Genomic DNA, 57,671 nt, shown 5'->3' on the forward strand with positions numbered 1-57,671 from the left:
CCCAGTTCGGCCCCGTCCTCCGCGCCGCGCCTGATCTCCTCGGCACACCGGTCGGCCAACAGCCCGTACCAGGGCGTCCCGTAGCGCTGCGAGGTGAACAACGGCCTTACACAGGCGGCCTGTTCGGGTCCCACCAGGTCAGGCCGGCAGCGGTGGCGGCGTGGCGTACGGGACCCGGTGGGCACGTACGAGAAGCGGATGCAGCCGATGCCACGGCGGGCCACGTGGAGGCGTCCGGTGAAGATCGAGTTCTCGGCGATCCGGACCGCGTGGGTGTGGATCTCCCCGATCACGGTGGTGCGGTGCAGGTGCAGGACGGCGTGGGCGTGCCGGCAGTCGGGGGCCGAGAGGGCCTCTCGGTCATCGGCGGTGGCGTCCAGGACGCTGTCGCGGATGTGGATGTCGAGGGGGTCCTCAGAGACCTCGTCGCCGATGACCTCGATCGTGCCGAGGATGCTCTGCTCGACCTGGAGGCATGCGGTGGTGCGCTCCAGGACGATGCTCGGCTCCTCGGGCGAGTGCGGATCGCACTCCGGCTCCAGCGACCAGCCGGGCACGAGCGTCGAGTGGCGGACGACGACCGCGCCCATCGGGCCCGTGACGTTGATGCCGCGGCCCGCGACGAGCAGCCCGTCGAGCACTATCCGTGGCCGCTCGCCGGGCGCGCAATCCTCGGACACGGCACGGATGTTGAGGGCGTCGGGGCGGTTGCTGTACCAGTCGAGGAGGCGGATCACCGGCCGGGTGCCCTCGGCCGCGCGCAGTTCGAGCCGGTCGCCCGGATCGAGGTCGAAGTCCAACTGCTCCTGGTAGGCGCCGCTGTGGGTGATCTCGATGATGCCCTCGGGACCGCAGCGACCGGCCCGGCGGTCGTTCTGCCAGGCGCGGTAGGCGTCCATGATCTGCCGGTACGTCTCGCCGGGCCCGACCCGGTAGAACTCGGCATCCGGCCTGGACTCACGCTCGCGTACGTACTCGCCGCCGCCCATATCTGCGCCGAAACCGTAGTGGTAGTCGACCCAGACGCCCTTGCGGGGCGCGGTGCGGGCGCCGAAGGCGATCCGGCCCAGCTCCGGGTCGACCGCGACCTGGCCGCGCTTGGGCCGGTAGCGCCAGTCGGACAGGTCGGCGACCACGATGTCGGAGGGCGGTACGGGCCGGTCCTCGCCGTCGCGGCGGATCACGAAGCTCTTCCCGGGGCCGTAGTAGTCGGCGAGCCGGTCGTGGAGCTGACGGCGGCGGACGAACGCCGGGACGTTGTCGATGGTCGCGATGTGCGTGGGCGACGGCTCCGGGACCGGCTTGGTGACCAGCGGGGTGTCGTTGCCGAGGATCGAGAAGGTGTAGAGGTTGCGGGCCCGGTCGATGCAGTACGCCGGTGAGGACGTCAGCGAGTACGCCTTCAGCCGCCATACGAAGAGTCCGACCCCGGCCGGGCTCCAACCCCCTTGCCGGTGACGGGAGTCGGCCCTGCGTACGTCGACCGAGCGGGCCACCGCGCCGAAGGGGCCGCCCGCCAGGTCGAGTGCGGAGCTGTCCCTGAGGTCGGCCGTGCGGCCACGCGTCCCGCGCTCGGCGCCGCCGGTCCCGTACAGCTTCACGGGCTGGTGGTGGGAGACGTGGCGGGAGAGTTCGACGGCGCGGGCGGGCCAGGCGGCCACCCGCTCGGAGAGTTCTTCGAGGAGGTGGAGGGTGCCCTTGCGGCGGCGGTTGGCGACGGTCGCGGCGACATCGCGGCGCGGAGCGACGGCCTCGGTGAGCGCGGCCGAACTCCCGCCGCGCAGACCGGTGGTGAGGACACGCTCGTAGCCGGGCAGTGTCCGGTAGCCGACGAGATCGCCGAGATACGGGAGCACCCAGGGGGCCGCCGTCTCGACGAACAGGTCCTCGTAGCCCTGCTCGACCCCGTCGCGTACGAGGTCGAGTTGCTCGGCCATGACGGCGAGCAGGGCGCGCAGCGGTTCGCCCTCCTGGGCGTCGCGCAGCCGGTGCCACTGGGGCAGCAGCTCGGCGAGTCCGTCCGGTTCCCTGGCCATCACACGGCCTCCCTCTCGCACTGGACATCCGGGAACAGCAGGGCCGTCGCGGCCATCACTTGACCTCCGTCAGAATCAGGGTGTCCGCGGCCTTCGGCGACAGCAGTGCGAGCCGGGCCGGGCGGATGCCGCGGAAGACGTACACCGAACGGCCCTTCGCCAGGCGGCGGGTGTCGGTGATGTCGGGGTTCAGGCGCAGGAGTTCGGCGAGCGGGACGCCGTGCCGGGCGCAGACCCGCGAGAGCGTCTCGCCGTCCTTCTCGCGGACCGTGTGGATCTTCTCGTCGTACGTCGCTCCGCGCGCCGGGACCGAGGCCTTCGGCAGGCCCGGGTTCGCGAGGAGCTTGGTGAGTTCCTCGGGGGTCGCGGAGGCGGGGACACCGGTGAAGACGTCGACGTCCACGTAGTCGACGCCGGGCACCTGGTGGGCCGTGGCCAGGATGTCGGAGAGGCGGGCGGGCTGCCCCAACTCCCTTCCCTCGTAGCCGAGTCGGCGCAACAGGGCTTGGCGCAGGCGGGGTTCGACTGTCTGCCAGGTGTGGTCCGGCGCCACCTTCACCTTTGCGGCGACCAGGAGCGCGACGAGTTCGCGGACGTCCACGCGGACCGGGAGGTTCGGGTCGCCGTACTCGGTGAGTGCGCCGCGCAGGGCACGCAGCAGGTCCGAGTCCTCGGCGATGGGCACGTCATCCGTGCCCGCGACCGTCACGTGCAGTACGCGCCGCCGTCCGTCGAAGAGTTCGCGTGCGGCGGCCCGGCCGATGCCGGCCCGGGAGCGGGCGAAGTCCTCGTAGTCGGTCTCGGAGACCAGGCGGTCGAGGGCCGAGACGGCCAACGGGACCGTGCGCCGGGTGAGTCCGGGACCGTCTGCGTCGGCGCCGCCCGTGGCGGAGCGCGGGTTGGTGACCGCGGTGACGCCGAGGGGGCGGGTGAGGGCCTGGGTGATGCGACCCGCGGCGACGTTGGCGGCCCTGCCGGTGCCGAAGCGGTAGCGGGCGCGGATGTTCTCGTGGCCGCTGGGCAGGCGGGCGCCGTGGACGCCGTCGCCGAAGGTCACGGTGGTGCGGCCGTCGGCGGTGGTCCCGGTGATGTAGACGCGCTCGCGCGGGCCGCGCCCGGCGAGGCTGTCGACCTCGTGCCAGAGCACTCCGTCGACCCTCACCTCCAGGACGGGGGTGGCGCCGAGGGGGTTGTCGTCGGCGAGCCAGGTCAGCGGGGACTGCCAGAGCGCGAACGTCTGGTTCGTGCGGTCCGAGTCGCCGCTGCCGATCGGCTCGTCCCGGCCCTCGCCGTGGGTCGCCTCGACCACGTTGCCGAGGATCCGCACGGTCTCACGGCGGTAGCGGTACGCGAGGTCCGCGGTGAGCGTCAGCCTCGTGTGGACGTGGTCGCCCGGGAGTTGGGGATCGACGGCCGGGTCGGCGGCGGCGATGGTGACGACCTCCGTGGCCTGGACGGCTGCCACGCCGGGGATGTCGCTGCGCTCGCCCGCGACGATCAGCGTGCGGCCCGGCCGCAACCCGTCGTACAGGTCGGCGAGTTCGATCTCGTTGCCGTGAACGTCCTCGCCCAACGGCTCGTCGGCCAGGCGCAGCGGCTCGCCGTCGGCGTGGACGGTGGTGTCGCGGATGTGCGAGAGCAGGACATCGAACTCGTCCAACCACGCGTCGGCCAGGACGAGTTCGGTCCCGCGGCCCGTGATTCCGTAGTTGGTGTAGGCGGCCGTCCGCGCGGCCACGACCTTCGTGGTGACGAACGCGAGCTTCTTGTCGCCCGGGATGCCGCCCTCGACTCCCTTGCCGGGCCGCTGGATCGCGACCCAGCTGCCGACCGTGATGCCGTCATGCACCCGGTCCAGCTGCAGGACCCGGCGGTTGGTGGGCTCCGGCTTCGAGGCGATGACCACCTCCACGTTCGGTGCGGCGCTGCCCACGGTGTACGTGAGGCTCACCTCGTACTCGCCGTGCGTGAACCGCTCCGGAACGCCCGGCCGGAGGGCGACCTGCTCGGACGTTCCGTTGTGCACGCCCACGTGGACCAGGCCGTCCGCGTCCGGGCGGGACACGAAGAGCGTGCGGTTGGGCAGGCCCTCGCGGAGGACCGCGGTGACGCCGGGCTCCTGTGAGTCGGTGGGGCGCCGGTTGAGCCAGCTCAGCTCGCGGTCCTGGCCGGCGCGCGTGGACAGGTCCACCTCGCCCGCGCCGAGGCGGAAGGTGACCGGCGCCGCGGCCGGCAGGTTCTCCGCGCGCTGGTCGGAGCTGGCACCCTCGACGTACTGGAACTCGGCGCGCACCGGGACCCTGCCCGCCGTGTCGAACACGACGCGCATGCTGACCAGGGCGGCACCGGTGAGGGGCCAGTCGGCGGTGCGGATGACCCGGCCCCGGTCGTCCTGGACGGGCTTGAGCGGGGCCATGGCCCCGAAGGGTGCCGTGGTCACGCGCATCGCGAGGAGTTCCCGCAGAAGTTGCGGAGTGCCGGGCGCGGCGGCCGTGCGCCAGGCCGGGTAGAGGCCGGTCAGGCCGGGGTTCAGGGCCGAGAGCAGCCGGGCCGTGTCCCCGCCTGGGCGGCGCGGCTGTTCGGCGCCGGTGGTCGGTGCCGGGGCCTTGCCGCGGAGGGCGGGGAGGACGGAGCCGAGGGCTTGGAACGCGGCTTCGCGGGGGCCGAGGGGGGTTGAGGTGGCGGTGGCGGAAGGGCTCGGGGCGGTGAGGGCTGTCGGGCTCAGGGCGGCTGATGCCGGGCCCTGGCCGATGGCTGCCGCCGGGCCCCGGTCGTCCGAAGCCGTCGTCGCGCCCTGCTCGTCGCCCGTCGGCGGCACCGGCTGAGAGGGCGCCAACTCCCGTGCGCGTTCCGCCAGTTCGGCGAGTACCGCCTCCAGCTGCTCGAACCAGGCCGCGACATCCTCGTACGGCGTTGCGAGGACCTGGGCCTCTCCCAGGCGCGCCACGGGCTCGGCGAGGCGGGACGCGAGGCTCTCCGGGGTCTTGATCCCGTCCAGGTCGGCGCGCAGTGGGGCGAGGACCTGGTCGTCGAAGTCCTCGATCAGGCGGCTGACCGGGCGTGGGTTGGGGACCTCCGGGGTGGGCGGTTCGTCACCGGGGTCGCCCGGCGCCTCGGGTTCGGAGGTCCACCGACGTACCTCGTCGACGAGTTCCCGGAGAGTGGGCGGGGCCGACTGGGCCAGGCCGATCGCGGTGATCTCGTCTTCCCGGTCGATCCGCACCTTCGCGACAGGCAGCAACTTCGGTTCGGTGCCTGCCTGTTCGCCGAAGACGAAAAGCAACTGGTCGCCGGTCTGGAGGGAGTTGGCGGTACCTTCGACGAAGAGTTCCGAACGGCGTTCCAGGTCCGCCGGGGTGACGAGGGACGGGCGGCGGCGCCGGACCTTCAGTTCGTTCCAGTCCCAGCGGGCCGTCAGGTCACGGCTCGTCTCGAAGGTCTGCGACTCCTCGTCGGCCGACGCGGGCACGCTGTGGCTCTGCGCGCCGCGCGGGATCACCACGGGCAGGGTCTCGGCGCGCGGATCGCGTTCGAGGCTGTACGCGAGATGGGTGGAGGCGGCGACGCCGGGCCGCGGGCGGTGGCCGACCAGGCGGCCGAGCAGCGCGAGCGAGCGGTGCTCGTTGGCCGTCCGCAGATAGGCCTCGTCGGCGATCCGCTCGGAGTGGAAGGTGAGCAGGTCGCCGAGGACGGCCGTGGCGTCGAGCAGGCCGATCGCCGGGTCGTCGGGAGTGCGGACCGTGAGCCCCTTCAGGGCCGGGTACGCCGGCGAGGCCAGCCGGTCGAGCTGGGCGGCCAGGAAGGAGCCGTACTCGCCGACGCGGTAGTCGAGTGCCGTGCGGCCGGGCGGGTTGTGGAGCGGGGCGGGGGTGAGGCGCTCGTCGTGACCGCCGCACGCCCCACCGCAATCGCACATACCGCCGCCGGACAGGCCGCCGCCGCATGCGCCGCCACCGGACGCGCCATGGCCGCACGCGCCGCCGCAGGTGCAGTCGTCGTCGTTCATCGGGCACCTCCGAGGGATATCTCAAGGCGGCCGTTCTCCGGCCGGTCGGGGTCGTTGTCGCAGGTGGCGACCTCCAGCGGGCCGAGCCGCAGCACGCCGTCCTCCCTCTCTCCTCGGTCCTCGTGGAACAGCCTTCGAAGCCGTGTGACATGGACGCTCTCGACGCCGGGCACCGCGGCCGCGACGGCGACCAGACGGCTGAGCCGGACCGGTTCGCCGAACGTCAGTGCGTCCGGGTGGAAGAAGCCGAGCCGCCCGCCCGGGAGGCGGCCGTTGCCGAGTACGCGGTACAGCTCGGCCAGGATCTGTCCGTGCTGGTGGCCCGGCTTGGCGCACACCTTCAGCTCGATGTCGAGCGGCACGAGCCGGGCGGGGCCGACCACGAGGTCGTGGCCAATGCGCCGGTACGCCTCCAGGGCCTGGGCCACCTCGGCGAGCAGCCCGTCCGAGGGGGCGCCGGTGCCGTACGGGTCGACGGCGACGTGGGCCTCCTGGACGCTGCCGGTCCAGCGGATCGCGGCGGCGGCCCGCTGCACCCCGGGCAGGGCGGAGGCGAGGGCCGCGTAGTCCTCGGCGGTGACCGCGCGAAGGCGGGTGCGGCGCAGGTCGAGCGGGGCCAACTGGCGTACCTGCTCGACCGGTTCGGGCTCCGTGCCGCCCACGGCGGGCAGCGGGTTGCGTACGCCGGCCACCGGCGGTTCCGCGCCGTCGCCGCCGTCGCTGTCATCGCACAGGACGAGGTGGTTGATGGCCTCCGCGCCGACGTTGCCGGCGGTTCCGCCGCCGAGCCGGTAGCGGAGTTCGAGCCGGGTGCCGGGGGTCGGACGGGCGCCGTGTCGGCCGTCGCCGAAGCGCAGGGCGAGGCGTCCGTCGTCCTCCAGTTCACCGACGAAGTGCCGGTCGCGGGGCGTGCTGTCGAGCAGGTCGCGGCGCGGCTCCCAGATCACCTCACCACCGTCGCCCTCTTGGAGCCGTACGGCGGGCAGTGCCTGGCGCGGGTCGTGGCGGAGTGCCGCCGAGGCGGGGCCGCGCAGTACGAGCTCGTCCGGGTGCAGTCCGGCCGCGTACGCCGGTCCCCAACTGTGCGCGATCTCCCAGGCGATGTGTCCGTCGAGGACCGTGCCCGCGCGGGCCCGTGCCGTGAGCACCTCGACGCGGCGCAGCTTGGCGTCGAGCAACTGGTCGCTGCGGAAGAGGAGTTCACGCAGGGCGCGGACCGGATGGAGGTGGAGTTCGAGGTGCTCCAGGGTCTTCAGGCCGTAGATCACGGTGAGTTCGGCGATCTCCTGTTCGCCGAGCCCGTCGCGGTCACGGGCGCTGCGCCACAGCTCGACGAGCCGCTGCCTGACCCGTCCGGGGATTGCGGCGATCCGCTCGGCCTGGCCGGCCGCGACGGTCCGCGGGTCCGGGAACGGCACGGTCTGCGCCACGGGCGAGCGGCCCAGGACCGGCCGGAAGCGGGGTGCGATACCGGGGTACACGGACTGGGCGAGCAAGGTCCGCAGGGCCGCGGCCTGGGCGTACGCCGTGCCCGGCACCACCCTTTCCTGCCGCTGCCCGGCGAGTTCCAGGCCCAGTCCGGCGCGTACGGTCACGTCCTCGCCGACGACGTCGAACAGCTCGCGGACGTCGTCCGGGGTGAGCGGATCCCCACATTCGGCTTTGTCCGTAAGGGAGTTGATGAGCCGGGCGGGCGCGTTGCCCTCGTCGCGGTTCCGGCAGCCGAAGGCGGGAGGGTCGCAGGAGCCGACGACGGCGGGTACGGGCGGCACGGTCACCGTCTCCGGCAGGCCGCCGCCGCACCAGTTCAGGGAGCGGCCGTGGTCGACGAGGACGACGTTCCCGCGCGCGAGCGTCACGTCCTCGACGGGCTCGCAGTCGCGTCCCCCGCGCGTGGCGAGGCAGAACGGGAAGCGGAGCGCGTCCCCTGCGGCCCAGGTGACCTCCAGGACCGGCTGGTCCTCGATGCGGTCGACGCCCGGGGTGACGGAGGTCAGGCGCACGACCTGCCGGTGGGCGGGGTCGGCGTCGCCCGGGGTGCCGGTGCGCGGCCCCTTCACCTCCTCCAGTACGAGCAAGTCGCCCGGTTTCAGATCGAGTTGGCGTTCCTCACACGTCTCGGCGTCACGCCACTCGTCGCGCAGGGTCGCGGCGGTCGCGCCCTTCGGCAGGAAGGACACCTCGCCGCCCCAGGTCCACAGCCGGATGGTGTTGTGTGCGGCCCGCAGCTCCAACGGGTCGGCGGACACGACCGGTTCGAAGACCTCCACCGAGCCGCGCTCGTCGAGTTCGGCGAGGTCCCCGTCGTCGATGACCGCGCCGGGCTCCGGACGGTCGTGCGGGTCGAGGGTACGTACGTCGACGGAGGCGAAGCGGTACGTTCCCGGCAGCAGCGTGTGCTCGCCCGCGGTCTCCACGGTCACGTACGCACGGGAGTTGGCGCCGTCGTGCATCGCGTAGTCGATGAGCCGGACATGGCGGCGTACGGAGACCCGGCGGCGCGCGGTGTCGAGGTACGCCTCCGTGGCGACCGCGTCCTGCTGGTAGCTGATCTGGTCGCCGGTGTAGGCGAGCAGTTCGACGAGCGTCGTGCCCAGGTCGACGGGGTTGCGCTCGATCCAGTCGGGCGTGGTGAGCGCGAGCCGGTCGAGGAGCAGCTTGCGGATGGTCTCGTAGTCGCGCGCGGTGTAGTCGACGACGGGCGCCTCGGGGAACTCCCGTGTCCCGTGGGGCTCTTCGGCGCAGTCGAAGGGCGTCGGACAGTCGGGCCGGAAGGCGAAGGCCGCGCTGTGGTATCGCTGGTCGAAGCCTCTGTACGGCTCGGTCCCGGGGCGTCCGTACGGGTCGGTCTCCACGAGGGAGAGCCGGTAGCGGGAGGTGTCGCCGGCCTTGTCGAGAGTGACGTACAGCCGGTCGTCGAGTTCGGGGTCGTCCTCGCGCTCGACGCTCACATCGACGGCCCGGATGCCGGTGATGCGTCGGCCGCCGTCGATGCGTACGTTCTCGGCGCACAGGCCGTGCGGGGCCTTGCCGAGGAACGTGACCGTGAGGGTGAGGCCGTCGTCGCCGACCTCGATCGCGTCAACTCCGTTGAGCTGGGCGGCCCTTGCCTTCGCCCGCCGGGAGGTGGTGGTCGTGCCCGTGCTCGTCATGCCGCGGCCCTCCCTTCGAAGACGTCGTCGCGGCGCGTCCCGGTGGTGCGCACGGCGTACGAGAGATGCACACGGACGGCGTTGTCCTCGCTGACCACGTCGAGGTCCTCCACATCGATGAGGTCGCCGAGCCAGCGCTGCAAGGAGGCCTGCACGGAGAGTTCGAGGGTGCTGGTGAGTTCGGGGCTGTTGGGCGCGAACACCAGGTCGAGGAGTCCGCAGCCGAAGTCGGGGCGCATCACGCGCTCGCCGGGGCTGGTGAACAGCACCTGCTCGATCAGGTCGCGGACGTGCTCGTCGTGCCGGGCGTGCGCGGTGCGGCCCCGGCGGTCGGCCCGGAACGGGAACGCGATGTCGCTGCGGGGTCGGGTGCGTGGGCTCATCGGACGGCCACCTTTCGGCGCTCGGCCTGGACGACCGGCGGGCCCTGCGGCACGAAGGCCGCCGTGAAGCACTCGGCCACGGAGGTGTCGAGCAGCACGGACGCGCCGCCGACCGTGACGCCGGAGCCGTCGGCCGTCCAGCGGACGGCGACGCACGGCACGGGCACCCCGTCGACGGTGTGCGGGCAGCCGGTGACGACGTACCCGTGCTCGGCCGTGGCGACGGGCATGCCGTCCATCAGCACGGCGGAGGTGGATGTGGTGGCGGCGGTGGCGCGGCCGCCGTGCGGGCAGCTGATCACGGCACCGGTTCCGAGCAGACCGCCGGATGCCCCTGTTGCGCTGGACACTTGATTCGTCCCCCGTCTTCCTATCGCTTGGAGAGCACGGTCAACTGGCCCTCGTTGATCGTCACTTGATTGCCGCGCAGCAGGACCTCGGCGCCCGCGCCGGTCGCGATGACCACGGCTTCCTTGGTGATGCGGATGTAGGCGCCGCCCTGGGCCTGGAGCAGGATTCCCTGGTCCGCGCCCGGCGGATCGCTCATCACGATCTTGTGTGCCCCGGGCGTCTGCACCACGACCGGTTTGGCCTGCGAGGCAGGCTGGACCAGGCGGCGCGCGTCCGGCGGCAGCTCGCTCTGGTCGCCGTACCAGCACCCCGTCCACACGGGGAAGCTGGGATCTCCCTGCTCGAACTCGACCCACACGCCCGCTCCCGGCGGCGGCACCACGAACTGCCCCGCCTCCGGCCCGGTGAACGGCAGACAGGGCAGCGCCCACGTCGACGGCTCGTCGCCGAGGACGTCCGGGACCTCGACGGTGATGCGCCCGATGTGCAGCGGGTCGTTGTTGTCGATCACCCGGCCGCGGAACTTGCCGAGGTAGCGATTGCCGGTTGCCGCCATGCTGAACTGCTCCTGCTCTGTGGGGTGTTGCGGGGCCGTGCGTGCGGTGGTGGGTCAGGGCCTGACGTAGGCGCTGCGAGCTTCGAGGCCCTCCCGGGAGAGGGTGAAGTTCTGCTGGTACGAGCCCGGGCGCAGGGTGTGCGTGACGGACTTGACGTAGTAGTCGCCGTCGTACGCGCGTCCGGCGCCCCGCACGCCGACCAGCTGGCGGGGCTGCAGGAGGTAGCCGTGCCGGTTGACGTCGAGCGAGCCTGAGCCCGAGACGACGTCGGCGGACACGGCGGCCCTGGCGAGGAGTTCGGCCTCGGCCTGCTCGCGCTGCTGCTTGGCGGTGCCGGCCAGCGTCCTGCGCTTGAGCGCCGGGGTGGGCCGCTTGCCGAGGGGCGGTCGCAGCGGGCTGATCGGCGGCTGCGGGAGCAGTGTGGACTGCCGGGTACCGGGGTCCTGCCAGCGGGCCTGCGGTTCCTCCCGCGCCGTGCCGTCGTACGCGAACGTCAGCTGGTCGACGGTGGAGTTGTTGTCCATGTTGACGTTGAGGGCGTGCTGGCGGATGCCGAGCCTGACCTCGGGGCCCCAACGGGCGGACGACTGGCCCGGGTTGGGACCGGGCTCCAGATAGAAGGTGTAGCCGTTGGCGCGGGCCAGCTCGTTGACGTACTGGAGGTCGGTACCGGTCTGGTAGTGGACGCGGAGGTCCTGGTGCGGTGGCTGGGACACCTTCTCCGTGTAGACGTCCGGCCGGATGCCGTAGTCGGAGTACCGGCGCAGGATGGCGAGGACGCGCTGGGAGGGAGGGAGGTTGGGGTAGCGGTCGGTGCGCTCCTCCAGGTCCATGAGGAGGCTCAGGTCCTCGCCGGTGACGGTGAGCGTGGAGTGCCCCGGCTGGTTGCTGGCGCCGACCTCCTGCCGCACGATCAGGCCGTCGAGGAGCACCTCGGGTGTGCCCTTCACACTCACGGAGACGATGACTCGGGTCTTCGGGTCGAAGAACCCCTCCGGGAGCAGGGTGCGGTTGATCAGCCCGTTCTTGGTGAGGTCGAAGGCGAGCTGGAAGCCGCTGCGTTCGCCCGCGGTGGCGGTGATCTGGGCGGAGAGCAGGGCTTCCGTCACCTCCGCGGGGACGGGCCGGGTGAGCTTCGGTCCCATCTGGAGGGTGATGTGTACGGGGCCCCGGCCCACGGGGAGTTCAGACACGCCGGTCTCCCCGGTCCGCGCGCGGGAAGCCGCCGGCGAGGGGCACCTCGATGGCGTTGCCCGCATCGTCGGTCAACTCCCGTGGATCGAGTACGGGGTTGGCGTCGGCGATCTGCCACCACTGGGCGGGGTCGCCGAAGTAGCGCTGCCCCAGGAGGTCGGGGCGTTCGCCGCTGCTGACGGTGTGGCTCTGGCCCTCGTCCTCGGTCTCGGCCAACGGGGGCAGCAACCGGCGCTTGGCGTACCGGACTTCGGTCCCGTCCGCCTGTCGGTGGATGCCGATCTCGGCGTCGTGGTAGCGGCTGGTGCGGGGGTAGGGGTGGGCGCCCGGGATCGCGTCCAGGGCGTTCTCGTACGGCTCGATGTCAGCCATGGCTTCCGACTCAGCCCCTTCCGCTCAGTGTTGCCGTGCCGCCGATGTCCCCGCCGGTGAGGCCGAGTCCGCCGAGGCTGCCCCGGCGGGCGGCGGCCGCGAGGCGTTCCTTCTGCGCGAGGTGGGCCATGTAGAGGTCGGCGCCTCGGTGTCCGGCGGGGAGGTCGCTGACGGTGAGCACCTTGAGCCCGATGCCGAGCGAGGCCCGGATCGGGTTGAGGTTCACGTCGAAGGCGGACTCGTTGATGGACAGCTCGGTGAGCCGCACGGGCATCACCCGCTTGCTCCCCCACGTGAACAGCGTCAACGGCATCTCGATCGGGCTGATCTCGATGGTCCCCTTCTGCGAGAGCCGCGAGGCGTCCCGTATCTGCTGGGTCGTGGGCTGCAGCAGCATTTCGAGCGTGGCGAGTTGGGGGTGAATGCCGTCGGGTGCGGCCACCTCCAACTGGTCGGTCGCGTCGATCTCCGCGGTGAACTTCCAGGTCTCCTGGGCGGGGCCCTTGAGTCGGAGCGCCTCGTTACGGTCTCCGGTCCCGCTGCCTCCTCCACCGGAGTCCCCACTGCCTCCCGCCGACTGGGGACTGAGACTGCGTTCGAGGGTGTCCGGATTGAACTGAAGCACGATGATCCGCTGGGGCGTACCTCGGTCGGGGTCGACCACGACTATTCCGGAGCGGATGGGCTTGGGGATGTCGGCGTAGCGGGTCATTGGCGGGCCTCCAGGCGGCTCAGCAACGGCGAGTAGTCCGGACCGGGGAAGATTTCAGGAAACGCGTCGAGACCGTTGCGCAGCCCGTTCGTGAGGTGTTCCAGGGCGGGGTCCGAAAAGGAGACGTCCGCGAAGAGGTACTGCCATCCGTACAGCCCCTTGGTGAGCAGCAGTGTCTCCACGTACTCGGTGAACGTGAGGTCGAGCCTGACGTAACCGGGTGGAAAGGGTTCGTTCCCGGTCCCCACGAGATCCGAGAACCAGACCTCCATGGGCGACGAGCCCGGTTCCATGCGCAGAAAGGTCATGAACCCCCTGCTCGACTCATAGGCGTTGTCGAAGTACCGCATGTGGGACACGAATTCCCTCTGGAACTCCGTGCTCAGCATGTCGAGCGAGGGGCTCGGCCCTTGGGTCACCATCTCCATGGGGGACGGGACGCGGAATTCTCCCGAGAACTCAGGGAGCGGCGGAGCGGATTCCCAGTGGGCGGCGATCTCGAACCTGAGCGATTCGGCGAGCATCTCGGGGTCGACCCTGAGGTCGCTCCAGCCGTCCTCGAACATGTCGAGGGGTTCGGCGTCGACGAAGCCGGGGCCGATCTCGCCACGCCGTTCGTCGAGCAGCGTGATGGAGTCGGCGCCGCGCAGGTCGGCGAGCGAGGCCACATGCCGCTCTTCCAGTTGATTGAGTGATCGCACCGATCGACGCCTTTCCGGAACTGGGGGAACTGGGGGAGCTGAGGGGGCTTGGGGGGGCTGGGGTGGGACTGGCACTAACTGAGAGTGAATATTCGATTGAAGTTGTTCTTCATCCGCTTCACATACTTGGGATCCAGCGGCTTCCCGGTCTGCTTGGCGATGTACTCCCCGATCCTCTTCTGCATGTCCGCCACGTCGGAGAACGGTCGCAGTTTGAACACCGCGAGGACGAGATCGTCATTGGTGCCGGCGAAGGCCGCCTTCAGATTGGTGCGGTTCCTGTCGGTGTTCACATCGACGAGGGGACGCTTCGTCGTGGGAGGCTCCGGGAACTGGTCGAGCACGGCGGACACCACTTCGGTCTCCGGCTTCCACTCGGAGGGGTTCTTTCCCGTCCCCTCGCCCGTGTGTTCGTACGTGGCCCACCTCGCCTGCAGAGTTTTCGGGAAACCGGCCGGGTAGACGCCGTCCTCGTACTGATCGGACGGCCCCTCGAATCGGGACAGATCAATCTGGTAGTAGCCCGGCTTGTCGCCCTTGGAGGTCTGCCCGAACGCCTTGGCCGCGCCTTCCTCGAAGGCCGAATAGAAGTTCCTGTTGATGTGGTTGTAGGCCGGCACGAAGTTGGAGCCGCCCGCCGGTCCGCCGAGTTCCCTCGGGAGCAGGTGCATCGCATCCCACTGGAAGAAGCCCCGCGGCTCCCGGAGGTCCTCGTCGTTCTCGTCCTTGGCGAGCAGATGCCTGAATCCGAGGATGCCGAGACGTGCGTCCTTTCCGGGTGGGTACTGCCCGCCACGCGACCACTTCTTGTTGATGAAGTCGTGCTTGAAGCTCTTCGGCAGCGCGCCATCGACGAAGTTCCCACGGCTGTCGGGCTCCGGGAACTCCAGAGGCTTGTCCCTGTCGATACCGTCTTCCGTCACCCCGTCGGCCGCTTCCATCTCCGGGTTGAGAACAGCCTGGACGTCGAAGTTCGCCCCACCCTGCTTGTAAAGCCGAGTCAATCGGTACCAAGTGCGGAACTGCTCGAGAAGAGCGGCATGATCCCGTGTCGCGATTCCCTCTCTCAGTTTCGCCTCGATGCGAGGGCGAATGCGTGCGACGATCTTGCGCAGCCGGTCGTCCTTGGACTCCTTCGAGTCCTCCTCCTGTTTCCGCTCTTCCTTCTTCTCCTGCTTGTCCTGCTTGCCCCTCTTGTCCTGCCGGACCTTTTCCGGGTCCCTGGACATCGACTTCCCGTCGTTCTCCTTGTCGTGCTTCGGCTTCTTGCCGTCGCCGTCCTTGGATTTGCCTGGCTTGTTGCCGTCCTTGTCGGACTTGGGCCTGCCGGTGCCGTCCTTGTCGGATTTCGGCTTGGTGCCGTCCTTGGACGTCTTGGCCTTGCCCGGTGCGTCCTTGTCCGCCCTGGGCTTCCCGGAGCCGTCCTTGTCGCCGGCGCCGTCCTTGCCCGCGGGCCCGTTCGGGTCCTGGTCCTTGGGCCTGTCCGGGGTCTTGCCGTCCGGCTTGGGCGGCGTAGGGCCCTGGTCCTCCTTGGGCTTGCCCGGAGCGTCGTCCTTCCGGCGGGGGCTCGTGTCCGGATCGGGCTTCGGCTTCGGCCGGGGGGCCGGTTGGGGCTTGGGCTTCGGGGACGGGGTCGGGCGGGTGTCCGGCCTGTCGTCTTCCTTGTCCTTCGGGCGGCCGTTCTTGTCCTTGGACGTGGGGCTCTTGGTGGCGGCCGGGGACTTGGGCGTCCCGGGGCCGGGCGTGGTGCCGTCCTTGGCGGGGCCGCCGGGTGACGTGGGCTTCGCCGGAGCGGCGACCGTGGGCTTCCTCGGGTCGGGCGTCCCGCCCGGGCGCTGCCCGGCGGTCGTGGGACGGCTCGTCGGCGGGCGGCCGGTCGTCGGGCGAGTGGCCGCCGAGCCGGAACCGGACTTGGGCCTGGTCGAGGTATCGGGCCGCGGCCCGGTCCTCCTCTCATCGCCCCTGTCGTCCGAGCCCTGGCCCGCCGGTCCCCTGCCCCCGCCCCGCTTCTCCTTGCCCAGGTTCAGGGCAACGCTCTTGAGGCGGCGGCCCACCTTCGCGACGTACTTGCCGATGCCGTTCAGCAGGAACTCGTAGGCGAGTTCGAGGAGGGCGACGATGCCGGCCGCGACCGCCTTGGCGAAGAGGATGCCCGCGCCGCCCTGGCGGACCGCCTTCAGCCAGGTGATGACCGCGCCGATCGCGCGCAGGATCTCGCTGAGGGCACCGATCGCCGTGCGGATCGCGTCGATGACCGCCATCACCCACCCCGCGCCGGGGATGAGCTTCGCGATGACCTTCGTGATGACGATCTCGCCGATGATGAAGGGGAGTTGGGGGACGATCGCGTCCCACGTCTCCTTGACGATCCGCTCCAGGGTGAAGCCCCCCTTGATGAGCTTGTCGATCATCGCCTTGGGAATGCCGAGGATCTCCTCGATCTTCGACTGGAACCACTGCTTGACGGCCGCCTGGACCTCGCGGAAGAGGTGGTTCTTCGCCCCGTCCACAGCGGAGTTCTTGGCGCCACTGAGCCAGCCGCCCGGGTCGGAGAGGAAATCGACCGCGATCATCATGAACTCGCCGAGCGCGCCCAGGATTTTGGAGGCGTATTCAAGGACCGTCTTGACCGCGGCTATCACGGCCTTGATGACGTCCAGCAGCATCTTCTTCAGGATGCTGAGGATGCTGCCCAGGAGCTTTCCGATGGCGTGCAGCAGATCCGTGATGATCTGCTTCAGCATTTTGGCCAGCCGGTTCACCATGGCGATCGCTGCCGAGATCAGCCCACTGATGAACTTCCGGATGCGGTTGGCCAGTTCGATGATTCCCCGGACCAGCGCCTTCGCGAACTCGATCAGGTCGTTGATGAGGTTCTTGATCGCGTCGACGATGAACTTGCGCGCCTCGTTGATCCAGCGCTCGACCGTTTCCCTGAAGTTCTTGATGAAACCGACGACCGCGTCACGCGCCGCTTTGATGACGCGGACGATCGCGTTCTTGATCTCGATGACCTTCTCTTTGATCCAGTCGAAGGCCTTGCTGATCCAGTTGCCCGAATCGTTGACGCTGTCGTCGCGCTTCTTCTCGGCGTCCTGTTCAGCCTTGGTGTTCTCGTCCTGGATCTTCTTGTCGCCGTCCTTCTTCTCCTTGTCGACGTCGTCGTCGGTCTTCTTCTCCTTGTCCTGGACGTCCTTACGGACCTTGTCGTGCCGTTCGCTCTTCTTCGTACCGAGGTTCTTGAGCTCCTCGTCCTGCTCCTTGCGCCAGTCGGCACGCTGCGCGGTGACATCGCTCAGGGCCTTCTCGCGCTCGCCCGCCTGGCTCTCGGTGTTCGCCGCGACCTCGGCGTCGACCTTCTGCTTGTGCTTCGCCTGCGAGTCGCGGAAGTCCCGGTCCTTGGTCTGCCGCCCCTCCGACATGCCCTTCTGGCCGTCGCTGAACGCGGCCTTGAACTGCGGTCCCCGGTCGTGTTCCGCGACCTCCGAGGCAGCCTCCGCGGGTACGGCTCCCGTGGACGCGCCGCCCTCCGGCACACCCCCCTTGCCGCCCTCGGGGCCGGGCACCTTCGCCTTCAGCTGCTCCTTGGGGACATCGGGGTAGACCTGGTTCTCCCCCATCGGGCGGGCCGCGTCGTCACGGCCCGTCGTGACGGTCTCCTGGCCCTTGGTGTCGACCGCGGCACCCTGTTCGCCCGCCGTCTGGTCAGCCTCGCCCTGCAACTCCACGCCCGGCGCGTTGCCCGCCTGGGCCTGCTTGAGCGCCTCGTCCTTCGTCGGCAGCCCGGCGAACTTGGCCGCCAGCTCCTGCGCGTCCACCTCGAAGCCGAGCTTGTCCGCGAGCCAGCCGATGCCGAAGCCCAGGGCCATCTTGAAGGTGTCCCAGCCGCCCGGCTCCTCCGCCTTCTCGGCCTCGATCTGGCCCTCGGGCTCCTTGGCCCCCGTGACCTCGGCCTTCTCCTCCGCCGGTGCCTCGGACTTCTGCGCCGCGTCCTGGGAGTACTGGGCGGGCGCGTCGGCCTTCGGCCTGCCCTGGAGCGTCTGGGGCGCGCCGGCGGGGCGCTGCGTCGAGGGCGGCGCGGCGGCCAGCGCCTTGTGCTCGTCGCCGACGGTACGGTCCACCGACCCGCCCACGCCGCCCATGGCCTCAAGTGCCTTGTGGGGCTTGAGATTCGAGGCGGTGGACAGGCCTGCCTCAGGGGACACCTGGGAGAGGTTCGGGGCCGGGCCCGAGTCCTTCTTGCCCTTCCCCTTGGCGGCGGGCACGGCCGCGCTGCCGCCACCACGACCGCCGCCTCCACCGGAACCTCCGCCGCGCGAACCCTTGGCGGGCGCCGACTTGGTCCCGGACTTCGGTGCCGATGCAGCCTTGGGAGCGGGTGCGGCGGCCGGGGCGGCCTCCTCCTGCGCCGACGGCTCGCGCGCCTGGACCGGTTCCGGAGCGGCGGGCGCGGGCTCCTGCACCGCCGGGGCCTGCGAAGTCGCCGTACTCCCCGTGCCACTCGCGCTCCCCCCGCCCGACGACTGGCTCTGGGTGCCGCCTCCGGACGAGCCGCCGGAGACATGGCTGTCCCGCGCGGACGAAGCACTCGAAGCGTCCGATGCCGGCTCATTCCTGCCCGCCGTACCCCCGGAAGCCGACGAGGTCGACGAAGCCGAGGACGAAGCGGACGAGGCCCCCTGAGCCTGCCCGCCCGCCGACCCAGCCGCAGCCGCAGCCGCCTGACCGGACTCCGACTTCCTCTGCTCCTGTCGGCCCGAGGCCTCGGACCCGCCCGACTGGGCGCCGCCCGCCTGCGGAGATGCCTTCTCCTGCGCGCCGGCCGACTTGTCGCCCGCGGCCGGAGTGCCCTTCTCCTCCTTGGCGGCCGTCTCCTGCGCCTCGCCCCCGTCCTCGGACCTGCCCGGCGCCTCCTGCACAGCCGTCTGCGCGGACACGGGCCCGGCCTTGGGGTCGGCGCCGCTCTTCGGGTCCTTCGACACCGAACCCGGTACGGGAGGCGGGGCGGCGGCCTGCTCCAGCGCGAGACCGCCGAGCTGCCCGTCTCCGACGGTGGCATCCTCGCCTTCGGGCGCGGCCTCCGTGTCGGCGGACCCGTCTGCGGCGCCCTCCTCCTCGGACTCCGCCTCCTCCGCGTCCTCGGCGTCCTCGGCGTCCCGCTCCGCCTGCACCTTGTCGGCCTTCGTGACCGGAGGCGCGGCGGACGACGGCACGGCCGCCCCGGCGGCGGAGGCCGGATCCGCCTCGTCCGCGGTCGGTACGCCGGACACGTCGGGATCCTGCTCCGGGATGAAGTCCTCGGGCTGGAGCTTGATGTCCCAGGCGCTCTTCTCCCCGCCGCCGACCTCGACCTCGGACTCGCTGCCGGAGCCGAACGGGTTCTCGTCGGCCGTCTCCTCCGGGCCTTCGAGATCCTGGTTGCGCACACCGTCGAGCCTGCTGAGCGGGCCGGACTGCCCACTGCCCTTGCCCGCCGCCGTGGGAGAACCCGCCGGCTTCGGCTGCCCGGCCTTGTCCTGCGGCTTCACCTTCTGGCTCGCCACGAGCGCGTCGACCGCGCCCGGCCGGTTCTTGGCCGCGGACTCCTCCTTGCCGACCGCGGGAGCCTCCTGCCGGTCCGAGGCCTCTTGCTCTTCCTTCTTCTCCCCCTTCTTCTCCCCCTCGGCTCCCTTGTCCTCCTTGCCGGCCTTGCCCTCTCCGGCTTCCTTCTTCTCGCCCTTGCCCTGCTCGGACTTCGCCACCTCGCCCTGAGCGGAGCCCGCGGTCGCCTTCCCGCCGGTCTCGGACTGCTGCGCGCTCTCGGCCGTACCGCCGCCCGAAGGCTGCCCAGCGCCCTCGCTCCCCTTGCCTGCCTCAGCCCCGCTACCGGCGCCGGTGCCGACACCCGGGCTCGGCTCCCGATCACCACCCGGCGCGGAACTCCCGTTCCCCGGCGCCGAGTTCTCCGGCGTCGAACCGGCGGCCCGTTCCTCACCGGCCGGTTCCTTCTCCGGCCCCGGAGCCGCCCCGGGCTTCCGCTCCTCTTCCCGGTCCTCCTCGACCGAACGCCGCTCGCTCTCCCGCTCGACCCGCAACTCCTCGACCGCGTCCGGCTCGACGGCCGGGGCGTCGTACGAGTCCGTCTCCTCCGGAAGATCCCCGTCGGCCTCGATCTCCTCGACCAGGTCGAGCACCCTGTCGTGCTCCGAGCCGAGCAGCCGGTCCTCCAGGCGGTCGAGGACACCGTCCAGCAACTCCTCGGGCAGCCGGGCGAGTTGCCGTCGCGTGCGCTTGGAGCGGTCCTCCGGGTCGCCGCGCAGCGAGCGCACGACCGAGTTCGTCAGCCGGTCGACGAGGGTGGCGGGGTCGATCTGCTCCAGCCGGTTCCGGTCGGCGTCCACGGTGGCGTACCGCAGCCAGCCGGGCGTGGCCTGGCCCTCCGCCACCTCCAGCGCTGGCTCCTGGGCGGCGGCCGGGCGTACGAGGTCCTGGGCGGCCGACTCCGCCTCACGCTCGATGGCCTGCTGGGGCAGGCTCACCGCGCCCGGGTCGCGGCCGGCGCGCAGCGCGCCGAGACCGTCCGGGTTCTGAACGGTGTGCAACAGCTCATGGGCGAGCAGGCGTTGACCGTCGACGGTGCCGGGCCGGTAGGCGCCCTCGCGGAAGAAGATGTCCTGGCCGACCGCGACCGCGTCGGCTCCCAGCAACTCGGTCAGCTGCCCGGCGTCCCGCCCGGTGTGCAGCCGTACGCGGCTGAGGTCGTGGCCCAGCTGCTCCTCCAACTCCCTTCGTACGCCTACGTCCAGAGGCTGTCCGGCGCCGCTTACGATGTCCTTCGGCTCGGGCGTACGGGCCTTGGCCGCACGCTCCTTGCGCTTGCGGCGGCGCTCCTCGGCGGCCTGCTCCGAACGGCCGTCCTGGGTCCGGGAGTTGCTGCTCACGGCGTCACCTCCCCACGACCGGAGAGCCCCGCGTGCACCGCGCGCGCCAGCTCCTGGCCGAGCCGACGCGCGGACAGCCCGGCGGGCAGCGGAGGCAGCCCGGACAGCGCGTCCACGCTCACCGCACCGTCCGCCGCCAGGGGTACGCCACGCTCGCGTACCAGCCGGGCGAGTTCGTGCTCGAACGCGGCCGACACCCGGTCGGGGTCCACGCGGAAGCCGTCGAGGACGAGCTCGCCGACGTTCACCCGGATCGCGCCCGGCTCCCTGCCTACGCCCCTGCCCGCGTCTCCGCCTACACCTCTGCCCGCGTCCCTGCTCACACCCATCCGCGGACCTCCCCCGGCGTCAGGGAGCGCTCCAGCTTGAGGTACTCGGTGCGGGCCGCCGCGAGCATGTGCCGCATCTGCAGCCGGTCGCCCTCCTCGGCGGCGAGAAACGCGCCGGACAGGGCGATGTTGCGGATCGAGCCGCCCGCGACGGTCAGTTGGGCCAGCAGTTCCGGCTCGATGCCCTTCGTCGGGGTCCGCGACGGCAGGACCCGGCGCCAGATCTCGGCCCTCTCGTGCTCGGCCGGGAACGGGAAGTCGACGACGAATCGGATCCGCCGCATGAACGCCGTGTCCAGGGCCTTCTTCATGTTGGTGGTGAGGATCGCCAGGCCCCGGTAGGCCTCCATCCGCATCAGCAGATAGCTGACTTCGAGGTTGGCGTACCGGTCGTGGCTGTCCTTGACCTCACTGCGCTTGCCGAAGAGCGCGTCGGCCTCGTCGAAGAGGAGGAGAGCGCCACCGGCTTCGGCGGCGTCGAACACCTTCCGCAGGTTCTTCTCGGTCTCGCCGATGTACTTGCTGACCACCTGGGACAGGTCGACGATGAAGAGGTCGAGCCCGAGTTCCTTGGCCATGACCTCGGCGGCGAGCGTCTTGCCCGTTCCCGAACCGCCCGCGAACAGGGCCGTCACGCCCAGCCCTCGGCGCAGGGTCTCGGCAAATCCCCACTCCTGATGGACAGTTGCCCGCTGACGCACATGGGCGACGATCTCGCGAAGCACACTCGTCTGCCGCTCGTGCAGCACGAGGTCGTCCCAGCCCGCCTCGGGCTCGATGCGGCGGCCCTGGTCGTCCATGCCGACACGGGCCTCGTTCATTCCGGCACGCCAGGCGAGTCGACCGGCGTCCAGCTCGTCCTCGCCGGGCAGATCACGGCGTACGGCGGCTGCGGCGGCACGTACGACATGGGGCGGAAGCTGGAACTGCGCGACCAGCGACCGCAGTTCGCCCTCCGGAATCTCGGCTACGCCCTCGAACGCGCCCGTCCACAGGACGAGTTGCTCCTCGTCGTCCAGGCGCGGCACGGCCACCCGTTCGCCGTGCGGCCGGTCCGTCCGGCGCGGGTCGGCGCTGGACACGACGACGGGGACGGCGGCTCCGGCGAGGAACGCGTCAGTGGCCGCCTGCTGGTCACGGTCGAGTTCACCGGCCTCCACGAGCAGGGCGGCCGGCAGCAGGATCGCCTCGCGCTGCCACAGCCGGGACAGCCGGTCGCGTTCCGCGGGGTCGGTGGGGATGTCCTCGGCGCTCATCGCGTACAGACCGAGCCCGGAGCGGGCGGCTGCCGCGGCGGCGATGTCGGCCCGGCTGCGCAGATCGCCGCCGACCACCTCGACGAGCAGCGGCGCGTCCGGCCGCGCGCCGGTCGTCCAGCCGGCGGCGACCCGGCTCGCGGCCAGGTCGTACGACGGCGGCAGCTCGTCCGGCACCGGCGTGCGGCGCAACTGGCCGTGCAGGCGGGCGTCCAGGTAGGGCGAGCCGAGCAGGAAGTGCAGGATGCGCTCGTCGAGCCGCAGGCGGGACAGCGTCAGCCGCGAGTCGTCGTCCAGCTCCACGATCCGCCAGCGGCGCAGGGGCGCGACCGGGGTCAGCGCACTCCAGTGCGGTCCGGCGAGAGCGGCCAGCGCGAGCGAGAAGGTGGGGTACGCGCGCTCCGGGTCCCCGCTCGCCGCGGCACACCGGGCGGCGGTCGTGGCGTCCAACTCGTAGGCGGCGGTGAGGAGTACGAGGTCCCGCTCGAACGCGCTGAGCCCGAAGCAGGCGACGAGGGCGTCGAGGGGCGCGGTGGCGGGGCCCGCCGGGTGCTGCACGGGGTGACCGGCGTCCTCCGGCCCAACGGGACGGGGGCCGGCGCCGGGACCGGGGCCAGCGCCGGGACCGGTGCCAGCGCCAGTGCCAGCGCCAGTGCCAGCGCCAGTGCCGGACTCGGGCGTCGAGCCCGCACTCAGGCCGGATCCGGCTTCCGAGTCCGTTCCAGAGCCTGATCCCGGCTCCGGCCCCGTGCCCGTCGCCGGGGCCGACTCGGCGGCACGGGCCGCACGAGATGCACGAGCTGCACCAGCCGCATGAGCCGCGTGGGCGTCGACACGGGCCAGGACACGGCGGATCTCAGCGGTCAGCGTCGTGCCGCCGCCCGCCGTGCCGGGTGTGCCCGTCCCGTTCGTCCCCATGCCCTCGTCTGCCCCCGTCGTTCCCACGCCGCCTCAGTCCTCCGTGCCCTCGGGGCCGTCGCCGGCCGTCGGGTCCGCCATTGAGGCGTCCGCGGAGGATGCGGAGGGTGTGGAGGGCCCAGCCCCCGTGCTTTTGGCCGCGCCGCGCGCCGACCTGCCGGACTGGGCCGACTTGCCTGTCTGGGCAGCCTTGTTGGGCTGCGCCTGCTTGTTGGGCTGCCCCTCCTTGCGGGCGCGGGCCGGCGCCTTGGCGGCGGCCTTAACCGGTGCCTTCGTGGAAGCGTTCGCCGGCGTCTTGGCCGCGGCCTTCGCGGCGGGCTTGGCCTCGGGCTCGGGCTCGGGCTCGGGCTCGGGCTCGGCCGCAGACTTGGCGGGCGTTTGGACGACAGCCTTCGTCCCCGCCCCACCGGACGCCTCCTCGGAAGCCCCGCCTTCCCGGGACGCGGACCCATTCGCAGACGCGCCCGGCGGAACCGGCACCCCCGGCGCTCCCGGGGCTCCCGGCGCCCCGAACGGCAACACCCGTACCCCAGCCCCCTCCACCGGCTTCGCCGGCACGGGCACCTCGCGCCCCTCGATGAAGACGAGAGCCGCCTGGTACACCACCGACAGCGTGTACGGGGTCTGGTGGAGCATCCCCCACAGCTTCGAGGTCTCGTCGATGTCCATCACCGTCGGCGAGAACCGCACCCGCTGCGCCGCCTCGGCCAGGTCGCTGCTCGCCAAGTAGGGCTTCTCCCCGGCGAGTTCGATGATGTCCTTCGGCAGGACGGGTATCTCGTGCAGCGTGCGCACCACGGACCCGATCAGCCGCTGCCCGACCAGTTCCGACTCCTCGCCGTAGGCGCTGATCAGGAAGTGCAGGTCCAGTGCGGCGGCGGCCCGCTTGAGCAGCGTGCCGTCGGACGCGCGCGTCGGCAGGTCGTTGTTCCGCTGCGAGGTGTTGGGCGTGACCTGGTACAGGAACACGGTGATGGTGGGGTCGGCCGGCGGATCGGCCGACGGCTTGCGCGGTTCGACCTTGACGGCCATGTCGATGTCGGGCTGGAGATTGGCCTCGATCAGCAGGGCGAGGGCCTGGGTGACGTGGGCGATGGCAAGTGCGTTGCTCATGACGTCAGTTCCTCAGTCCCAAGTTCCTCAGCATCACCATGTCCACCCGCGGTACTCCGGCGGTCGTCTCGTCGTACGTTCCTCACTCGCGCCCCCTCGCCAGGTAGTCCGCCAGGCTCAGCGCCGCCCCCGGCCGCGCCGCGGCAGCGGCACCCCTGCTCCCGCCACCCGCCGCCGCAGGACCGGCCGCCGTCACTTCGAGCCGCCCGATCTGCACGTGCACCACCTGCTCGCCCCCGCGGCCCGACCGTCGGCCCGCGGCCTGCCGTACGGCGTCCCGGGCAGCCGCCGTGTCCGCCGGGCTGGGTCGCAGCGCGGCGGACACGGCGGCAGGGGAAGCGGTGGCCGCACCCGAGGGGAGGGGCACGGACACCGCGCTCGGGGAGGACCGCTCCGGCTCGCCCCGCCCGGCGGAGCGCCGCGCGGTGTCGGGAACGGGCCGCGGTCCCGGTGCCACCGGCACGGCGGGTCTGAGCAGCGGCGCCTCGGGCAGGCCCTGGGCCACGGGCCGGGGTGCGGGTTCGTCCGACGGCGCCCGCTCGGGCCGTACGACGGTCCGCTCGCGCTCCGTGCGGAACTGGACCTCGCGGACCGCCGGGCGTGCCAAGTCGGCGTCGGACGTGGGGGATTGGGCGGAGGTCGGCCACAGCGGCTCGGCCGTCTCGGGCTCCTGTGCGCCGGCCCGTACCGCCTCGACCCGTTCGAAGGGTCCGGCGAGCCGCGGGCGTACGCGCGCCACGCCGGGGCGCGGTGCGGCGGCCGGGGTGTGCCGGGCGAGCAGCCGGTCGAAGAAGTCGGGCGCCCGGGACTCCCCCACGTTCCCCTCGTTCACGGGGTGCCCTCCCACGGAGTCAGACATCCGCACACAGCTCCAGGTAGTAGCGGCGCCGCAGCGGGCTGAGCGCCAGGATCTCCGGCTCACTCCAGCCGTAGGCGGTGGCGAGCAGATGGACGTCGAGGAGCACGTCCCGTGCCCAGGCGTCCAGTTCGGTCCAGAGGTAGGAGGCGATGTCGAGTTCGGCCCGGGTGGCCGCTCCGCACTCGGGGCAGTTGACGTTGAGCGTGACGTCGGCGCCCGGGTCGGCCTCCTGGGCCGCCTCGGCGAGCCGCCGCTGCACCGTCTCGGGCAGCGCGTCGGCGGGGACGTCCACCCCGCCGCGCACCGCCGAGACGACGCAACGGGCGAGCAGTGCCCGCCGGGGATCCGGGTGCCGGGCGGCCGCCGTCAGGTCGGCGACGCTCGGCACCCGGAACTCGATCTCCCAGCCGTCCTCGGCGACTTGTACCGAGGGCTCGGCGGGAGCGCCTGTCGAACGGGCCAACTCCCCGGCGTCCAGGTCGAATTCCATGTCCTCGCCGCAGGCCGAGCAGACGAGGCGCACCTGCATCCGCTCACCGAACAGGGTCCGGCGCAGGGCGAAGAGATCCGCCTCCCGCTCGCCGACCGGCAGCGCGGACAGCCTCTCGCCGCCGGTGTCGGGGCGTGCGGCACGGTGCAGCAGCAGAGCGCGTCCGGACGGGGCCTGGGCAAGCCCGGTCTCCCAGGTGGTGAGCAGTTCAGCCGCCCGAGTGTTCGTCATGCCCGCCCCCGTTCCGTACCCGCCCCGCCGTCCCCGCGGCCCATCTGTCGTTCAACGCGCCGCCGTTCAAGCCGGGTTGAGGAAAGAGGGCTCCTCCGGCTCGGGCACCTCGTAGTCCCGCTCCCAGCCCTCGCACTCGAGCTTCAGCGACTGGATGGCCACCGCGTTGGCGTTGGCGTCCAGTTCGCCGAGGACCTGGTACTCGCTCGGCCAGGTCCGGTAGAGCTTGTGCGAGACGGCGACCTGACCGGCCTCGTTGAGGACCTGGATGACGATGTCCTTGCGGAAGTCGGCGAGGGACACCTCGGAGCCGAGACCGGCCCCGACCTGCCAGACCTTGTTGGCCCAGCGGTCGAACTCGGGGTCGTGCGTGACCCCGCGCTCCAGGGTGATGCCCTCGAACTCCGAGCGCCCCGGCGACTTGCGCGGGGAACTGGGGTCGCCGCCGTGCCGGTGCTTGACGACCTCGGTGGTCCGCTTCAGCGGACTGATCTTGCTGATGCCCGCGACCGTACGACCGTCCCACAGCACAAGGAACTTGAAGTTCTTGTACGGGTCGAAGCGCTGGGCGTTGACAGTGAACTCAGCCATCGGTTTCCTTCACGTTCTCCGTCACGTTCTCCGTCACCTTCATCGGGCTCAGAGTTCGGACTCAGAGTTCGGACTCAGAGTTCGAACTGGCCGGACGTCTGCTGGATCCTGACGATCACGAACTCGGCGGGCCTGACCGGCGCGATGCCGACCAGGACGTTCACGACGCCGTTCGCGATGTCCTCGTCCGTCGTGGTGTCGTGGTCGCACTTGACGAAGTACGCCTCGCGCGGCGTGCCGCCCTTGAAGGCGCCCTGACGGAACAGCGTGTGCAGGTACGAGGAGGCGCCGAGGCGGATCTGCTGCCACAGGTTCTCGTCGTTGGGCTCGAACACGACCCACTGCAGGCCGCGTTGGAGGCTCTCCTCCACGTGCAGCGCGAGCCGCCGCACGGGTACGTACTTCCACTCGCTGTCGAGCGCGTCGGAGCCCTCAAGGGTGCGCGCGCCCCACACGAGCGGGCCCACCATCGGCATGGTGCGCAGGCAGTTGACGCCGAGCGGGTTGAGCAGGCCGGTCTCGCGGTCGGTGAGGTTGACCGTGAGGGAGTGCACGCCCGCGAGCCGTGCCTCGGTGCCGGCCGGCGCCTTCCACACCCCGCGCTCGGAGTCCGTGCGCGCGTAGACCCCGGCGACGGCGCCGGACGGCGGGAAGGAGCGCAGCCGGCCGGTGAGCGGGTCGGTGAGCTGGAGGTGCGGGAAGTAGAGGCCCGCGTGGTTGCCGCGTACGGCGTCGAAGGCCGCGAGTCCGGCGCGGGCGGTGTCCACGCTGACCCAGGTGCCGGGCGCGTCGACGAGGAGGAAGATCCGCCGCTCCTGGCAGAGCCGCTGGGCCGCCGAGACGACCGTGATGGCGTCCTCGGTGGACTCGTACGCCGCGAGTTCGGGCAGGACGAGCAGGTTGACGTCCGCGACGCCGCGCAGCGCCTGGATGCCGGTCTTGTCGGCCTCGCTGCCGATGAGGTCGCGCGGTCCGGGCGCCTCGCCGTCCTCGCCGCCCTCCAGCGGGAAGACGGGCGGGTTCACGGAGGCCTCAAGGCCCAGGTCGTTGGCGCACTCGCCGACGAAGCGGACGATGTCCTCGGGATCGGTGGAGCCCGCGACGACCTGGAGGCGCTTTCCGAACGCGGTGACCTCGGCGCCCGCGAAGGCGTGCTTGCCCGGCGCGTCGGGCAGCGCCCGCAGCTTGCGTTCGAGCAGCAGCGCCAACTCGGCCACGCTGGACGGGGCTTCGCCGTCGCAGTCGGGGTCGTACAGCGTGAACTCGCGCTCGACCTCGCCGATCTTCACGGTCAAGTCGACGGCCAGGTCCGGGAGTTCATGCCCGAACGGCTTGGAGACGGTGCCGGACGGGTCGGGGCGGCCCTCGCCCACGGCCTCGACGCGGATGAGCCGCGAGCCCGCGTTGATCACGGTCGGCGCGTGCCGGCCGTGCGAGGCGTCCATGGACAGCCCGGTGAAGCTCTCGCGGGCCTGGCCCCTCGCGTCGTACACCCGCAGGTTGAACGTCTCGTCCGGGCAGGGCGTGTCGTAGTCGACGGCGACGCGCAGGCCGTTGCCCCACACGCCGGGTTCCTTGGCGTGCACTTCGAGGACCGCGGACTCGCTGTGGCCCTCGGTGGACTCCAGGGTGACGCGGGCGGCCTTGCCGCTGCCCGCCTTGGCGACGCGGACGATCACGGCGACCGTGCCGCCGTTGCCGAAGAACTGGTGCACGGCGTAACCGACGGCGCTCTGCGAACTCAGGCCGCCGAAGCGACGCTCGAACTCGGTGAAGCTCGTGACGCGCACCGGCTCGTTCAGCGGGCCGCGCCGGGTGTGCCCCACGAAGGCGGTCACCGAGGTGGTGACGGTCGAGATGGTCCGGGCGCTGCTGGGAAGCTCTTCGACGTAGACGCCGGGATACGTCGGCCTGGCAGTGTTCACCGCGCTCATCGGCATTCCCCCTCCTAATCCGTTCTCGGGCACCGGGTGAAAGGCACCAAGAGGCGGCAGAGGGAGACGTCTTGTTTCACGGCGCACGCGGAGGTCTCCGGACACGCGTGTGCGCACCGGACCGCGGCACCGCATCAGCTTTCCCCCGTCAGTGCCCCGGTCGGACGGCCGTCCGGGGTCAAGCAGCACGCTTGTGACTCCTGATGCTCAAGTGCTCAATCCACCGTGCTGTGTCGGCAGTTGCGTATGCAAGGCATGTTCACGCCACGCCTGGAGGAGGTTCGATGAAGAGCACGGCGCACAGCTCGCACACGATGTACTCGTGTCGCGGCAGCTGATTCACGGATCCCCCACAGGCCGTGGTGCAGCAGAATGGGGCGCATGTCCCGACGCACCCCGCAATCCCGCAACCAGCGCCGTTCCGCCCCCGCACACAACCCCTCCTGCCCTTGCGGTCTTGCGGAGACGTACGAAAAGTGCTGTGGCCGATTTCATCGGGGTCAGGGCACGGCCCCCACCGCCGAGGCGCTGATGCGCTCGCGCTACTGCGCATTCGTGAAGCGCGACGAGGCGTACCTGCTGCGGACCTGGCATCCGCGCACCCGCCCGGCCCGCCTCGACCTCGACCCGGGCATGCGCTGGACCGGCCTGGAGATCCTCGCCACCACCGAGGGCACGGCCTTCCACACCACCGGAACGGTGACCTTCCGGGCGTCGTACACCGGCGGCTCACTCCACGAGCGCAGCCGCTTCGAGCGGGTCGATGGGGCATGGGTGTACGTGGACGGAGACATCAGCGAGTAGCGTCCCCAAAGGGGCGCGGGGCTGTGCACATTTGCGGCTCCGCCGCGTGGGCGCGACCAGCCATAGCCCCGAAAGGGGCGCGGGGAACTGCGCGCTCAGCCCCAACGCACCCGCAGCCGAACAACTACCCACCAAGACCCAGAAGTTCAGGCCTCAGGACTCAAAACGTCCAACTCCTGAAGCGCACCCACGACAATCTCCCGCGTCAACTCCTCCGCCCGGACCGCGTCACCCCCACGAATCGCCTCAGCGACCTGAACGTGAAGCGTGACGGCCGCGGGGTCGGGGTCCTCGAACATGACCTGATGGTGAGTACGGCCGGCGAGAACCTCGGCAACCACGTCACCGAGCCGCGCGAACATCTCGTTGCCGGACGCGTTCAGCACTATCCGGTGGAAGGCCACGTCGTGGACGAGGTACCCCTCCAGCTTGTGGCCGCGCGAATTGGCCACCATGCCGAGGGCGCACTCGGTGAGCTCGGCGCACTGCTCGGCGGTGGCGTGCTTGGCGGCGAGCCCCGCGGCGACCGGCTCGACGGCACACCGCAGCACGGTCAGCGAGCGCAGCTGGCGCGGCCGGTCGGCGCCCGCCAGCCGCCACCGGATGACCTGGGGATCGTAGACATTCCACTCGTTCGCGGGACGGACGGTGACGCCGACCCGGCGACGGGACTCGACGAGGTGCATCGACTCCAGGACCCGGACCGCCTCGCGCATCACCGAGCGTGACACCTCGAAACGCTGCGCCAGCTCGTCGGTGCGCAGCACGCTGCCCGGCGGGTACTCACCCGCGGTGATGGCGGGACCGAGGCTCTCCAGTACATGGCCGTGCAGCCCCCGGCCCGGTGTGCTCATGAGGTTCAGCCTACGAGGCTGACGACGGGAACAAAAAGTCAGACTTATACGTCACAGACTCTTGAATTCATCTGACCTATGGGTTTCAGTGTCGTGACGGATGCGGCACCTGACGTACATCCGGCATCGAGATGTCGACACCGGGAAGCCGAATCCGAGTGTCGAAGAAGACAGCGAGGCAGTGATGAACACCCCCCACGTCGTCGTGGTCATGGGAGTGGCGGGCACGGGCAAGACCACCATCGGTCCCCTGCTCGCCCAGCGGCTCGGCGTTCCCTACGCCGAGGGCGACGACTTCCACCCCGAGGCCAACATCGCCAAGATGACGGCCGGGACACCGCTGACCGACGAGGACCGCTGGCCCTGGCTCGACGCCATCGGCGCCTGGGCGCACGGGCGGGCCGGTCTCGGCGGGGTGGTCAGCAGTTCCGCACTGAAGCGCAGCTACCGGGACCGGCTCAGGTCGGCCGCTCCCGGGGTCGTCTTCGTCCACCTCACGGGCGACCGGAAGCTCATCGAGGACCGGATGGCGCACCGCCAGGGCCACTTCATGCCGACGGCACTCCTGGACTCCCAGTTCGCCACCCTCCAGCCGCTCCAGGCGGACGAGACGGGTGTCGCCGTGGATGTCTCGGGCAGCCCCGACGAGATCACCGACCGGGCAATGACCGCGCTGAGCGGCCTCGACGGATAACTCCCGCGGCCGGACGGGCAACACCCACGGACCACCCCCTCCCAATCCCCACAGTCTTCCCCTCCCCCAAGGAAAACCACCGTGACCAGACTCAGCGTCGAGATGCTGGCAGCGGACCCCGTCGAGCCGATCACCTCGGCGGGCCACGCTCAGCTGGGCATCGCCGTACTGGCGGGCATCGCCGTCATCGTCCTGCTCATCACCAAGTTCAAGCTGCACGCCTTCCTCGCCCTGACCATCGGGTCGCTGGCGCTCGGCGCCTTCGCCGGAGCACCGCTCGACAAGGCGATCGCCAGCTTCTCGGCCGGTCTCGGTTCGACCGTGGCCGGTGTGGGCGTCCTGATCGCGCTCGGCGCGATCCTCGGCAAGCTGCTCGCGGACTCCGGCGGCGCCGACCAGATCGTCGACACGATCCTCGCCAAGGCGGGCGGCCGCTCGATGCCGTGGGCGATGGTGCTGATCGCCTCGGTGATCGGACTGCCGCTGTTCTTCGAGGTCGGGATCGTGCTGCTCATCCCGGTCGTCCTGATGGTCGCCAAGCGCGGCAACTACTCGCTGATGCGCATCGGCATCCCGGCGCTCGCGGGTCTGTCCGTGATGCACGGGCTGATCCCGCCGCACCCCGGCCCGCTGGTCGCGATCGACGCGGTCAAGGCGAACCTCGGTGTCACCCTCGCCCTCGGCATCCTGGTCGCCATCCCGACCGTGATCATCGCGGGCCCGGTCTTCTCCAAGTACGCGGCCCGCTGGGTGGACGTCCCAGCGCCGGAAAAGATGATTCCCCAGCGCGCCTCCGAGGACCTGGAGAAGCGCCCCGGCTTCGGCGTCACCATCGCCACCGTGATGCTGCCGGTCGTGCTGATGCTGGCCAAGGCGCTGGTGGACATCGTCATCGACGACCCCGAGAACATGGTGCAGCGCGTCTTCGCCGTGATCGGCTCGCCGCTGATCGCCCTGCTCGCGGCCGTGCTCGTCGCCATCTTCACCCTCGGCCGGGCGGCCGGGTTCACCAAGGACCGGATCTCCTCGACCGTCGAGAAGTCCCTCGGCCCGATCGCGGGCATCCTGCTGATCGTCGGCGCGGGCGGCGGCTTCAAGCAGACGCTGATCGACTCCGGCGTGGGCCAGATGATCCTGGACATATCCAAGGACTGGTCGATACCCGCGCTGCTGCTCGCCTGGCTGATCGCGGTGGCGATCCGGCTCGCGACCGGTTCCGCGACCGTCGCCACCATCTCTGCGGCCGGTCTCGTGGCCCCGCTCGCGGCCGACATGTCGACCGCGCACGCCTCACTGCTCGTGCTGGCCATCGGCGCCGGTTCACTGTTCTTCTCGCACGTGAACGACGCCGGGTTCTGGCTGGTCAAGGAGTACTTCGGCCTCAGCGTCGGCCAGACCATCAAGACCTGGTCGGTCATGGAGACCATCATCTCGGTGGTCGCCGGCGGCCTGGTCCTCCTGCTGTCCCTAGTGATCTAGCGCGAAACCCGGGAGTTGTACGGCGATGACTCACCCTCTTTTCGACATCAGCGGCCGCAGGGCACTGGTCACCGGGTCCAGCCGGGGCATCGGCCTCGCACTGGCCCGGGGCCTCGCCGAGGCCGGTTGCACGGTGGTTCTGAACGGCCGCGACACCGACCGCCTCACCAAGGCCGCCGCGGAACTGCCCGGCGAGATCCACACGGCCGCCTTCGACGTCACCGACGGCCCGTCGGTGGCAGCCGGGATAGCGGACGTCGAGGAGCGGGTGGGCCCGCTGGACATCCTCGTCAACAACGCCGGGATGCAACTGCGGGCCCCGCTCCTGGAGTTCGCCGACGCCGACTGGCACCGCATCCTCAACACCAACCTCACCAGCGCCTTCCTCGTGGGCCGCGAGGCCGCCCGTGGCATGACCGCGCGCGGACACGGCAAGATCGTCAACATCTGCTCCCTGCAGAGCGAGGTGGTACGGCCCGGTATCGCGCCGTACGCCGCCACCAAGGGCGCGCTGAAGATGCTGACCAAGGGCATGTGCGCCGACTGGGGTCCGCAGGGCGTCCAGGTGAACGGCCTGGGCCCCGGCTACATCGAGACCGAACTGACCCAACCCCTCGTCGACGACCCGGAGTTCAGCGCCTGGGTCCGCCGCCGGACCCCGGCCGGCCGCTGGGGCCGTACGGAGGACCTGGTCGGCGGAGTCCTGTTCCTCGCCTCCCCGGCGGCGAACTTCGTCAGCGGACAGATCCTGTACGTCGACGGCGGCATGACCAGCGTTCTCTGAGTTCTCCGAACGTGAGCTCTCGGATACACGGGCTCCGAAAGTCTGAAGTTTCCCCGAAAGGGTGTGTGCTGATGCTCGGTTGCGTGATCCACGGCCAGGACGACCTGCGCGTGGACGAACTCCCGGTCCCCTCCCCCGGCCCCGGCGAGGCCCTCGTCGCCGTGCGGTACGGCGGGGTGTGCGGCTCCGATCTCCACTACTGGCGGCACGGCGGCGTCGGCGACTTCCGCCTCCGCGAGCCGATGGTCCTCGGCCACGAGGTGGTCGGGACGGTACTCCGCTACGGTGACGGCACGTCAGGCCCGGCCCCCGGCACGCCCGTTGCCGTGCACCCGGCCACGCCCTGCGGGGTGTGCCCCGAGTGCTCCGACGGCCGCCGGAACGTGTGCCGCGACACCCGCTACCTCGGCAGCGCGGCCCGCACGCCCCACGTCCAGGGCGGTTTCGCGGCCCAAGTCGTCGTCCCCGCCGAGCAGTTGCGTACGATCCCCGCCGGACTCCCCCTGCGCCGGGCAGCGTTGGCGGAACCGCTCTCCGTCGCACTCCACGCGGTACGACGGGCCGGAGACGTGACCGGCAGGCACGTACTGGTCACCGGTGCCGGCCCCATCGGCTGCCTGGTCGTCGCGGCGGCGAAGGCGGCGGGAGCGGCACGGGTCACGGTCACGGACCTGCTCCCGCGCGCCCTGGAGTACGCGGTGGCGGCGGGCGCGGACGAGGCCCTGCGCGCGGACGACCCGTCCGCTCCTGCCTGGCCCTCCGAGGTGGACGCGGCCATCGAGGCCTCGGGCGTCGCGGCGGGCCTCGACACCTGCCTGCGCCTCGTACGCCGTGGCGGGGTCGTGGTCCAACTCGGCATGCTGCCTCCCGGCCAGTCCCCCTTCGCGGGCAACCTCGTCGTCAGCCGGGAGATCGAACTCCGAGGCGCCTTCCGCTTCGACACGGAGTTCGACGACGCCCTCACGCTCCTGGCCCGAGAGCCCCGCTTCGACCACTTGGTCAGCGCGGTGGTCCCCCTCAGCGAGGCGGAATCGGCCTTCACTTTGGCGGCAGACCGAGCGGAGTCCTGCAAGGTACTGCTGGACTTCGAGGCACCGGCGCCCCGTTAGGGGCGCGAGGCTGCCGGAGGCCTACGGGCGCCAGAGCGGATGCTCCTCCTCCGCCCACTCCTTGCTGACCGACCCCGTCCGGAGCCCTCGCCGGGCCTCCGGACGGGCCATGGCCATCCCAATGTGCCCGGCAAGAACAAGCCCAATGGTCAGAGCGAGCCAGTCATGCACGAACGTCGCACTCGTGCGCCACACGAGCGGCGCGAGATGCGTGAACCACATCAACAACCCGGTCCCGAGCATGACCAGAACGGCCCCGGCGATCCACGCCGCGTACACCTTCTGCCCGGCGTTGAACTTCCCGGCCGGCCGCGACTGAGGCCGGGCATCACGCCGAAGAGCCGCCCGCAGCCACACGCCATCGTGCGCCCCGAACCGGTTGAGCAGCCGCAGATCCTTCCGGAAGGCCCGCGATACGAGCCCGGCCAGGACAGGCACCGGCAACAACAGCCCCGACCACTCGTGCACCCGTACAACCAGCTCGCGCCGCCCGACGAGTTCGGCGAGCTGCGGCAGGTAGAGACAGGCCGCGGTCCCCACGCACACGCCCATCAACACCGCCGTCACCCGGTGCACCCACCGCTCGGCGGGCGAGAACCGCGGCACCCGCACCGAACCGGCAAACCGCTCCCCGGCGTTCGCCGCCCGGTCGGGCGCCCCCGGGGCATCGGTCTCAGGTCGCGTCATCGTCACGTCCGTTCGAGCGGCCCACCCAGGCGTCCACGTCGTATCCCCGGTCCTCCCAGTAGCCGGGCCGGACGTCCGACGTGAGGGTGATCCCGGAGAGCCACTTCGCGGACTTGTAGAAGTACATGGGAGCGACATAGAGACGGACCGGACCACCGTGGGAGTGGTTCAGGTCCTTGTCCTGCATACGCAGAGCCACGAGGACGTCGGCACGGCGGGCCTGGGCCAGGGTCAGGCTCTCCGAGTACGCGCCGTCGAAACATGTGAACCGTACGGCCCCGGCCGAAGAGCGCACCCCCGCGGCGTCCAGCAGCTGGGACAGCCGTACGCCTTCGAAGGGCGTGTCGGGCACTCGCCACCCCGTGACGCACTGGACGTCGCGGACCATCCGGGTCTGCGGCAGGGCACGCAGATCGGCCAGCGTGTACGTGGCGGGGTGGTCGACCAGGCCGTCGATCTTGAGGCGGTAGGTGTCCTCGTTCTTGTGCGGGACGGACGAGGCGACCGAGTAGTAGCGGAAGCCGCCACCGTTGGGGAGCAGACCGGTCAGTCCGGTCGGGTCCTTGTCCGCCGCACCGCCGAGGAAGGACTCCAGACCCCGCTGGAGCGTGGGCGCGGCGGCCACGCCCAAGGCGCCCAGTCCGAGCATCCCGAGCATGAGCCGCCGCCCCACAGGGGTGCCGCTCCCCTCCGGATCCGACGCGGTCGGTTGTTCCGTGTTCACCTATTGATTCGAACACCCCCGGCCCCCGGATGCCAGGGGCCAAGGGTGTCCGTCAGAGTTCCGTAATCACTTCTTACGGCTTTCTCAGAAGTGCGGCACCCATGAGCCGAGTACCGCCGTCCAGCCGCTCACTCGTCGGCCTCGGCCGCCTTCTCCAGCTGGAACGCCTCGTTGCCGAGCCCGATCCTGGCGTGCGCCTCGGGCTTGCGGGCCCGCAGGAACAGGCCCTGGAGGATGCCCGCCACGGCGGCCAGCACGATGATGCCGGGCAGTACCCAGCTCAGCGAGGAGCCGGGGCCCGCGCCCACGAGGACGTCGAAGTCCTTGACCGTGTAGACGGCGATGACGAGCAGCGAGACACCGGCGATCACGGAGGCCACGAGGCGCCAGGCCTGTGCTCCCGCGGCGCCGCGGCGGGCGAAGAACACGACGACGGAGAGCGAGGCGGCGGCCATCAGCAGGATGACGCCGAGGGCGCCGACGTTGCCCATCCAGGTGAAGAGCTGCAGCACAGGCGCGGTCGGGTCGCCGGTCGGCTTGTCGTCGGAGACGGCGAACGCCCCGACGACCACCACGGCGATGACGGTCTGGAGCAGCGATCCGGTGCCGGGCGCGCCGCTCGCTCCCGTGGTCCGGCCGAAGACGGAGGGCAGCAGGCCCTCGCGGCCCATGGCGAAGGCGTACCGCGCGACGACGTTGTGGAAGCTGAGCATCGCCGCGAACATGCCGGTCACGAACAGCACATGGAGCACATCGGTGAACGTCCCGCCGAGCCGTTCGTCGGTGAGGAAGAACAGCAGTCCGGCGCTCTGCTTCTGGGAGGTGCCCACGATCGCGGAGGGCCCAGCGGCGACGGTCAGCGCCCAGGAGCTGATCGCGAAGAAGACGGCGACGAAGCCGATGGCGAGGAACATCACGCGCGGGACCAGGATGTGCGGACGGCTGGTCTCCTCCGCGTACACCGGGGCCTGCTCGAAGCCGAGGAACGCGGCGATGCAGAAGCACAGGGCGGTGCCAAGCCCGGCGCCGGTGAGGGTGTCGGGGTTGAAGGCGTGCAGCGACAGACCCTCCTTGGCGGGGTCGGCGACGGCCGCGATGTCAAAAATAACAACAAGGGCGACCTCGATGACCAGCAGTACGCCGAGCACCCGCGCGTTCACGTCGATCTTCAGCCAGCCGAGCGCGCCCACGACGAGGGCCGCCACCAACGCCGGTATCCACCAGGCGACTTCGACCTCGAGATAGGTGGCGAAGAGGCCGGACACCTCGAAGCCGAAGATGCCGTAGATGCCGATCTGCAGCGCGTTGTACGCGACGAGCGCGACCGCCGCGGCACCCGAGCCGGCGGTGCCGCCGAGGCCTCGGGAGATGTACGCGTAGAAGGCACCGGCGTTGTGGACGTGGCGGCTCATCTCGGCGTACCCGACGCTGAAGAGGACGAGCACGATGCCGAGAAGGACGAAGAGCAGTGGCTGGCCGACGATGCCCATCACCGCGAATGTGGTGGGCATGACACCCGCGACCACCATGAGCGGGGCGGTCGCCGCGAGGACGGAGAGCAGCAGGCCCCCCGTGCCGAGCCGGTCGGAACGCAGTGCGCGGTCCTGGCCCTTGAAGGTGCTGATGCCGCTGTCGGCGGCGGCCTGTCTGCTCGTGCTCGACGCACTTGAGGCTTGCGAACTGCCCGTCGTCATGGCGGGGTTGTCCTTTCGGATGTTCCAGCGTCCAGGGGTGGGTTTGTTCAGACCGTGCCGAGCACGCTGTCGCGTGCGGCACGGAAGGCTTTGTGCGGGTCGTGGTCGGGATACGACCACGGCACCGGGGTCGCGTACGGCCCGATGCGATGGAAGAGGGCGGCGGCCTCGGCGCCCCGGCCCTCGCAGAACTTGGCGTGGGCAAGGAAGTTGAGGTCGATCTGGCTGCGCGGATGGTCGTCGCGCTCCCACTCCAGCCACCAGTCGAAGGCCGCCTTCATCACCTGACGGGCCCGGCGCCCGACCCAGTGTCCCGAGGCCACCGGATCGGCGGGCTCGATTCCGGCGGCTGCCAGGACGCGATAGCGCTCGGCGTGCGCGACGACGGGAAGAATGGCCAACGGCGAGTCGGCGGGGGCCTGTTCGGCCGACCAGGTCGCGAAGTCGTAGACCTCGTGCAGCGGGTCCTGCCCGGCGTCAGGTCTTCGCTCGGCGAGCCGGGCCACCATCAGATGGTGAGCGTGGTGGTGGTCGGCGTACCGGTGCCGCACCTCGTCGAAGAGCTGGACCACGTCCTGCTCGCCGCCGAGCACGCGCTCCAGCATCAGCAGCCCGAGCCAGGGCGTGGGATCGGCGGGCAGCAGTCCGGCCGCGACACGACAGGCCTCGCGCGCCCGGGCGGGCTTGTCCTTGCCATTCAGGGCGCGCTGCACGGTGGCGAGGGCGAGCAGCACGGAGGCGTCGCCCGACTCGGGCTCGGCGACCAGCCAGTCGCGGGCCCAGGCCTGGGTGCTGGACTCCTGCGCGAGGGTGGTGACGCGGTGACCGCGGCGGTCCCAGTCGTCGCCGGTCTCGACGAGCAGTCCGCGTACGGCTGTCCACCGGCCCTGGGCCAACGCGGCGCGGGCGGCGACGAGTTCGGCGTCGTCGAGCGCGGCGTCGAAGGCCTGGGCCGCGCGCTTGCGACCGCGTCCCAGGGGTGGTGGGGGTGGAGACACCGCGGAACTTCCTCACACGACGCGGTAATTCAGTGGGCATTTTGTGCAACCGGTTGACATTTACCGGAGGTTGGATTCTGTCAGGGGCCAATTACGGACAGCCAACCCCCAGCCAACGGTTCACGTCAAGCCCGGACATTGCTTTACACGCGTCAACAACCTGTCGGCGGCCCCCAGTTGATGCCGCCGCAACCCCACCGTCAGCCGACGGCCTTCGCCGCGGCACGCCCAGCCGCACGCCCCGAAAAGAGACATCCGCCGAGGAACGTCCCTTCCAGGGACCGGTATCCGTGCACTCCGCCGCCGCCGAACCCGGCCGCCTCCCCCGCCGCGTACACCCCGGACAGCGGGTCACCGCCCTCGGTGAGCACCTGGGACGAGAGGTCGGTCTCCAGACCGCCGAGCGTCTTGCGGGTCAGAATGTTGAGCCGTACGGCGATGAGCGGCCCGGCCTTGGGGTCGAGGATGCGGTGCGGAGTGGCCGTCCGGATCAGCTTGTCGCCGAGATAGGCGCGGGCCCCGCGAATGGCCGTGACCTGGAGATCCTTGGTGAACGGATTGGCGATCTCCCGATCGCGCGCGGTGATCTCACGCCGCAGCTCGCCCTCGTCGATGAGCGACTCCTTGGTAAGGGCATTCATGCCCCGCACCAGAGCACCAAGATCCTTCTCCACCACGAAATCGACGCCCTTGTCCATGAACGCCTGCACCGGCCCCGGCACATCGGCCCGCGCCCGCTGGAACACGCCCTTGACGGACTTGCCCGTCAGATCGGGGTTCTGCTCGGAACCCGAGAGCGCGAACTCCTTGCCGATGATCTTCTGGTCGAGCACGAACCACGTGTAGTCGTACCCGGTCCTCATGATGTGTTCGAGCGTGCCGAGGGTGTCGAAGCCGGGGAAGAGCGGGACCGGCAGCCGCTTGCCGCGCGCGTCCAGCCACAGCGACGACGGCCCGGGCAAGATGCGGATGCCGTGCTTCTCCCAGATGGGATTCCAGTTCTGGATGCCCTCGGTGTAGTGCCACATGCGGTCGCGATTGATGAGCCGCGCGCCCGCGCCCTCCGCGATGCCGAGCATCTCACCGTCCACATGCGCGGGCACACCGGAGATCATCCGCTCGGGCGGCGCACCCAGCCGCTCGGGCCAGTTGGCCCGCACGAGATCATGGTTCCCGCCGATACCACCGGACGTGACGATCACGGCCTGGGCCCTGAACTCGAAGGCGCCGGCAACAGCGCGCCCACTGGCCTGCCCCCGCAGGATGTCCGACGGCTCCAGAACTTCCCCACTCACGGTGTCGACGGCACCCGCACTCCGCGACAGCCCGGTGACCCGATGCCGGAACTTGAGCTGCACGAGCCCACGGGCAACCCCGGCCCGCACCCGCCGCTCGAAGGGCGCGACAAGACCGGGCCCGGTCCCCCAGGTGATATGGAACCGAGGCACGGAATTGCCATGCCCATTGGCGTCGTATCCGCCCCGCTCGGCCCACCCCACCACGGGAAACCATCGAACGCCCTGCTTGTGCAGCCAGGACCGCTTCTCGCCGGCCGCGAAGTCGACGTACGCCTCGGCCCACTTCCGGGGCCAGTGGTCCTCCGGGCGGTCGAAGCCCGCGGTGCCCATCCAGTCCTGGAGGGCCAGCGCGTGACTGTCCTTGATCCGCATCCGGCGCTGCTCGGGAGAGTCCACGAAGAAAAGCCCGCCGAACGACCAGTGTGCCTGGCCGCCGATCGACTGCTCCGGCTCCTGGTCGAGAAGGATCACCTTGCGCCCCGCGTCGACGAGCTCCGCGGTCGCCGCGAGCCCGGCGAGGCCCGCCCCGATCACGATCACATCTGCGTCGTACGCCATGAGCAGGTCCTCCTCGGCCTTGTTACTGGTCGGTCAGATCCTTGGGCAACGGAGTGACCCAGTCAACTGCCGGGTTCTGCGGACTCGGGCTACAGTCGGTCGATACCCGCACCCCGCCCCGCCACCGTCCGAAATCCCCGAGGTACGCAGCGTGTCGGTCCTGGTTCTCCTCCTCTCCATCGGCGCCGCCTGCTGTCTCGGCTTCGGCTTCGTCCTCCAGCAGAACGCCGCCTCGCACGCGCCGCTGGGCGACTTCCTCTCCCCCCGCCTGCTCCTCGACCTGGTGCGGGTGCCTCGCTGGCTGGGCGGCATCGGGCTGATGGTCGTAGGCATGGTGCTGGGCGCGATCGCCCTCTCGAACGGCGAGATCTCCCTGGTCGAACCACTGCTGGCGACGAACCTGGTATTTGCACTAGTACTCTCCCGCCGCCAGACCCGACAGCCGCTCGGCCGACAGGGCTGGGCCGGACTCCTGCTGCTCGCCGGCGGCGTAACGGCATTTATCGTGGCCGGCCAGCCCCAGGGCGGGGACGCCCGCACGGACCCGTTCCGCCAGTGGCTGATCATCGGCGTGGTACTCGGCCTCGCCCTGCTCCTCACCACCTACGCCAAGCGATCGTTGCTGAGCGCCGGGCCGGTGTTGCTCGGTGTGGCCGCGGGACTCCTCTACGGCGTCCAGGACGCCCTGACCCGCGTGAGCGGCCAACGCTTCTCCGACGGCGGCTGGATCGCACTCGCCACGGGATGGCAGGTCTACGGGGTCGTGGCACTCGGCATCACAGGCCTCGTACTGGTCCAGAGCGCGTTCGAGACGGCACCCCTCCGAATGTCACTGCCCGCACTCACCGCCGCGCAGCCTCTCGCCGGTATCGCCTGCGGGGTGGGCTTCCTCGGGGACCGGCTCCGTACCGACGCGGGCGCTCTGACCTGGGAGGTCCTGGGCCTCGCCGGGATCGTGGTCGGCGTGGTGCTGCTGGGCATGCACCCCGCGATGCCGAGCGGCGCGGCACCCAAGGAACGAGTTCGGGTCCAGGTATGAGTTCGGCCGACGAGATCCTCGACATCGTCGACGAACACGACGAGGTCGTAGGCCAAGCCAGACGCGGAGACGCATACACACAGGGAATGCGCCACCGTTGCGCCTTCATCCAGGTCAAGGACGCTCAAGGCCGCCTCTTCATCCACCGGCGCACACCGACCAAGCTGGTGTTCCCCTCCCTGTACGACATGTTCGTGGGCGGAGTCGTTGGCGCGGGCGAGACGTACGACGAAGCGGCGCTCCGGGAGGCCGAGGAGGAACTCGGCGTCTCCGGGCTCCCCCGCCCCACCTTTCTCTTCAAGTTCCTGTACGACGACGGGGCCGGGAAGTCCTGGTGGTCGGCGGTGTACGAGGTGCTCTGCGAACTGCCGGTGAAGCCCCAGGCCGAAGAGGTCGCCTGGCACGGTTTCCTCCCGGAGGCGGAGGTGCGGCGGTGCTTGACGGAGTGGGAGTGGGTACCGGACGGCATCGCAGCGTATTCGCGGCTGCGGGCTTTGCGGGAACGGGGTTGAGTTTCGTCTCCGGCCGAGTGGGGGCTGGTCGCGCAGTTCCCCGCGCCCCTGGGTGAGAGGGGGCTGGGGCCGGCTCATATCTGCGAGCACACTGTGGCTGAGCGCGCAGTTCCCCGCGCCCCTGGGTGGGAGGGGGCTGAGGGGTTGGTCGTCCGTGGGTTGTGGTCGTGTGCCTGGGCGTCGTCGTTGGGGCGGGGACGTGGCGGGGTATCCGTCCTCGGTCTGGCGCGATTGGGTTGGCTGGCAGGGTGCCCGGTGCGGACACGCCAGCCGCTGCGGGCGGACACCCCGCCACGTCCCCTCGGGCCGTACGGCGGCGGACGGCCGTCCCCCACCGGGCCGCAGACGCAGACGCGCGCGGGGCGGGGCCGTGCCGGTATGTCAACGTTCGCGACGTACAGCTCCCGCTGGAAACGCCCACCATGAAACTCAGGGCAGTATGCCCAGCAGTCGCGAACGTGACATACCGGCGCGGCCCCGCCCCACCCACCGACATCAGGCGCCACCCCGGCCATGGGTAAGGTCCTGCGCGTGATCGAATTCAGGCGGAACATCCGGTTGTGGTTCGCACCTGAGCGGATCAAGGAAGACGGCAGCACACCCGACTACCGCTTCTCGCTGGCGAACGAGCGGACCTTTCTGGCATGGCTGCGGACCTCCCTCGCACTGATCGGCGGCGGCTTCGCCGTGGACCAGTTCCTTCCGGACCTGCGGTGGGCCTGGCGGGCCGGCCTGGCGCTCGGACTCCTCGGCGCCGGGGTGCTGTGCGCCCTGCGGGCAGTGAACCACTGGGTGCGGTGCGAGCAGGCGATGCGAAGAGGCGAGGACCTCCCGGTGTCACGGTTCCCGGCACTGCTGAGCATCGGCGTGGCCGTCGTGGCCCTCGCCATGGTCGTGGTCGTGCTGTTCGGCTGGGAGGGGTGATGGAGCCCCAGGACGACCGGGACCCAGGCCTGCAGCCGGAACGCACACGGCTGGCATGGCGCCGTACGACCCTGGCCGGAACCGTGGCAGCCGTGCTGGCCGTGAAATCGGCACTGCACGACGGCCCGACCACGGCAGGCATCGCGGTGGCCGCGCTCTGCTGCGGACTGTGGCTGAGTTTCCTCGCCGTGGCCCACCGCAGGATCCGCGTACTGGCCGAGGGCGGCGAGCCGACCACGCTCACACCGAGACACGCCGGCACCGCCGTTCTCTGCACGGTCGCACTGGCGGCATGCGCGGTGGCCCTCGTCCTCTGAGACGCCCCGCCCGCTCACCCCTCCGAGGCAGCCAGACAACACGCACACCATTTTGGACAGATATGCGGCTTTTATCTGGCTAGCCTGACCGGCGTCACACTCCGCACCGCCTCCGAAGGTGAGCACCATGACCACCCTCCACCAGGAACACACCGCCCACGAACACACCCACGGCCCGGACTGCGGGCACGCCGAGGTGCCGCACGGCGACCACGTCGACTACGCGCACGACGGGCACCTGCACCGGCAGCACTCGGGACACTGGGACGAGTGCGAGCCGGGCGGGCACGTAGCCCACGAGGCACACAGCCACGAGCACGGCAAGGACTGCGGACACCCGGCCGTGACGCACGGCGACCACGTCGACTACGTTCATGACGGTCATCGCCACGCCCGGCACGACGGGCACTGGGACGACCACTAGGCGACCGCCGGGCACGAAAGAAGGAACCCCCCGAGTCGCAACCGACGGCTCGGGGGGTTCTTCGCGACCGAGACGCCAATCACGTTTCGCCCCCGCACTGGACTGCATACCGACCGGTCGGCATCATATGTGGGAGCCCCGATTTCCGGCGTACGGAGGAAACACGATGAGTTCAGACCACCCGCCAGGTCTCGATCTCGACCGGCTGCGCGGCCTGCTCGACAGCGAGCTGCCCGGACTGGTCGACGGCCCGTTGTCCGGCCGGCTGATCGAGGGCGGACGGTCGAACCTCACGTACGCGGTGACGGACGGCACCTCGAAGTGGGTGGTACGCCGCCCCCCGCTGGGCCATGTCCTGGCGACGGCACACGACATGAAGCGCGAGCACCGGGTGATCAGCGCACTGCACCCGACAGCCGTACCCGTACCACGCACACGCCTGCTGTGCGAAGACGTGGAGGTGCTCGGCGCACCGTTCTACGTCATGGACTTCGTGGAGGGCACGCCCTACCGGACCGCCGAACAACTGGCCCCGCTCGGCCCGGAGCGCACGCGCGGCGCGGTACTCGGCCTGGTGGACACGCTGGTCGAGCTGCACGCGGTGGACCCTGCCGAGGTGGGCCTGGCCGACTTCGGCCGCCCCGAGGGCTTCCTCGACAGGCAACTGCGCCGCTGGGGCAAGCAGTTGGACGCCTCCCGCAACCGCGACCTGACCGGCATCGACGAACTGCACGCCGCCCTGGGCCGCGAGCTGCCCAACTCCCCCACGCCCACGGTCGTGCACGGCGATTACCGCCTCGACAACGTGCTGATCGGTGAGGACGACGAGATCAAGGCGATTCTCGACTGGGAGATGTCCACGCTGGGCGATCCGCTGACCGATCTGGGGCTGCTGGTGATGTACAGCATCCCGCTCGGGATGCCCGACTCGCCGGTCTCCACGACGGCCAGGGCAGCCGGGCATCCGGAGCCGGCCGAGCTGATCGAGCGGTACGCCGCGCGCTCGGGGCGCGACGTGTCCGCCGTCGCCTGGTACACGGCGTTCGCGTGGTTCAAGCTCGCCGTGATCCTGGAGGGCATCCACTACCGCTACACACTCGGCCAGACCGTCGGCGCGGGCTTCGACCGCATCGGCGAGCTGGTCCCCGTCTTCATCGAGCACGGCCTGACCACTCTTCAGGAAGGCTGACCGGCCATGGACTTCGCATTCGACGCACGCACCGAGGAGCTGCGCGCCAAGCTTCTCGCCTTCATGGACGAGTACGTCTATCCGGCGGAGGCCGTCGCCCAGGAGCAGCGCGAGCAGCTCGCCTCGCCGTGGGACACCCCGGCAGTGGTGGAGGAGTTGAAGGCGGAGGCCCGCCGCCAGGGCCTGTGGAACCTCTTCCTCCCGGACTCCGAGCACGGGGCAGGGCTGACGAACCTCCAGTACGCTCCGCTCGCCGAAATCACCGGCCGTTCCCCGCAGTTGGCGCCGACCGCGCTGAACTGCGCGGCGCCGGACACCGGCAACATGGAGGTGCTCGCGCAGTTCGGCGACGATCAGCAGAAGAAGCAGTGGCTGGAGCCGCTGCTCGCCGGTGAGATCCGTTCGGCGTTCGCGATGACGGAGCCCGAGGTGGCCTCGTCCGACGCCACGAACATCACCACGCTGATCGAGCGGGACGGTGACGAGTATGTGATCAGCGGGCGCAAGTGGTACATCTCCGGGGCGATGAACCCCGACTGCAAGATCTTCATCGTGATGGGCAAGACGGATCCGGACGGGTCGGACATCCGCCGCCAGCAGTCGATGGTGCTGGTGCCGCGGGACACCCCGGGCGTCGAGATCAGGCGTGCCATGCAGGTCTACGGCTACGAGGACCACTCCCACGGCGGTCACGCCGAGGTGGTCTTCCACGGTGCACGGGTTCCGGCCTCGAACCTCATCGGTGAGGAGGGCGGCGGCTTCGCGATCGCGCAGGCGCGGCTGGGTCCGGGCCGTATCCACCACTGCATGCGGCTGATCGGCATGGCCGAGCGGGCGATCGAGCTGATGTGCCGGCGGGCGGTGTCGCGTACGGCGTTCGGCAAGTCGCTGGCCCAGCAGGGGGTCGTGCACAACTGGATCGCGGATGCGCGGGTGGCGGTCGAGCAGCTGCGTCTGCTCGTGCTCAAGACGGCCTGGATGATGGACACGGTCGGCAACAAGGGGGCTCACACCGAGATCCAGGCGATCAAGATCGCGACGCCTCGTACGGTGGTCGACATCATCGACAAGGCGGTCCAGTTGCACGGCGCGGGTGGGGTCAGCCAGGACTTCCCGCTCGCCGAACTCTGGGCCGGCGCGCGCACCTTGAAACTGGCCGACGGTCCGGACGAGGTCCATCAGCGGTCGCTGGCGCGCCGGGAACTGAAGCGATACGTCTGACCCTCGAGCGGCGGGGACAAGGCCTTCCTCGCCCCCGCCGCCCCTACCCATTCCCGTCCCTTGCTTGGGGGCTCCGCCCCCAAACCCCCGCTCCTCAAACGCCGGAGAGGCTAGATTTTCCGCAGCCCGGGCCGACACCTTCAGCCCGTCCGGCGTTTGAGGACGAGCGCGTCAGCGCGATGCGGGGGTCTGGGGGCGGCAGCCCCCAGGGACGGGACGGGTAAGGGCGGCGGGGGCGAAAAAAGGTCCGCCAAGCCACCCCCGCCCTACGGCCGCAGCGCCCGCAGCAGCAAGTCCGCCAAGTGGTCGGCGACCTCTGTCGGGGTCATCGGGCCCTCCGGGCTGTACCACGTGGACAGGTGGTGCACGGACCCGAAGTGATAGTCGACAACAAGATCCGCCGGAGTCGCCTTCGAGAAGACCCCGGCCTCCTGCCCCTCCTCGATCAGCGCGCGAAACCGCTCGTGGTACCGCCTCCGCTCGGCCCGTACCTGCTTGTTCTTCTCGGGACTCAGGTGGTGCATGGAGCGAAAGAAGATCGCCGCGTCGTCGAGGTTGTCGATCGTCGTGACGACGACATCGGCGGCGGCCCCCCGCAACCGCTCCTCGACAGGCGCGTCCGCGTCGGCGAAGGCGTCGAGCCGTTCCTGCTGAACCCGCAGCACACGCGCGTACACCTCGTGGAGCAGGTCGTCCTTGGAGCCGAAGTAGTGGTACAGCGCCCCCTTGGTGACACCGGCCGCCTCGACGATCTCCTGGACCGAGGTGCGGTCGTAGCCGCGCTCGGCGAAGAGCCGGGTGGCGGCCGCCAACAGCCGCCGCGGGACGGGCGTGCCGTCCCCGTCCGTCGTCCTGGGCACTGCCGCCACCTGCCTTCCAGTGTTCTGTGTGGAGTTCTGTTTCCGTGGTCCGCCGGCCGTCACCGGCCACCGGACGGCGGTCTACCGACCACCCTGCGACCGTGAACGCAGCTCCCGACGGAGGATCTTCCCACTTGCCGTCTTCGGCAAGTCGGGCAGGATCTCGACCTGGCGCGGGTATTTGTAGGCAGCCAGTCTCTCCTTGCAGTACGCGGCGAGTGCGGCGGGGTCCTCTTCGGCGCCCGGACGCAGGCTGATGTACGCCTTGACGGTCTCGCCGCGGTATCCGTCGGGCACCCCGACGACGGCCGCCTCGCGGACCGAAGGGTGGGTGTAGAGGACGTCCTCGACCTCCCGCGGCCACACCTTGAAGCCGGACGCGTTGATCATGTCCTTCTTGCGGTCGACGACGTAGAGCCAGCCGTCCGCGTCCATGAAGCCGATGTCGCCGGTGCGCAGTTCGCCGTCGGGGAAGGTCTCCGCGGTGGCCTCGGGCCGGCGCCAGTAGCCGGGCACGACCTGCGGACCGCGTACGAGGATCTCGCCCTGTTCCCCGAAGGGGACCTCCGCGCCCTGGTCGTCGACGATCCTCACCACCGTGTCGGGCCCCGGCAGACCTACGGCCAGCGTCCCTGAGACCGGGTCGACGGGGGCCTCGCGACCGGGCGGCACCGAGGCGCACGGCGCGGTGCACTCGGTGAGTCCGTACCCGTTGCGGATGTACGGCCCGAAGCCCGCCCGGAACTTCTCGACGAGCGCGGGCGGCACGGGCGCGCCGCCGGAGGAGATGTTGACGAAGGAGGAGAAGTGGTCCGGTGTGACGGACGGGTGGGCGGCCAGGGCCATGAAGGCGGTCGAGGGACCGACGGTGTAGTGGGGCCGGTGCTCGGCGAACGCGTCGAGGACGACACCCGACTCGAAGCGGTACGCGAGGACGAGCGTGCCCACGCTGTTGAGGCACGCGGCGAACTGGCAGACCATCCCGGTGATGTGGAACAGCGGTGCCATCGCGAAGTACACGGGTGCCTCGGGCAGGGCGAGGCCCGTCCGCTGCCGCTCGGCGTTGTACATGATGTTGCCGTGGGTGTTGGTGGCTCCCTTGGGGGCGCCGCTGGTACCCGAGGTGTAGCTGATCAGCGCCACGTCCGAGGGGCCGGGGTCGCGGCCCTCGGGGGCCTTGTGCCCGGCCCGCGCGACGGTCAGCAGGTCGTCGGCGTCCGGGGCCTTCGGCAGTCGCTCGAAGTTCAGCACTCGTGCGTCGTCCCGCGACTGGAGATCCAGTTCGCAGCCGGTGAGCACGACGCGTACGGGCGAGTCGGCGGCCGTCTCGCGCAGATACGACTCCCAGGCCCGGTCGGAGCAGATCAGCGCGGTGACCTCGCCGTCCCGCAGGACGTGGGTGACCTCGCCCGACTTGTACATCGGGTTGACGGGCAGGACGGTCGCGCCGGCCTTCCAGGCGCCGAGGACGGCGAGGACGAAGAGCGGGGAGTTCTGCAGCAGGACGGCGACCCGGTCGCCGCGCTCCAGGCCGCGGGCGGTGAGGTGGCCGGCGACGGAGTCGCTCAGCTCGTCGACCTCGCGGTAGCCGAGGCGCCCGTCGAAGTACGTGAGGAAGGTGCGGTCGGGGGCCTCGGCGACGGCCCGGCGCAGGGCGTGCACGGGTGAGTCGGCGGGGCTGACGGGTCCGCGCTGGGCGTCGTTCAGGAGCGCGAGCCACGGCTGGGCCGCGTACAGGGAGGTGGTCACCGGCCGTCCGCCTCCCACTTCTGCTGGATGTGGTTCATGTTCGTCAGCCAGCGGTCGGGGTCGGTGGCCCGCGCCCGGTAGTAGTCGGCGACCTCGGGGTGCGGCAGGATCAGGAAGCGGTCCTCCTCGATCCCGGCGAAGAGGGCGTCGGCGACGTCCTCGGGCTCGATGGCGGTCGGCACGAGGACGAGATCCCCGGCGCTGCCGGTGCTCGCGAGCATGTCGGTGCGGACACCCTGCGGACAGATCGCGTGGACCTTCACTCCGCGGTGGCGGTACGTGAGGGAGAGCCACTCGGCGAAGGCGTACGCACCGTGTTTGGTGACGCTGTACGGGGCCGCGCCGACCATGGTGAGCAGCCCGGCCGCCGAGACGGTGGAGACGAAACGGCCGCTGCCGCGCTCCAGCCAGCCGGGGATCAGCTGGTTGGCCGCACGGACGTGGGCCATCACGTTGACGTCCCAGGCGAGCTCCCAGACCTGTTCGGGAGCCGCCTCCGAGCCTCCGGAGCCGAGCCCGGCGTTGGCACAGTAGACGTCGACCGTGCCGCCGAGGGCGTCCTGGGCCTCGGCCACGATCGCGGAGGCGTCCCCCGGAACGGCGATCGCCCCGATCTCCGCGGCAACGGCCTTCGCCTTCCCGGCATCCAGATCATTGACGACGACCCGGGCCCCTTCGGCAGCGAACCGCCGCGCCAACGCGGCCCCGATGCCCCCTCCAGCTCCGGTGACAACCACTCCGGCACCCTGCACGGCTTCCACCATCGGTCTCCTTCGACACGACGAGATGAGGCTCTGCTCGACCATCAGACTAACCGGTCGGTATGCGCCCCGTAAGGGGCGCGGGGAACTGCGCGACAAGCCACAATGCACCCGCAGCTTACGAACGACCGGCGGAGCCCTTAGCGTGCTCCTGCCAGCCTTCCGCGTCAGCAACGGAGGTCACCACATGCGCCGCCTGTCCAGACGGAGTCTCCTCGCCGCCACAACCGCCGCGGCGGCGTTCTCGGCAAACCCGCCCACCACAGCCGCTGCCGCCCAGGAACCACGGGAACAAAGGGGCGCCCGCCACCTGCGAACCGGCTTCGAACGCCTGGCCGCGGACGGCTACGCCCTCCTCGAAGGCGAACGCGTCGGCGTCGTCACCAACCCGACCGGCATCACCAGGGACGTCCGCCACATCGTCGACGTCATGCACGCGGACGACCGGGTGAACCTGGTGGCCGTCTTCGGCCCCGAACACGGCTTCCGGGGCACCGCCCAGGCCGGCGGCTCCGAGGGCCGCTACGACGACCCGGCGACCGGCCTCCCGGTCTACGACACCTACCTGAAGAGCGGACAGCCGCTGGCCGACATCTTCACGGCCTCCGGCGTGGACACCGTCGTCTTCGACATCCAGGACGCGGGCGCCCGCTTCTACACGTACATCTGGACGCTGTACGACTGCATGGAGGCGGCCCGGCTCGCCGGGAAGCGTTTCGTGGTGCTCGACCGGCCGAACCCGGTAACCGGCCGGAACGCCCAGGGCCCCGTGCTGCACAAGGAGTTCGCGACCTTCGTGGGCCGGGAGCCGATCTCGCAGGCGCACGGGATGACGGTGGCGGAGCTGGCGCGGCTGTTCAACAAGGAGTTCCTCGCGGCGCCGGTGCCACTGGACACCGTGCTGATGTCGGGCTGGAAGCGGTCGGACTTCTATGACGCCTCAGGTCTCCCCTGGGTGCCGCCGAGCCCCAACATGCCGACGCCGGACACCGCGCTCGTGTACTCGGGGACGTGTCTCTTCGAGGGGACGAACCTGTCGGAGGGGCGCGGAACGACCAGGCCTTTCGAGCTGCTCGGCGCGGAGGGCATCGACCGGCGGTGGGCCGCAGAGGCAGAGCAACTGGGGCTGCCGGGTGTGCACTTCAGGGAGGCGTACTTCGCGCCCACCTTCTCGAAGTTCCAGGGCAAGACCGTCGGGGGCGTACAGATCCATGTCCACGACCGGGCCGCGTACGACCCCGTACGCACCGGGATCGCGCTGCTGGTGACCGCCAAGAAGGTGTGGAGCGGCTTCGCCTGGCGCCCCGACAACTGGATCGACAAGCTGACGGGGTCCACGCGGGTCCGCACGATGATCGACGCGGGCGCGGGTGCCGACGAGGTCGTGGCGGCGTGGCAGGGCGAGCTGGCGGCCTTCCGTCGGATGCGCGGGAAGTACCTCCTCTATCGCTGAGACATGAGTTCGGGCCGGTCGGACCGCACCTGACGTATGGCCAACTCCCCTCCGCGGCGGGACGATGCCCGCATATGCGCGGGTTGCGGGGGCCGAAGGAGGCTCGTCATGGCGGAGCCGGAAGTGGGTGTGACTCCCTACTGGGAGCTGACGTTCGACGCGGACGGGGATGTGAACGCGGGGCAGCGCGAGCGGCTGCTGAAGGAGGCGCCGGAGCGGGGCGTCAAGGATCTGATCGTGTTCGCGCACGGCTGGAACAGCGACCGGTCGGGGGCGACGCGGCTCTACAGCCGGTTCTTCGAACCGTTCCCCGGGCTCGCGCCGGACGCGCGGCTCGGGTTCGTGGGCGTGGTGTGGCCGTCGATGCGGTTCTCGGACGAGCCGATCCCCGACTTCGAGCGGACGGTGACGGCGGCGACGGTGGGACCGGCTCTGGACAAGGGCACCCGCGGCGGTCTGCTGGAGGTCTTCCCCGGCCGGGCCACCCTGGTCGACCAGCTCGCCCGGATGCTCGACCAACAGCCGGACGAGGAAGCCGCGTTGGAGGAGTTCGGGCGGCTGGTACGGCTGCTCGTCGAGCTGCACCCCGAGGCGCCGGGGACGGCGTTCGCCGCGGACACCGTGGCGGCGGCCGGGCCGCAGTGCGACCCGGAGATGTTCCTCGGAGACACGGCGGAGATGTGCCGGGAGTTCGCGCGGGCGCTGGCGGAGGAACGGGCCGGCGCCGACGGCGAGCTCGCGGTCGGCGTCGGGGCCGGGTCCGGGGTCGGAGCCGATGGACTCCAGGCCTCGTTCGGGATTCCGCCGGTCTGGGACGGCGCTCATGAACTGCTGCGGCAGGCAACGTACTTCGCCATGAAGCGGCGCGCGGGCGCGGTCGGTGAGCGCGGGCTCGGCCCGCTGGTCGGACGGCTCTCGCAGGTGGCGCCCGGGCTGCGGGTGCATCTCGTGGGGCACAGCTTCGGCGGGCGCCTGGTGTCGTTCGCGCTGCGCGGGCTGCCCAGGGGCGTACGGAACGTGAAGTCGGTGACGCTGCTCCAAGCGGCCTTCTCCCACTACGCGTTCGCGGCGCGGCTGCCGCACGACGCGCGGGGCAAGGGCGTCCTGCACGGTCAACAGGACCGTGTGGACGGCCCGTTGGTCTGCTGCTTCTCGCGCTTCGACTCGGCGCTCGGGACGATCTACCCGATGGCCTCCCGGATGGCGGGCGACAGCAACTCCGCCGTCGACCTCCGGCTTCCCCGTCTCCTGGGCAGCAAGTGGGGGGCGTTGGGGTTCGACGGGGTGCAGGCGGTGGCGGGCACCAAGGCGTTCAAGCTCGCCGACGCGCTGCGGGCGAAGCTGCCCGTGTCGGGGTGCGTGAACATCGACGCGTCCGCGGTGGTGAAACGCGGCGGAGCCCCGTCGGGGGCCCACAGCGACATCTGCCACCGGGAGTTGGCGCAGGTGGTGCTGGCGGCGGGCCGTATCCGGTGACCCGCCGCCAGTTGGTGCCCTGTCGTCACCGGTGCGAGGCGAACTCCACGACCTGCTGGTAGGTCGGCCGGTTCTGCCAGCTGATCTTGTTGTGCTTGATGCCGCCCAGCGTGCGCTGATTGACCGAGTCGGCGCACCACTGGTCGCCGGCCGAGCAGAGGTCGTCGCCCGGGTAGACCTGGGCGGCGGTCTTCGCCGCGGCCTCCTTGAGACTGTTGATCAGGATGGTCCGGCAGGCGCCGAGGCTGCCGCCGCCGCAGTACGGCTTGGCGAGTCCGCCCTCCACGGTCTCGCCGAGCACCGCCCGGATGTCCTTGTGGACGTAGCTCCACCAGCCGTACTGGAAGGAGCTTCCGGCGTGCGAGCCGGTGGGCCCGTGTCCGGCCGACGGGGGCTCGTCCACGGGGAGGTTGTTGGTCATGGCGGTGTAGAGGTCGCTGCCGAGGCCGGGTTCGAACTCGGCCTTCACCAGCAGCGGCCACCAGGCGTCCAGGATGCGGATCGCCTCGGCGTTGGCGTACGCCTTCGAACCGGCCGAGGTCTCCTTGCGTTTGGCGCCGGCCGTCACCCAGTCGGACAGCTTCGTCACGGCCGCCGCTGCCGCCGTGTCGGTGACCGGCGAACTGTTCACCACCTTCAGCAGCTTGGGCAGTACGTCCTCGGCGCGCAGGTCCGCGAGCGCCGCGTCGGCCATCGCCTTGGTGAGCGAGGCCCTGGTCACCCCGCCCGCGGTGACCAGCTTCTTCACCCGGTCCTCCAGGAGGTTGCCGCGGTGGACTGAGCCGTTGCCCCAGGGAGCCGTGGTGTAGTCCTTGGCCTGTTTGTTGTTCCAGGAGATGTAGTAGTCCTGGTCGATGGAGTTGGGGTGGGCGGACGCCGGGGTGTAGTCGGCGGTGTTCGTCGTGGGCGTCCAGTTCCTCCACTCGTACGCGGGCTGCGCCCAGACCGGGAACTCGGCGTCGACACCGCTCGCGCGGACCGGGTTGTCGCCGCTGTTGTAGTACGCGGTGTGCTGCGAGTCGGCGTAGAACCAGTTGAAGGTGTAGTTGATGTGCTGCACCGCCGACTGGAAGGTCTGAGGGCTCTTCACGTAGTCCGGGTCGTTGAGCATCTGGAAGCCGATGATCGAGTCGGCCTCGTGCATGTAGGAGGAGCGCAGGGTGGTGTACGCGACCCGTTTTCCGTCGACCGTGGCGCGGTGCGTCACCGGGCCGTACTTGGTGCGCCAGACCTGCATGCGGTACGAGCCGGCCGCGGTGCCGTCGGCGGTGGTGGGCTTCCAGGCGTTGGTCTGCTCGACCTTGTCCATGGCCGTGCAGGTGCCGCGGTAGAGGTAGTGGGTGTCGTCCTGGCAGAGCTCGACCGCGTAGGTGTCGATGATGTCCTGGCCGGAGGTCGTGGCGCTCCACGCGTAGTCCTGGCCGCGGCCGAGTTCGACGTACATGCTGAGGCCCGCGAAGGAGGCACCGCGGGCGCTGAGGCCGGGGCCCTGGATCTCCTGGAGCATCAACAGCTGTGGCGCGAAGTAGCCGGTCTGCGGTCCGAAGACGGCGATCGGGTTGCCGCTCGCGGTGCTCTTGCCGCTCACCACGAGGGCGTTGGACATACCGCGCTTCGCCGAGCTGAGGGCGCTCGCCGTCGCCGCGGCGGATGTCCCGGTGGCTGCGGTGGTGGCCGCACTGCCCGTGCGGTCGTAGACCAGGGGTTCCTGGGCCACCGAGCCCGCGGCGGGCAGGGCCTCGCCCTGGGGGTCGGCCGGTTTGGTGGCGTACGGGAAGCTCTCGCCGTTGTGGACGGTGAGGACCGCCTCGGGGTCGTTGCGCTCGCGGAAGGACTCCCAGACCTTGGTCCCCTCCTCCACGCCGTACTTGGACTGGGCGGCGAGGAGTGAGATGGCGTTGTTGACCTCGCCGCCGCCCCCGGAGCCGAAGAGCGCGCCGATGACGGAGGCGAGGGCGACCAGGTCGGTCTCCTTGAAGTGCTCGATGGTCCCGGCGTTGGTGATCGAGTCCTTGTGACCGGTCAGGACGTACTCGCCGGGGAAGTAGCGGCCGCTGTCGGAGGCGTCGATGTAGGCGTTGATGCCGGCGATGTAGGCCTTGACGTCGTCGAGGGCCTGCTGGCCGCGGGCGCCGTTCGTGGCGACGGCGTTGTCGATCTGGGCCTGGAGATCGGCCTCCGTGTAGGGGGCGTGGCGCCAGAACTCCTGCTCGAGGCCCTGGTTGGAGGGTGCGCCGCCGGCGAAGGGGGTCAGCTTGCCGCGTCCGACGTGCCGGAAGACGTCCATCAGCCACAGCCGGTCCTGGGCGGCCGCGTATCCGGCGCCGAACTCCGTGCCGTAACGCGTGGTGCCTGTGATGTGCGGCACACCGGTCTTCTTGTCGCGGACGATCGTGACGTCGGTGCGTCCGGCGGGCTTCAGGGTCGACTCGACCTGGTCGGCGGGGACCCCGAACGAGGCGTCCCTGAAGAAGTCGTTGATCTTGGCGTCGGTGAGCCCGGAGTAGCCCGACGCGAGGTTGCCATAGGGCGCGAGCTGGTCGTCCGCGTGTGCGGGCTGGGTGCCGAAGGCCTGGTTCAGGAGGATCTCGGCGAGGGTCGCGTTGCCGTTCTGGCCCGCCGGGAGGATGTCCGAACACCGGCCGCCGCAGTAGTCGTTCGCGGCGGCCGCGGCCGCCGCCGAGGGGGGCTGCGCGACGGCCGTCTGGGAAAGCGGAGACAAAAGACCGGCAACGAGCGCGCATATGGATGCGCCCTTGAGGAACTTGGTGAATCTGCGGGGAGTTCTCTGTCTGTCGAGGATGGTGCGTGGGGTACGCCGGGGCATGGCTGGCTCCTCGCGACGGGGGTGAGCCGGACGTTACCGCCGGTATCCCCGCGTTTGAAGATGAACATGCGTCACTTTTGGCGTCGGAGGGGTCGACGGATCCCCCGAGGCACCGCCGGCCGCCCTGGCCGACGGCGAGAAGCAGACGGTGGACGGCCGAGAACCGTCTGGCGGGTAGTCCGAAACCGCCCGATTGGCGGCTTTTTGACAGTCGCCGAAAAACAGATGGAGCCGAATCGCGTGTCGATACGTCTATTCGGCGACGTCCTTTCGACGACGCCGAAGTGACCGAAGTACAGGTGCAGGTGTGACGGAGGTGCAGGGCGATGGCCGGCTTTCGGAGTCTGGCGAGACAGGTGCGCGACCCGAGGAGCGATCTGGCACTGCGGCGCTATTCACTGCGCAAGTGCCTTGAGAGGTTCGCTCCTTACGGTCACCGGGCGACCTGGGACCATCTGTGCTCCCGGGCCGGGTTCGGCCCCGAGGACAGGTCCCCCGATCCAGCGCGGCTCGTGGCCGCACTGGACGAACTGGAGGAGGCGCGCTCCGTATGGCTCGCCTACGAGGTCGAGTTCGCACAGCGCCGCAAGAAGGAGAAGCACGACGGTCTGCGCAGCCCCGGCAGCGTGGACGACTGGCACCGGCTCACCTGGGGCGGCTTCGGGGTCGCCTGGTGCGACGACCCGCGGGTCCACCCCCATGAGCCGATGGCCGAGGTGCTGCGCCGGCTGATCGCCGCCCTGGAGCGCGAGCCGGGCACCGTCTGCCCGGTCTGCTCGGGCGAGCGCCTCACCTGGAAGTACGACCTGGCCCACGAACCGTCCACGGGCCCGGTCTGCACGGCCTGCGGGATCGTGGTCCCGCGGCCGGTTCTCACGCCCGAGGCCCTGGCAGAAGCCAGAAGAGGGCGTCTGTTGGTGTCGGTGGCGAGCTAGGCGTGCCGGGGGTGCGCCGGCGGAACCGCACCCCCGGGCGATTGACTACGGCGTCTTGACGTCGGTGTGGATGGCGAGCTTGAACTCGGCCAGCATCAGCGGTGTGGAGACCTTCACGTCCCCCGCGCCGCGCACGGAGATCTTCAGGCCGAGCGGTGTCCCCGGGTGGACGAACATCTGCCACATGTAGGTGCGGTACTGGCCGCCCCGGGTGGGTGCGATGTCGGTCGTGGCCGTCGAGTTGTAGCCGGTCGAGAGGTTCAGCGGGTCCCGGACGTAGCGTGCCCGGTACTCGAGTCCGGCGGAGTCCGCCTCCCAGAAGACCATCGCGGACAGTACGCCCCAGCCGTCGTGGCTGGGCCAGATCAGGCCCGAACGGGCGTCGGGGAACGTCGACGCGCTGTCGCCGCCCTGCGCCGGGTCGTGCATGTTCCAGGGGTCGTACTGCTCCTCCCCCGTGACGTACGGGAAGCGCACGAGGTGGTACCCGTCGCTGTCGTACGTGATGGTCTGCGCCCCCGTGTGCGCGGCTTCCCACTTGAGCGAGCAGATGGCGAGGCTCATCGCCTGTTCCTCCTTCGATCTCCGGTTGTCAGTGGCGCCTGGCACCATCGGGGGCATGGTGCAGGTGTGTGTGAACGGGGGACGCGGGTCCGGTGACGGCGCTCTCGTGCCGCTGTCGCCGGGGGCGATGGCCGACTCCGCGGCGGAGGCCGTCGCGGTCGGGGCGTCGGACATCCATGTACATCCCAAGTCCCCCTGTGGAGAGGACACGCTGTCGCCGAAAGCGGTTGCAGTGACGCTTGAGGAAATTCGTTCCCGGGTCGCCGTCCCCGTCGGCGTGACCACCGGCGCCTGGGCCGAGCCCGACCCCGCGGCCCGCGTCACCCGCGTCCACGAGTGGACCGTCCTGCCCGACCACGCCTCGGTCAACTGGCACGAGCCGGGAGCCGAACAGGTCGCCGCCGCGCTCCTGGAGCGGGGCGTGGCCGTGGAGGCAGGCATCTGGTCCGCCACGGACGGAGCCGCCCGCTTCGCGGCCTCACCACTCGCCCCAAGGGTCCTGCGCGTCCTGGCGGAGGTGACGGACCCGAATCCCGACACGGCGGAGGACTCGGCCCGGGAGCTGCTGGCCGCACTCACCGTCACTCACGGCCGTCCCGTCCTGCTGCACGGCGAGGAGGGCGGCACCTGGCCCGTCCTCCGGCTCGCCGGACGCCTCGGGCTCGCGACACGGATAGGCCTGGAGGACACACTGTTCCTGCCGAACGGCCAACGGGCGCTGTCCAATGCGGAGTTGGTCACGGAGGGACTGGCCCAGTACGAGAGAGCGCAGCGCACGCCGTAAGGGGGGCGCGCCCCGAAAGGGGCGCGGGGAACTGCGCGACGAGCCCCCACCGGGCCCGCAGATCACCACCCCCTCCCCGGCGGAGCACATACCAGCACCAAAATCCTTCGCTCCACCCCTTTCCCGTACGGACAGTTGGAGGCGATGAAACCGGTCTGAGGAACCCGAGGAGTCCCACCATGTCGACGCTGCGCGTCACCGCCGAAGTGCTGACCGTCCACGAGCATCCGAACGCCGACGCGCTCGAACTGGCCCAGGTGGGCCTGTACCGAGCAGTCGTCGCCAAGGGCGTGTACCGCACCGGTGAGACCGCCGTCTACATCCCCGAGCAGTCCGTGCTGCCCGAGGAGCTGATCGAGGAGCTGGGCCTGACCGGACGCCTCGCGGGCAGCAGGTCGGACCGGGTGAAGGCGGTGCGGCTGCGCGGCGAGCTGTCGCAGGGGATCGTCTGCCGGCCGAAAGCGCTGGCCGACGTCGACCTCGCGCGGGCCGCCGCGGACGGCACGGACTTCGCGGAGCGGCTCGGCATCACCAAATGGGTGCCGCCGATACCGCCCACGATGGACGGCGAAGTCGAGCCGGCCCCCGATCTGCTCCCCTGGGTCGACATCGAGAACATCCAGCGCTACCCGGACATCTTCGCCCCGGGCGAGGACGTGGTGCTGACCGAGAAACTGCACGGCTCGGCCTGCCTGCTCACGTACTTCGCCGAGAACGGCCGCGTCCAGGTCTCCTCGAAGGGCTTCGGCGCCAAGTACCTGGCCCTGACGGAGGACCCGCGCAACCTGTACTGGCGCGCGATACACGGCCACGGCGTCGCGGCGGCCGCGGCCCGGCTCGCCGAGCGG

General features: G+C 70.6%; 46 protein-coding genes (2 of these 46 cut by a window edge). 17 read left to right on the forward strand and 29 right to left on the reverse strand.

Features of this window, described 5'->3' with window-relative positions; all coding sequences use genetic code 11:
• From ACIBEI_RS40770 to ACIBEI_RS40855, 18 genes are all read right to left on the reverse strand, one after another.
• A protein-coding gene (locus ACIBEI_RS40770; protein WP_398895801.1) for a hypothetical protein crosses the window boundary here: on the reverse strand, window positions 1–2,036 show its 5' portion. 106 nt of this gene lie to the left of the window's left edge; only the first 2,036 of its 2,142 coding nucleotides appear in the window; the start codon lies at window positions 2,034–2,036; its stop codon lies off the left edge, out of view.
• A 55-nt stretch (window positions 2,037–2,091) separates the two neighbouring features.
• Entirely contained in the window at window positions 2,092–5,952 is a 3,861-nt protein-coding gene (locus ACIBEI_RS40775) for a putative baseplate assembly protein (protein ID WP_398895859.1), read from the reverse strand.
• Between the two features lie 86 nt (window positions 5,953–6,038).
• Entirely contained in the window at window positions 6,039–9,194 is a 3,156-nt protein-coding gene (locus tag ACIBEI_RS40780; protein WP_398895802.1) for a putative baseplate assembly protein, read from the reverse strand.
• Entirely contained in the window at window positions 9,191–9,577 is a 387-nt protein-coding gene (locus ACIBEI_RS40785) for a GPW/gp25 family protein (RefSeq protein WP_398895803.1), read from the reverse strand. The genes ACIBEI_RS40780 and ACIBEI_RS40785 overlap by 4 nt, the downstream gene beginning before the upstream one ends.
• The gene (locus tag ACIBEI_RS40790) at window positions 9,574–9,927 is read right to left on the reverse strand and encodes a hypothetical protein (RefSeq protein WP_398895804.1); all 354 of its coding nucleotides are present in this window, start codon (window positions 9,925–9,927) and stop codon (window positions 9,574–9,576) included. Before ACIBEI_RS40790 ends, ACIBEI_RS40785 begins: the two co-directional genes overlap by 4 nt.
• 20 nt (window positions 9,928–9,947) lie before the next feature.
• On the reverse strand, window positions 9,948–10,484 hold the full coding sequence (locus tag ACIBEI_RS40795; RefSeq protein WP_307526281.1) for a phage baseplate assembly protein V: 537 nt from the start codon (window positions 10,482–10,484) through the stop codon (window positions 9,948–9,950).
• Window positions 10,485–10,538: 54 nt separating this feature from the next.
• Window positions 10,539–11,678 (reverse strand): hypothetical protein, encoded by a 1,140-nt coding sequence (locus ACIBEI_RS40800; RefSeq protein WP_398895805.1) that lies wholly within the window; start codon window positions 11,676–11,678, stop codon window positions 10,539–10,541.
• Window positions 11,671–12,051, reverse strand: coding sequence for a hypothetical protein (locus ACIBEI_RS40805; RefSeq protein WP_398895806.1), 381 nt, complete (start codon window positions 12,049–12,051; stop codon window positions 11,671–11,673). Before ACIBEI_RS40805 ends, ACIBEI_RS40800 begins: the two co-directional genes overlap by 8 nt.
• Before the next feature lie 10 nt (window positions 12,052–12,061).
• Window positions 12,062–12,763, reverse strand: a complete 702-nt coding sequence (locus ACIBEI_RS40810; protein WP_398895807.1) for a hypothetical protein — start codon at window positions 12,761–12,763, stop codon at window positions 12,062–12,064.
• The gene (locus tag ACIBEI_RS40815; protein ID WP_398895808.1) at window positions 12,760–13,464 is read right to left on the reverse strand and encodes a hypothetical protein; all 705 of its coding nucleotides are present in this window, start codon (window positions 13,462–13,464) and stop codon (window positions 12,760–12,762) included. Before ACIBEI_RS40815 ends, ACIBEI_RS40810 begins: the two co-directional genes overlap by 4 nt.
• 74 nt (window positions 13,465–13,538) lie before the next feature.
• Window positions 13,539–20,384 (reverse strand): DUF4157 domain-containing protein, encoded by a 6,846-nt coding sequence (locus ACIBEI_RS40820; protein ID WP_398895809.1) that lies wholly within the window; start codon window positions 20,382–20,384, stop codon window positions 13,539–13,541.
• Window positions 20,381–20,713 (reverse strand): hypothetical protein, encoded by a 333-nt coding sequence (locus tag ACIBEI_RS40825; RefSeq protein WP_398895810.1) that lies wholly within the window; start codon window positions 20,711–20,713, stop codon window positions 20,381–20,383. Before ACIBEI_RS40825 ends, ACIBEI_RS40820 begins: the two co-directional genes overlap by 4 nt.
• Entirely contained in the window at window positions 20,704–22,887 is a 2,184-nt protein-coding gene (locus ACIBEI_RS40830; RefSeq protein ID WP_398895861.1) for an ATP-binding protein, read from the reverse strand. Before ACIBEI_RS40830 ends, ACIBEI_RS40825 begins: the two co-directional genes overlap by 10 nt.
• Window positions 22,888–22,920: 33 nt before the next feature.
• Window positions 22,921–24,000: a DUF4255 domain-containing protein gene (locus ACIBEI_RS40835; RefSeq protein ID WP_398895812.1), complete on the reverse strand. Its 1,080-nt coding sequence runs from the start codon at window positions 23,998–24,000 to the stop codon at window positions 22,921–22,923.
• An 82-nt stretch (window positions 24,001–24,082) separates the two neighbouring features.
• Window positions 24,083–24,832: a hypothetical protein gene (locus ACIBEI_RS40840; RefSeq protein WP_398895814.1), complete on the reverse strand. Its 750-nt coding sequence runs from the start codon at window positions 24,830–24,832 to the stop codon at window positions 24,083–24,085.
• Between the two features lie 19 nt (window positions 24,833–24,851).
• Window positions 24,852–25,580: a hypothetical protein gene (locus ACIBEI_RS40845; RefSeq protein ID WP_398895816.1), complete on the reverse strand. Its 729-nt coding sequence runs from the start codon at window positions 25,578–25,580 to the stop codon at window positions 24,852–24,854.
• A 66-nt stretch (window positions 25,581–25,646) separates the two neighbouring features.
• The gene (locus ACIBEI_RS40850) at window positions 25,647–26,171 is read right to left on the reverse strand and encodes a phage tail protein (protein WP_055614510.1); all 525 of its coding nucleotides are present in this window, start codon (window positions 26,169–26,171) and stop codon (window positions 25,647–25,649) included.
• A 74-nt stretch (window positions 26,172–26,245) separates the two neighbouring features.
• Window positions 26,246–28,111: a phage tail sheath family protein gene (locus tag ACIBEI_RS40855; RefSeq protein WP_398895818.1), complete on the reverse strand. Its 1,866-nt coding sequence runs from the start codon at window positions 28,109–28,111 to the stop codon at window positions 26,246–26,248.
• 375 nt (window positions 28,112–28,486) lie between these two features.
• Between ACIBEI_RS40855 and ACIBEI_RS40860 the strand changes: the two genes are divergently transcribed.
• Window positions 28,487–28,909: a YchJ family protein gene (locus ACIBEI_RS40860; RefSeq protein WP_398895819.1), complete on the forward strand. Its 423-nt coding sequence runs from the start codon at window positions 28,487–28,489 to the stop codon at window positions 28,907–28,909.
• A 146-nt stretch (window positions 28,910–29,055) separates the two neighbouring features.
• On the opposite strand, the gene ACIBEI_RS40865 is transcribed toward ACIBEI_RS40860, so the two are convergent.
• Entirely contained in the window at window positions 29,056–29,763 is a 708-nt protein-coding gene (locus ACIBEI_RS40865; protein WP_398895821.1) for a FadR/GntR family transcriptional regulator, read from the reverse strand.
• A 184-nt stretch (window positions 29,764–29,947) separates the two neighbouring features.
• Here ACIBEI_RS40865 and ACIBEI_RS40870 point away from each other — a divergent pair, with 184 nt between their 5' ends.
• From ACIBEI_RS40870 to ACIBEI_RS40885, 4 genes are all read left to right on the forward strand, one after another.
• The gene (locus tag ACIBEI_RS40870) at window positions 29,948–30,457 is read left to right on the forward strand and encodes a gluconokinase (protein ID WP_398895822.1); all 510 of its coding nucleotides are present in this window, start codon (window positions 29,948–29,950) and stop codon (window positions 30,455–30,457) included.
• 81 nt (window positions 30,458–30,538) lie between these two features.
• The gene (locus tag ACIBEI_RS40875) at window positions 30,539–31,936 is read left to right on the forward strand and encodes a gluconate:H+ symporter (protein WP_398895823.1); all 1,398 of its coding nucleotides are present in this window, start codon (window positions 30,539–30,541) and stop codon (window positions 31,934–31,936) included.
• Window positions 31,937–31,961: 25 nt separating this feature from the next.
• A complete protein-coding gene (locus ACIBEI_RS40880; protein ID WP_398895824.1) occupies window positions 31,962–32,720 on the forward strand; it encodes an SDR family oxidoreductase in 759 nt (252 codons plus the stop codon).
• Window positions 32,721–32,791: 71 nt separating this feature from the next.
• A complete protein-coding gene (locus ACIBEI_RS40885) occupies window positions 32,792–33,829 on the forward strand; it encodes an L-idonate 5-dehydrogenase (RefSeq protein WP_398895825.1) in 1,038 nt (345 codons plus the stop codon).
• 21 nt (window positions 33,830–33,850) lie between these two features.
• Here ACIBEI_RS40885 and ACIBEI_RS40890 read toward each other — a convergent pair whose 3' ends face one another.
• The 5 genes from ACIBEI_RS40890 to ACIBEI_RS40910 all read right to left on the reverse strand — a co-directional run bounded on the left by ACIBEI_RS40890 (window position 33,851) and on the right by ACIBEI_RS40910 (window position 39,788).
• Window positions 33,851–34,516, reverse strand: coding sequence for a cytochrome b/b6 domain-containing protein (locus tag ACIBEI_RS40890; RefSeq protein WP_398895826.1), 666 nt, complete (start codon window positions 34,514–34,516; stop codon window positions 33,851–33,853).
• Window positions 34,503–35,240: a molybdopterin-dependent oxidoreductase gene (locus tag ACIBEI_RS40895; protein WP_398895828.1), complete on the reverse strand. Its 738-nt coding sequence runs from the start codon at window positions 35,238–35,240 to the stop codon at window positions 34,503–34,505. The genes ACIBEI_RS40890 and ACIBEI_RS40895 overlap by 14 nt, the downstream gene beginning before the upstream one ends.
• A gap of 128 nt (window positions 35,241–35,368) precedes the next feature.
• Complete coding sequence (locus tag ACIBEI_RS40900) at window positions 35,369–36,934, reverse strand: APC family permease (RefSeq protein WP_398895829.1); 1,566 nt, start codon at window positions 36,932–36,934, stop codon at window positions 35,369–35,371.
• 47 nt (window positions 36,935–36,981) lie between these two features.
• A complete protein-coding gene (locus ACIBEI_RS40905) occupies window positions 36,982–37,932 on the reverse strand; it encodes a hypothetical protein (protein ID WP_398895830.1) in 951 nt (316 codons plus the stop codon).
• Between the two features lie 200 nt (window positions 37,933–38,132).
• Window positions 38,133–39,788, reverse strand: a complete 1,656-nt coding sequence (locus ACIBEI_RS40910) for an FAD-binding dehydrogenase (RefSeq protein ID WP_398895831.1) — start codon at window positions 39,786–39,788, stop codon at window positions 38,133–38,135.
• A 151-nt stretch (window positions 39,789–39,939) separates the two neighbouring features.
• Here ACIBEI_RS40910 and ACIBEI_RS40915 point away from each other — a divergent pair, with 151 nt between their 5' ends.
• The 7 genes from ACIBEI_RS40915 (at window position 39,940) to ACIBEI_RS40945 (ending at window position 45,414) form a co-directional block, all read left to right on the forward strand.
• Window positions 39,940–40,827: a DMT family transporter gene (locus ACIBEI_RS40915; protein WP_398895832.1), complete on the forward strand. Its 888-nt coding sequence runs from the start codon at window positions 39,940–39,942 to the stop codon at window positions 40,825–40,827.
• A complete protein-coding gene (locus tag ACIBEI_RS40920) occupies window positions 40,824–41,339 on the forward strand; it encodes an NUDIX hydrolase (RefSeq protein WP_398895834.1) in 516 nt (171 codons plus the stop codon). Before ACIBEI_RS40915 ends, ACIBEI_RS40920 begins: the two co-directional genes overlap by 4 nt.
• Before the next feature lie 531 nt (window positions 41,340–41,870).
• Window positions 41,871–42,263, forward strand: a complete 393-nt coding sequence (locus ACIBEI_RS40925) for a YidH family protein (protein ID WP_398895835.1) — start codon at window positions 41,871–41,873, stop codon at window positions 42,261–42,263.
• The gene (locus tag ACIBEI_RS40930) at window positions 42,263–42,580 is read left to right on the forward strand and encodes a DUF202 domain-containing protein (protein ID WP_398895837.1); all 318 of its coding nucleotides are present in this window, start codon (window positions 42,263–42,265) and stop codon (window positions 42,578–42,580) included. Before ACIBEI_RS40925 ends, ACIBEI_RS40930 begins: the two co-directional genes overlap by 1 nt.
• Window positions 42,581–42,707: 127 nt before the next feature.
• Window positions 42,708–43,004: a hypothetical protein gene (locus ACIBEI_RS40935; protein WP_398895839.1), complete on the forward strand. Its 297-nt coding sequence runs from the start codon at window positions 42,708–42,710 to the stop codon at window positions 43,002–43,004.
• A 166-nt stretch (window positions 43,005–43,170) separates the two neighbouring features.
• Window positions 43,171–44,193 carry a phosphotransferase family protein gene (locus tag ACIBEI_RS40940; protein WP_398895841.1) on the forward strand — a complete coding sequence of 341 codons (1,023 nt, stop codon included), beginning with the start codon at window positions 43,171–43,173 and terminating at the stop codon, window positions 44,191–44,193.
• A gap of 6 nt (window positions 44,194–44,199) precedes the next feature.
• Window positions 44,200–45,414 carry an acyl-CoA dehydrogenase family protein gene (locus tag ACIBEI_RS40945; protein ID WP_398895843.1) on the forward strand — a complete coding sequence of 405 codons (1,215 nt, stop codon included), beginning with the start codon at window positions 44,200–44,202 and terminating at the stop codon, window positions 45,412–45,414.
• Window positions 45,415–45,680: 266 nt separating this feature from the next.
• Here the strand turns inward: ACIBEI_RS40945 and ACIBEI_RS40950 are convergent, their stop codons facing one another.
• The 3 genes from ACIBEI_RS40950 to ACIBEI_RS40960 all read right to left on the reverse strand — a co-directional run bounded on the left by ACIBEI_RS40950 (window position 45,681) and on the right by ACIBEI_RS40960 (window position 48,787).
• Window positions 45,681–46,274 carry a TetR/AcrR family transcriptional regulator gene (locus ACIBEI_RS40950; RefSeq protein ID WP_307526229.1) on the reverse strand — a complete coding sequence of 198 codons (594 nt, stop codon included), beginning with the start codon at window positions 46,272–46,274 and terminating at the stop codon, window positions 45,681–45,683.
• A gap of 81 nt (window positions 46,275–46,355) precedes the next feature.
• Window positions 46,356–48,023: a class I adenylate-forming enzyme family protein gene (locus tag ACIBEI_RS40955; protein ID WP_398895845.1), complete on the reverse strand. Its 1,668-nt coding sequence runs from the start codon at window positions 48,021–48,023 to the stop codon at window positions 46,356–46,358.
• Window positions 48,020–48,787 (reverse strand): SDR family oxidoreductase, encoded by a 768-nt coding sequence (locus ACIBEI_RS40960; protein WP_398895846.1) that lies wholly within the window; start codon window positions 48,785–48,787, stop codon window positions 48,020–48,022. Before ACIBEI_RS40960 ends, ACIBEI_RS40955 begins: the two co-directional genes overlap by 4 nt.
• 184 nt (window positions 48,788–48,971) lie before the next feature.
• On the opposite strand from ACIBEI_RS40960, the gene ACIBEI_RS40965 reads away from it, so the two are divergent.
• Window positions 48,972–50,237: an exo-beta-N-acetylmuramidase NamZ domain-containing protein gene (locus tag ACIBEI_RS40965; RefSeq protein WP_398895848.1), complete on the forward strand. Its 1,266-nt coding sequence runs from the start codon at window positions 48,972–48,974 to the stop codon at window positions 50,235–50,237.
• A gap of 108 nt (window positions 50,238–50,345) precedes the next feature.
• Entirely contained in the window at window positions 50,346–51,713 is a 1,368-nt protein-coding gene (locus ACIBEI_RS40970; protein WP_398895849.1) for a serine-threonine protein kinase, read from the forward strand.
• 25 nt (window positions 51,714–51,738) lie between these two features.
• Here the strand turns inward: ACIBEI_RS40970 and ACIBEI_RS40975 are convergent, their stop codons facing one another.
• Window positions 51,739–54,540, reverse strand: coding sequence for a penicillin acylase family protein (locus ACIBEI_RS40975; protein ID WP_398895850.1), 2,802 nt, complete (start codon window positions 54,538–54,540; stop codon window positions 51,739–51,741).
• Window positions 54,541–54,866: 326 nt separating this feature from the next.
• Here ACIBEI_RS40975 and ACIBEI_RS40980 point away from each other — a divergent pair, with 326 nt between their 5' ends.
• On the forward strand, window positions 54,867–55,475 hold the full coding sequence (locus tag ACIBEI_RS40980) for a hypothetical protein (RefSeq protein ID WP_189840104.1): 609 nt from the start codon (window positions 54,867–54,869) through the stop codon (window positions 55,473–55,475).
• Between the two features lie 45 nt (window positions 55,476–55,520).
• On the opposite strand, the gene ACIBEI_RS40985 is transcribed toward ACIBEI_RS40980, so the two are convergent.
• Window positions 55,521–56,039 carry a hypothetical protein gene (locus ACIBEI_RS40985; protein WP_307526217.1) on the reverse strand — a complete coding sequence of 173 codons (519 nt, stop codon included), beginning with the start codon at window positions 56,037–56,039 and terminating at the stop codon, window positions 55,521–55,523.
• A gap of 55 nt (window positions 56,040–56,094) precedes the next feature.
• Here ACIBEI_RS40985 and ACIBEI_RS40990 point away from each other — a divergent pair, with 55 nt between their 5' ends.
• On the forward strand, window positions 56,095–56,823 hold the full coding sequence (locus ACIBEI_RS40990) for a 3-keto-5-aminohexanoate cleavage protein (RefSeq protein ID WP_398895852.1): 729 nt from the start codon (window positions 56,095–56,097) through the stop codon (window positions 56,821–56,823).
• A 179-nt stretch (window positions 56,824–57,002) separates the two neighbouring features.
• A protein-coding gene (locus ACIBEI_RS40995; RefSeq protein ID WP_398895853.1) for an RNA ligase (ATP) crosses the window boundary here: on the forward strand, window positions 57,003–57,671 show its 5' portion. 399 nt of this gene lie beyond the right edge of the window; 669 of the gene's 1,068 nt are visible here — the first part of the coding sequence; the start codon lies at window positions 57,003–57,005; the stop codon falls past the right edge of the window.

It is taken from the genome of Streptomyces sp. NPDC050988, from assembly GCF_044456225.1.
GTDB lineage: Bacteria > Actinomycetota > Actinomycetes > Streptomycetales > Streptomycetaceae > Streptomyces.

Bases quoted from the DNA above. Each gene is read 5' to 3' on its own strand.
- ACIBEI_RS40855 (WP_398895818.1), bottom strand. From the start codon at position 28,111: ATGCCGATGAGCGCGGTGAACACTGCCAGGCCGACGTATCCCGGCGTC.
- ACIBEI_RS40850 (WP_055614510.1), bottom strand. From the start codon at position 26,171: ATGGCTGAGTTCACTGTCAACGCCCAGCGCTTCGACCCGTACAAGAAC.
- ACIBEI_RS40775 (WP_398895859.1), bottom strand. From the start codon at position 5,952: ATGTGCGATTGCGGTGGGGCGTGCGGCGGTCACGACGAGCGCCTCACC.
- ACIBEI_RS40935 (WP_398895839.1), top strand. From the start codon at position 42,708: ATGACCACCCTCCACCAGGAACACACCGCCCACGAACACACCCACGGC.
- ACIBEI_RS40870 (WP_398895822.1), top strand. From the start codon at position 29,948: ATGAACACCCCCCACGTCGTCGTGGTCATGGGAGTGGCGGGCACGGGC.
- ACIBEI_RS40845 (WP_398895816.1), bottom strand. From the start codon at position 25,580: ATGACGAACACTCGGGCGGCTGAACTGCTCACCACCTGGGAGACCGGG.
- ACIBEI_RS40830 (WP_398895861.1), bottom strand. From the start codon at position 22,887: ATGGGGACGAACGGGACGGGCACACCCGGCACGGCGGGCGGCGGCACG.
- ACIBEI_RS40880 (WP_398895824.1), top strand. From the start codon at position 31,962: ATGACTCACCCTCTTTTCGACATCAGCGGCCGCAGGGCACTGGTCACC.
- ACIBEI_RS40960 (WP_398895846.1), bottom strand. From the start codon at position 48,787: ATGGTGGAAGCCGTGCAGGGTGCCGGAGTGGTTGTCACCGGAGCTGGA.
- ACIBEI_RS40930 (WP_398895837.1), top strand. From the start codon at position 42,263: ATGGAGCCCCAGGACGACCGGGACCCAGGCCTGCAGCCGGAACGCACA.
- ACIBEI_RS40785 (WP_398895803.1), bottom strand. From the start codon at position 9,577: ATGAGCCCACGCACCCGACCCCGCAGCGACATCGCGTTCCCGTTCCGG.
- ACIBEI_RS40945 (WP_398895843.1), top strand. From the start codon at position 44,200: ATGGACTTCGCATTCGACGCACGCACCGAGGAGCTGCGCGCCAAGCTT.
- ACIBEI_RS40910 (WP_398895831.1), bottom strand. From the start codon at position 39,788: ATGGCGTACGACGCAGATGTGATCGTGATCGGGGCGGGCCTCGCCGGG.
- ACIBEI_RS40990 (WP_398895852.1), top strand. From the start codon at position 56,095: ATGGTGCAGGTGTGTGTGAACGGGGGACGCGGGTCCGGTGACGGCGCT.
- ACIBEI_RS40920 (WP_398895834.1), top strand. From the start codon at position 40,824: ATGAGTTCGGCCGACGAGATCCTCGACATCGTCGACGAACACGACGAG.
- ACIBEI_RS40965 (WP_398895848.1), top strand. From the start codon at position 48,972: ATGCGCCGCCTGTCCAGACGGAGTCTCCTCGCCGCCACAACCGCCGCG.
- ACIBEI_RS40940 (WP_398895841.1), top strand. From the start codon at position 43,171: ATGAGTTCAGACCACCCGCCAGGTCTCGATCTCGACCGGCTGCGCGGC.
- ACIBEI_RS40825 (WP_398895810.1), bottom strand. From the start codon at position 20,713: ATGGGTGTGAGCAGGGACGCGGGCAGAGGTGTAGGCGGAGACGCGGGC.
- ACIBEI_RS40835 (WP_398895812.1), bottom strand. From the start codon at position 24,000: ATGAGCAACGCACTTGCCATCGCCCACGTCACCCAGGCCCTCGCCCTG.
- ACIBEI_RS40780 (WP_398895802.1), bottom strand. From the start codon at position 9,194: ATGACGAGCACGGGCACGACCACCACCTCCCGGCGGGCGAAGGCAAGG.
- ACIBEI_RS40860 (WP_398895819.1), top strand. From the start codon at position 28,487: ATGTCCCGACGCACCCCGCAATCCCGCAACCAGCGCCGTTCCGCCCCC.
- ACIBEI_RS40795 (WP_307526281.1), bottom strand. From the start codon at position 10,484: ATGGCGGCAACCGGCAATCGCTACCTCGGCAAGTTCCGCGGCCGGGTG.
- ACIBEI_RS40810 (WP_398895807.1), bottom strand. From the start codon at position 12,763: ATGACCCGCTACGCCGACATCCCCAAGCCCATCCGCTCCGGAATAGTC.
- ACIBEI_RS40900 (WP_398895829.1), bottom strand. From the start codon at position 36,934: ATGACGACGGGCAGTTCGCAAGCCTCAAGTGCGTCGAGCACGAGCAGA.
- ACIBEI_RS40885 (WP_398895825.1), top strand. From the start codon at position 32,792: ATGCTCGGTTGCGTGATCCACGGCCAGGACGACCTGCGCGTGGACGAA.
- ACIBEI_RS40980 (WP_189840104.1), top strand. From the start codon at position 54,867: ATGGCCGGCTTTCGGAGTCTGGCGAGACAGGTGCGCGACCCGAGGAGC.
- ACIBEI_RS40890 (WP_398895826.1), bottom strand. From the start codon at position 34,516: ATGACGCGACCTGAGACCGATGCCCCGGGGGCGCCCGACCGGGCGGCG.
- ACIBEI_RS40805 (WP_398895806.1), bottom strand. From the start codon at position 12,051: ATGGCTGACATCGAGCCGTACGAGAACGCCCTGGACGCGATCCCGGGC.
- ACIBEI_RS40975 (WP_398895850.1), bottom strand. From the start codon at position 54,540: ATGCCCCGGCGTACCCCACGCACCATCCTCGACAGACAGAGAACTCCC.
- ACIBEI_RS40985 (WP_307526217.1), bottom strand. From the start codon at position 56,039: ATGAGCCTCGCCATCTGCTCGCTCAAGTGGGAAGCCGCGCACACGGGG.
- ACIBEI_RS40970 (WP_398895849.1), top strand. From the start codon at position 50,346: ATGGCGGAGCCGGAAGTGGGTGTGACTCCCTACTGGGAGCTGACGTTC.
- ACIBEI_RS40865 (WP_398895821.1), bottom strand. From the start codon at position 29,763: ATGAGCACACCGGGCCGGGGGCTGCACGGCCATGTACTGGAGAGCCTC.